Origin of the sequence: Candidatus Effluviviaceae Genus I sp. (genome assembly GCA_016867725.1) — a bacterium.
GTDB lineage: Bacteria > Joyebacterota > Joyebacteria > Joyebacterales > Joyebacteraceae > VGIX01.
This window is the reverse complement of record VGIX01000014.1, coordinates 1-45926: the sequence shown is the minus strand read 5'-3', so window position 1 is coordinate 45926 and position 45926 is coordinate 1. Positions and strand designations below refer to the sequence as shown.

At 71.7% G+C, this 45926-nt stretch carries 45 protein-coding genes; 3 read left to right on the top strand and 42 right to left on the bottom strand.

What is annotated here, in order from left to right; translation table 11 throughout:
* The 6 genes from FJY74_05100 to uvrA all read right to left on the bottom strand — a co-directional run.
* Positions 1-177, bottom strand: a 177-nt coding sequence (locus FJY74_05100) for an aminomethyl-transferring glycine dehydrogenase subunit GcvPB (GenBank protein MBM3307682.1), incomplete at its 3' end; no start/stop codon positions are given.
* Complete coding sequence (gene gcvPA, locus FJY74_05095; GenBank protein MBM3307681.1) at positions 174-1532, bottom strand: aminomethyl-transferring glycine dehydrogenase subunit GcvPA; 1359 nt, start codon at positions 1530-1532, stop codon at positions 174-176. The genes FJY74_05100 and gcvPA, both read right to left, overlap by 4 nt.
* A gap of 1 nt (position 1533) precedes the next feature.
* A complete protein-coding gene (gcvH, locus tag FJY74_05090; GenBank protein ID MBM3307680.1) occupies positions 1534-1911 on the bottom strand; it encodes a glycine cleavage system protein GcvH in 378 nt (125 codons plus the stop codon).
* 11 nt (positions 1912-1922) lie between these two features.
* The gene (gcvT, locus tag FJY74_05085; GenBank protein ID MBM3307679.1) at positions 1923-3068 is read right to left on the bottom strand and encodes a glycine cleavage system aminomethyltransferase GcvT; all 1146 of its coding nucleotides are present in this window, start codon (positions 3066-3068) and stop codon (positions 1923-1925) included.
* A 95-nt stretch (positions 3069-3163) separates the two neighbouring features.
* Positions 3164-3904 carry a class I SAM-dependent methyltransferase gene (locus FJY74_05080; protein MBM3307678.1) on the bottom strand — a complete coding sequence of 247 codons (741 nt, stop codon included), beginning with the start codon at positions 3902-3904 and terminating at the stop codon, positions 3164-3166.
* Complete coding sequence (gene uvrA, locus FJY74_05075; GenBank protein ID MBM3307677.1) at positions 3901-6807, bottom strand: excinuclease ABC subunit UvrA; 2907 nt, start codon at positions 6805-6807, stop codon at positions 3901-3903. The genes FJY74_05080 and uvrA overlap by 4 nt, the downstream gene beginning before the upstream one ends.
* 53 nt (positions 6808-6860) lie before the next feature.
* On the opposite strand from uvrA, the gene FJY74_05070 reads away from it, so the two are divergent.
* Entirely contained in the window at positions 6861-8180 is a 1320-nt protein-coding gene (locus tag FJY74_05070; GenBank protein MBM3307676.1) for an alkaline phosphatase family protein, read from the top strand.
* Here FJY74_05070 and FJY74_05065 read toward each other — a convergent pair.
* The 25 genes from FJY74_05065 to FJY74_04945 form a co-directional block, all read right to left on the bottom strand.
* Positions 8161-9354, bottom strand: a complete 1194-nt coding sequence (locus FJY74_05065) for an electron transfer flavoprotein subunit alpha (protein MBM3307675.1) — start codon at positions 9352-9354, stop codon at positions 8161-8163. The genes FJY74_05070 and FJY74_05065 overlap by 20 nt on opposite strands.
* A 2-nt stretch (positions 9355-9356) precedes the next feature.
* Positions 9357-10157, bottom strand: a complete 801-nt coding sequence (locus FJY74_05060) for an electron transfer flavoprotein subunit beta/FixA family protein (GenBank protein ID MBM3307674.1) — start codon at positions 10155-10157, stop codon at positions 9357-9359.
* 9 nt (positions 10158-10166) lie between these two features.
* Positions 10167-11333 carry an acyl-CoA dehydrogenase family protein gene (locus FJY74_05055; GenBank protein ID MBM3307673.1) on the bottom strand — a complete coding sequence of 389 codons (1167 nt, stop codon included), beginning with the start codon at positions 11331-11333 and terminating at the stop codon, positions 10167-10169.
* A complete protein-coding gene (rnc, locus tag FJY74_05050) occupies positions 11330-12181 on the bottom strand; it encodes a ribonuclease III (protein MBM3307672.1) in 852 nt (283 codons plus the stop codon). The genes FJY74_05055 and rnc overlap by 4 nt, the downstream gene beginning before the upstream one ends.
* Positions 12182-12190: 9 nt before the next feature.
* A complete protein-coding gene (gene fabF, locus FJY74_05045; GenBank protein MBM3307671.1) occupies positions 12191-13441 on the bottom strand; it encodes a beta-ketoacyl-ACP synthase II in 1251 nt (416 codons plus the stop codon).
* Positions 13442-13507: 66 nt separating this feature from the next.
* Positions 13508-13750 carry an acyl carrier protein gene (acpP, locus tag FJY74_05040; GenBank protein MBM3307670.1) on the bottom strand — a complete coding sequence of 81 codons (243 nt, stop codon included), beginning with the start codon at positions 13748-13750 and terminating at the stop codon, positions 13508-13510.
* 44 nt (positions 13751-13794) lie between these two features.
* On the bottom strand, positions 13795-14535 hold the full coding sequence (fabG, locus tag FJY74_05035; GenBank protein ID MBM3307669.1) for a 3-oxoacyl-[acyl-carrier-protein] reductase: 741 nt from the start codon (positions 14533-14535) through the stop codon (positions 13795-13797).
* A 28-nt stretch (positions 14536-14563) separates the two neighbouring features.
* The gene (fabD, locus tag FJY74_05030; GenBank protein MBM3307668.1) at positions 14564-15499 is read right to left on the bottom strand and encodes an ACP S-malonyltransferase; all 936 of its coding nucleotides are present in this window, start codon (positions 15497-15499) and stop codon (positions 14564-14566) included.
* A 51-nt stretch (positions 15500-15550) separates the two neighbouring features.
* Positions 15551-16543: a ketoacyl-ACP synthase III gene (locus tag FJY74_05025; GenBank protein MBM3307667.1), complete on the bottom strand. Its 993-nt coding sequence runs from the start codon at positions 16541-16543 to the stop codon at positions 15551-15553.
* Positions 16533-17510, bottom strand: coding sequence for a phosphate acyltransferase PlsX (plsX, locus tag FJY74_05020; GenBank protein ID MBM3307666.1), 978 nt, complete (start codon positions 17508-17510; stop codon positions 16533-16535). Before plsX ends, FJY74_05025 begins: the two co-directional genes overlap by 11 nt.
* Before the next feature lie 10 nt (positions 17511-17520).
* Positions 17521-17757 carry a 50S ribosomal protein L32 gene (gene rpmF / locus FJY74_05015; GenBank protein ID MBM3307665.1) on the bottom strand — a complete coding sequence of 79 codons (237 nt, stop codon included), beginning with the start codon at positions 17755-17757 and terminating at the stop codon, positions 17521-17523.
* A gap of 107 nt (positions 17758-17864) precedes the next feature.
* Positions 17865-21533, bottom strand: coding sequence for an FAD-dependent oxidoreductase (locus tag FJY74_05010; protein ID MBM3307664.1), 3669 nt, complete (start codon positions 21531-21533; stop codon positions 17865-17867).
* 39 nt (positions 21534-21572) lie between these two features.
* On the bottom strand, positions 21573-23360 hold the full coding sequence (locus tag FJY74_05005; GenBank protein MBM3307663.1) for a 4Fe-4S binding protein: 1788 nt from the start codon (positions 23358-23360) through the stop codon (positions 21573-21575).
* A gap of 25 nt (positions 23361-23385) precedes the next feature.
* Positions 23386-23874 carry an NADH-quinone oxidoreductase subunit NuoE gene (gene nuoE, locus FJY74_05000; GenBank protein MBM3307662.1) on the bottom strand — a complete coding sequence of 163 codons (489 nt, stop codon included), beginning with the start codon at positions 23872-23874 and terminating at the stop codon, positions 23386-23388.
* Between the two features lie 19 nt (positions 23875-23893).
* Complete coding sequence (locus FJY74_04995) at positions 23894-24301, bottom strand: nucleoside-diphosphate kinase (GenBank protein ID MBM3307661.1); 408 nt, start codon at positions 24299-24301, stop codon at positions 23894-23896.
* 7 nt (positions 24302-24308) lie between these two features.
* Positions 24309-24815 carry a 2-oxoacid:acceptor oxidoreductase family protein gene (locus FJY74_04990; GenBank protein MBM3307660.1) on the bottom strand — a complete coding sequence of 169 codons (507 nt, stop codon included), beginning with the start codon at positions 24813-24815 and terminating at the stop codon, positions 24309-24311.
* A gap of 117 nt (positions 24816-24932) precedes the next feature.
* Positions 24933-25844: a 2-oxoacid:ferredoxin oxidoreductase subunit beta gene (locus FJY74_04985; GenBank protein MBM3307659.1), complete on the bottom strand. Its 912-nt coding sequence runs from the start codon at positions 25842-25844 to the stop codon at positions 24933-24935.
* Positions 25841-26983 carry a 2-oxoacid:acceptor oxidoreductase subunit alpha gene (locus FJY74_04980; GenBank protein ID MBM3307658.1) on the bottom strand — a complete coding sequence of 381 codons (1143 nt, stop codon included), beginning with the start codon at positions 26981-26983 and terminating at the stop codon, positions 25841-25843. The genes FJY74_04985 and FJY74_04980 overlap by 4 nt, the downstream gene beginning before the upstream one ends.
* 8 nt (positions 26984-26991) lie before the next feature.
* Positions 26992-27303: a ferredoxin family protein gene (locus tag FJY74_04975; protein ID MBM3307657.1), complete on the bottom strand. Its 312-nt coding sequence runs from the start codon at positions 27301-27303 to the stop codon at positions 26992-26994.
* A complete protein-coding gene (gene sucD / locus FJY74_04970) occupies positions 27300-28178 on the bottom strand; it encodes a succinate--CoA ligase subunit alpha (GenBank protein MBM3307656.1) in 879 nt (292 codons plus the stop codon). Before sucD ends, FJY74_04975 begins: the two co-directional genes overlap by 4 nt.
* The gene (gene sucC, locus FJY74_04965) at positions 28175-29314 is read right to left on the bottom strand and encodes an ADP-forming succinate--CoA ligase subunit beta (protein ID MBM3307655.1); all 1140 of its coding nucleotides are present in this window, start codon (positions 29312-29314) and stop codon (positions 28175-28177) included. The genes sucD and sucC overlap by 4 nt, the downstream gene beginning before the upstream one ends.
* A 63-nt stretch (positions 29315-29377) precedes the next feature.
* The gene (locus FJY74_04960; protein MBM3307654.1) at positions 29378-30688 is read right to left on the bottom strand and encodes a GTPase; all 1311 of its coding nucleotides are present in this window, start codon (positions 30686-30688) and stop codon (positions 29378-29380) included.
* A 176-nt stretch (positions 30689-30864) separates the two neighbouring features.
* Entirely contained in the window at positions 30865-31356 is a 492-nt protein-coding gene (gene rfaE2, locus FJY74_04955; protein ID MBM3307653.1) for a D-glycero-beta-D-manno-heptose 1-phosphate adenylyltransferase, read from the bottom strand.
* A complete protein-coding gene (gene rfaE1, locus FJY74_04950; GenBank protein ID MBM3307652.1) occupies positions 31334-32356 on the bottom strand; it encodes a D-glycero-beta-D-manno-heptose-7-phosphate kinase in 1023 nt (340 codons plus the stop codon). The genes rfaE2 and rfaE1 overlap by 23 nt, the downstream gene beginning before the upstream one ends.
* 164 nt (positions 32357-32520) lie before the next feature.
* Positions 32521-33384 (bottom strand): hypothetical protein, encoded by an 864-nt coding sequence (locus tag FJY74_04945; protein ID MBM3307651.1) that lies wholly within the window; start codon positions 33382-33384, stop codon positions 32521-32523.
* 357 nt (positions 33385-33741) lie between these two features.
* Here FJY74_04945 and FJY74_04940 point away from each other — a divergent pair, with 357 nt between their 5' ends.
* Positions 33742-34035, top strand: a complete 294-nt coding sequence (locus FJY74_04940; GenBank protein ID MBM3307650.1) for a DUF3467 domain-containing protein — start codon at positions 33742-33744, stop codon at positions 34033-34035.
* Positions 34036-34263: 228 nt separating this feature from the next.
* Complete coding sequence (locus FJY74_04935; GenBank protein ID MBM3307649.1) at positions 34264-35127, top strand: transporter; 864 nt, start codon at positions 34264-34266, stop codon at positions 35125-35127.
* A gap of 119 nt (positions 35128-35246) precedes the next feature.
* On the opposite strand, the gene FJY74_04930 is transcribed toward FJY74_04935, so the two are convergent.
* From FJY74_04930 to FJY74_04880, 11 genes are all read right to left on the bottom strand, one after another.
* The gene (locus tag FJY74_04930) at positions 35247-36182 is read right to left on the bottom strand and encodes a lysophospholipid acyltransferase family protein (protein MBM3307648.1); all 936 of its coding nucleotides are present in this window, start codon (positions 36180-36182) and stop codon (positions 35247-35249) included.
* Positions 36182-37321 carry a DUF362 domain-containing protein gene (locus FJY74_04925; protein ID MBM3307647.1) on the bottom strand — a complete coding sequence of 380 codons (1140 nt, stop codon included), beginning with the start codon at positions 37319-37321 and terminating at the stop codon, positions 36182-36184. The genes FJY74_04930 and FJY74_04925 overlap by 1 nt, the downstream gene beginning before the upstream one ends.
* Before the next feature lie 45 nt (positions 37322-37366).
* Positions 37367-38503, bottom strand: coding sequence for a DNA-protecting protein DprA (gene dprA, locus FJY74_04920; protein ID MBM3307646.1), 1137 nt, complete (start codon positions 38501-38503; stop codon positions 37367-37369).
* A 34-nt stretch (positions 38504-38537) separates the two neighbouring features.
* Positions 38538-39518: a GTPase ObgE gene (obgE, locus tag FJY74_04915; GenBank protein MBM3307645.1), complete on the bottom strand. Its 981-nt coding sequence runs from the start codon at positions 39516-39518 to the stop codon at positions 38538-38540.
* Complete coding sequence (locus FJY74_04910; GenBank protein ID MBM3307644.1) at positions 39512-40993, bottom strand: FAD-binding protein; 1482 nt, start codon at positions 40991-40993, stop codon at positions 39512-39514. The genes obgE and FJY74_04910 overlap by 7 nt, the downstream gene beginning before the upstream one ends.
* On the bottom strand, positions 40962-41489 hold the full coding sequence (gene coaD, locus FJY74_04905; protein ID MBM3307643.1) for a pantetheine-phosphate adenylyltransferase: 528 nt from the start codon (positions 41487-41489) through the stop codon (positions 40962-40964). The genes FJY74_04910 and coaD overlap by 32 nt, the downstream gene beginning before the upstream one ends.
* The gene (gene rsmD / locus FJY74_04900; protein MBM3307642.1) at positions 41486-42058 is read right to left on the bottom strand and encodes a 16S rRNA (guanine(966)-N(2))-methyltransferase RsmD; all 573 of its coding nucleotides are present in this window, start codon (positions 42056-42058) and stop codon (positions 41486-41488) included. The genes coaD and rsmD overlap by 4 nt, the downstream gene beginning before the upstream one ends.
* Before the next feature lie 11 nt (positions 42059-42069).
* Positions 42070-43449, bottom strand: coding sequence for a sigma-54-dependent Fis family transcriptional regulator (locus FJY74_04895; protein MBM3307641.1), 1380 nt, complete (start codon positions 43447-43449; stop codon positions 42070-42072).
* A gap of 46 nt (positions 43450-43495) precedes the next feature.
* Positions 43496-45109, bottom strand: a complete 1614-nt coding sequence (locus tag FJY74_04890) for a PAS domain S-box protein (GenBank protein MBM3307640.1) — start codon at positions 45107-45109, stop codon at positions 43496-43498.
* Positions 45106-45459: a helix-hairpin-helix domain-containing protein gene (locus tag FJY74_04885; protein ID MBM3307639.1), complete on the bottom strand. Its 354-nt coding sequence runs from the start codon at positions 45457-45459 to the stop codon at positions 45106-45108. The genes FJY74_04890 and FJY74_04885 overlap by 4 nt, the downstream gene beginning before the upstream one ends.
* A 192-nt stretch (positions 45460-45651) precedes the next feature.
* The coding region (locus FJY74_04880; GenBank protein MBM3307638.1) for a hypothetical protein at positions 45652-45926 on the bottom strand (275 nt) is incomplete at its 5' end.

Genomic DNA, 45926 nt, shown 5'->3' with positions numbered 1-45926 from the left:
CTCGGGCTCGGTGAGCTCCGGAAGGGCCGGCGGCTCGCGCCGGAGGTGCTCCGCGCCGAATGCGGCCGCGAGGTCGGCCTCGGGAACGTCGAGCGGCGGAAGCCGATAGCCCCGAAGACCGGGGGACGAGAGCTCGAACACCGTCGGTTCGAGCACGCGGCGCTCGGGGGCCGTCACGGCGCCCTCCGGGACGCGATGAGCGCGTCGAGCGCGGACGCGAGCGAGTCGATGTCGTGGCGCGCGTGCTGCTCGTTCACGGAGACCAGCAGGCACCGCTCCATGCCCGCGAACGACGGGGCGCACGGAGTGCCGGGCCAGATCCTGGCCTTCGCCAGCTCGTCGGCCGCCGTCCGCGCGTCCATCGGAAGCTCGACGACGAACTCGCGGAAGAACGGCCCGGGGAACGCGCGGCGCACGCCCGCGACGCCGGAGAGCGCCTCCGCCGCGTAGCGCGCCTTGGAGGTGATCTGGACCGCGAGATCGCGGAACCCCTGCTTCCCGAGAAGCGACAGGTACACGGTCGCCGCCAGCGCGACGAGCCCCTCGTTCGTGCAGATGTTCGACGCGGCCTTCTCGCGGCGGATGTGCTGCTCGCGCGTCTGGAGCGTCATGACGTACCCGCGCCGTCCGCTCGCGTCCTGGGTGGCGGCGATGATGCGGCCCGGAAGCCTCCTGACGAGCTTCTTCCCGGCCGCCATGAACCCGAGGAGCGGGCCGCCGAAGCCCATCGGGCTCCCGAGGCTCTGGCCCTCCCCGACGGCGATGTCGGCGCCGTACGACCCCGGCGCGGCCAGGACGCCGAGCGAGACCGGGTCCACGGACGCGATCGCGAGCGCGCCGGCCTCACGGGCGGCCGCCGAGAGCGCGGCCGCGGGCTCGAGCAGGCCGAAGTGGTTCGGGTGCTGAAAGAGCAGTCCCGACGCGCCCGACAGCGCATCACGGAGGGCCGCCGCGTCCGTGACCCCGCGCGCGTGCGGAACCTCGACGATCTCGGCGCCCGTCGCCAGGAGGTACGTGCGGACGACGGCGCGCGTCGCCGGGCTCACGGTCGAGGCCACGACGATCCTCCGACGACCGGAGCCGCGGTCGAGCGCCATGAGGCAGGCCTCGGCGGCCGCGGTCGCGCCGTCGTACATCGACGCGTTGGCGACCTCCATGTCCGTGAGCCGCGCGATGAGCGACTGGAACTCGTAGATGGCCTGGAGCGTTCCCTGGCTCGCCTCGGCCTGGTACGGGGTGTACGCGGTGTAGAAGTGCGGAAGCCGCGTGACGTGGCGGACCGCCGCCGGGACCGCGTGGTCGTAGAAGCCGCCGCCGAGGAACGACGTCTCGGTCTCCGCGGTGCGGTTCATCGCGGCGAGCTCGCCCACGTGCCGCGCGAGCTCGATCTCGGACAGCGGGCCGGGGACCTCGAGCGGCCCACGGAGCCTCACTCCGGCAGGCACGGCCGAGAAGAGGTCCTCGACCGACGACGCGCCGATGACGCGGAGCATCTCCTCTCGGTCGCGATCGGTGTTGGGGATGTACGGCATCCTATGCGCCGATCTCCTTGTCGTAGGCGTCCCGGGTGAGGAGCCCGGCGGTCTGGCCCGCGTCGGAGAGGGCGATGCGGAGGATCCACCCCTCGCCCATAGGGTCGCTGTTGATGAGGCCGGGCGAGCCATCGAGCGCGCCGTTGACCTCGGCGATCGACCCCGACACCGGAGCGTAGATCTCGCTCACGCTCTTGACCGACTCGACCGTCGCGACGACGTCGCCGGCCTGCACGGCCTTGCCGACGGCCGGGAGCTCGACGAACACGATGTCGCCCAGCTCGTGCTGCGCGTAGTCGGTGAGGCCGAGCGTCACGGAACCGCCCTGCACCAGAAGCCACTCGTGGGTCTTCGTGAAACGGAGTTCGCCTGCCGCCATGTCCTGACCTCTCATCTCTTCGGCGCGACGCTGTGCCGCTCCCGCGCCGCCTGGCTCCTTCGGATGCTGCCCCTCCTGTAGAACGGCAGGGAGACGATCCTCGCGGAAACCAGCCGGTCCCGTATCTCCACCTCGATCGCGCCCGATGTGCCGGGCGGCGCGTACCCCAGGCCGATGCCCTTCTCGAGCGACGGCGAGAAGCTCCCGCTCGTCACGACGCCGATGCCGCGACCGCCGGACACGAGACGCTGCCCGGGTCTCGGCACGCCTCGCTCCAGGAGCTCGAAGCCGACGAGCCGCTCGCGCGGGCCCTCCTCGAGGCGCCGGGCGATGGCGTCGCGTCCGACGAAGTCGCCCTTGTCGAGCTTCGTGATCCACATGAGGTTCGCCTCGACCGGCGTGCGCGTCTCGTCGATGTCGTTGCCGTAGAGCGCGTAGCCCAGCTCGAGGCGCAGCGTGTCGCGCGCTCCCAGGCCGACCGGCTCGACGGAGTGGGGTCTCCCCGCCTCGAGGAGCGCGTCCCAGACGGCGCCGGCGTCGTCCGGCCGCGTGAAGATCTCGAAGCCGTCCTCGCCGGTGTAGCCGGTGCGCGAGACGAGCGCGCGCTTCCCCGCGACCTCCATGGTCGCGGAGGCGTAGTACGGGATCCCCGCGACGTCGCCCCGGGCCACCGCAGCGAGCACCGCCTCGGACGCCGGGCCCTGCACCGCCACGAGCCCCGTGTCGTCGGACACGTCCTCGATCGTCGCGCCGGTCCCGGCGTGGGCGCGGACCCACTCGAGGTCCTTGTCCTTGTTCGCGGCGTTGACGACGAGCATGTAGCGGTCGCCGAGGCGATAGACCAGGAGATCGTCCACGAACCCGCCGTGCTCGTAGCACAGCGCGGAGTACTGCACGCGTCCGTCCGCGAGCGCCGCCGCCCGGTTCGTGGTGACGCGCTCGAGGGCCTCGAGCGCGCCGGGGCCGTGAACGAGGAACTCCCCCATGTGCGAGACGTCGAAGAGGCCCGCCGTCGCGCGAACCCGCAGGTGCTCGGCGACGATGCCGGCGTACAGCATCGGCATCAGGAAGCCGACGAACTCGACCAACTTCGCGCCGGCGGCGACGTGGCGGTCGTGGAGCGGTGTTCGGCGCGCAGGGTCGCTGTGGGCTGTCAACGCAGTGCCTCCCGCCGACGCCGCGAGAGCGCCCACAGGAGGCGTCGCGGGCGTCCAAAGGCTTCCGGCGATGCTAGTCGAGCTCCACCCCCTGGTCAAGGCGTTTCTGGCAGCTCCCCGCTCCGGCGGAGGAGGTACGTCGCTCCCGTGCAGACGATCTCCCGCACGCCGCGCAACCACGGCAGGGGAAACACCACCGACGGAACTCCGTAGCGCAGCTCGAAGGACGGGCGCGAGACGTAGAGACGCCGCGCGCGCGCGACGAGACCCGCGCGCGGAAGCAGCCGCTCGAACCCGGAGACCGTCGTGCGCGTCCTCGCGATGTGGGCCAGCCTCGGGTGGGCGTGCATGTACGGCACGAGGCGCAGCGCCGAACCGCGCAGCTCGGTCTGCTGATGCGCGCCGAACGGGGACCAGTACGGCGGGAACGTGACGAGGATCGCCCCGCCCTGCGCGAGCGCGTCCCGCGCGTGCGCGAGCAACCGGGCCTTGTCCTCGATGTGCTCGACGACGTCGCGGAGCACGACCAGGTCGTACCGGCCGCGAAGCGAAGCTGCGACGCCCGCGTCGAGCACGTCGGCGCGCCGGAACTCGAGGTTGGGGCCGCTCGACCACTCGAAGACGCCGATGTCGATGCCGAGGCAGGCGGCACCCCTCTCCGCGAGCGCCGCGGTGACGCCGCCGATGCCGCAGCCCGCGTCGAGCACCCGGCTGCCCGCCACGCGGACGCCGTGCTGCTCGAGGAACGGGATCAGGAAGCGCCGCGCGAGCTCCGCCTGGTAGTGCCGGTAGTACGCGGGCCACGACGCGAAGGCGTCCCGGTCGATCCTCCTCACGCGCCCCCCGCGGCGCGGGCCGGCGCGCCGTTGCGCTCGAGCACCGCGCGAAGGACCTCCCCCGTGAAGGACCCCTCGCACCGCGCGACCTCCTCGGGCGTTCCAGCCGCCACGACCCGACCGCCCTCGTCGCCGCCCTTCGGGCCGAGATCGATGATGTGGTCGGCGGTCTTCACCACGTCCATGTTGTGCTCGATGACGAGCACGGTGTTGCCGCGCTCCACGAGCCGGCCGAGAACGTCGAGGAGCATCTTCACGTCGTGGATGTGCAGTCCCGTCGTCGGCTCGTCGAGGATGTAGAGCGTCTTCCCCGTGCTCCGCCGCGAGAGCTCCGTGGCGAGCTTGATGCGCTGCGCCTCGCCGCCCGAGAGCGTCGTCGCCGACTGGCCGAGGTGGACATACCCGAGGCCCACGTCCCGGAGCGTCCTGAGCTTCTGCGTGACCATCGGGACGCTCCCGAAGAACTCGAGTGCCTCCTCGACGGTCATCTCGAGGATCTCCGCGACGTTCATCCCCTTGTACCGGACCTCGAGCGTCTCGCGGTTGAAGCGCTGCCCTCCGCACGCCTCGCACGTCACGAAGACGTCCGGGAGGAAGTGCATCTCGATCTTCACCTCGCCCCCGCCCTGGCACGCCTCGCAGCGGCCGCCGCGCACGTTGAAGCTGAACCGCCCGGGGCGGTAGCCGCGCGCCCTCGCCTCGGGGACCCTCGCCAGAAGCTGCCGGATGTGGACGAAGGTGCCGGTGTACGTGGCGGGGTTGGATCGCGGCGTCCGCCCGATGGGGGCCTGGCTGATGTTGACGACCTTGTCGAGGTGCTCGATGCCCTCGATCCGGTCGAAGTTCCCCGGCACCTTCCGCGACCGGTAGAACCACTCGGCGAGGGCGCGGTAGACGATGTCGGAGACGAGCGTGCTCTTCCCGGAGCCGGACACGCCGGTCACGCACGTGAGCGTTCCGATCGGGATCCCCACCGTGATGTCGGCGAGGTTGTTCTCCCGCGCCCCCACGATGCGCAGCTCGCCCCGGCCGGGGTTCCTGCGGCTCCTCGGCACTGGGATCCGCTTCCGCCCGGAGAGGTACTGGCCCGTCAGGGACGACCGCCTCGCGACGAGCTCGCCGGGCGGGCAGCTCGCCACGACGTGCCCGCCCTCGCGGCCCGCGCCCGGCCCGAGGTCCACGATCCAGTCGGCGGCGCGGATCGTCTCCTCGTCGTGCTCGACGACGATGACGGTGTTGCCGATGTCGCGCAGCGCCGTGAGCGTGCGCAGGAGCTTCGCGTTGTCGTGCTGGTGGAGGCCGATCGAGGGCTCGTCGAGGATGTAGAGGACGCCGACGAGCCGCGTTCCGATCTGCGTCGCGAGGCGGATCCGCTGCGCCTCGCCGCCGGAGAGCGTGCCCGACGAGCGGTCGAGCGTGAGGTAGTCGAGGCCGACGTCCGCGAGGAAGCCGAGGCGCGCGTCGATCTCCTTGAGGATCTCCTCCGCGATCTTCTTCCGCGTGCCCCGAAGCCCGAGGTCTCGGAAGAACCGCACGCACTGCTTGACGGACTGCGCGACGACGCGGTCGATGGAGAGCCCCCCGACGGTCACGGCGCGTGCCTCGGGCCGCAGGCGCGCCCCGCCGCAGGCCGGGCAGAGGTCCACCGCCATGAACCCCTCGATCCAGCGCCGGATGTTCTCCGACTGGGTCTCCCGGTAGCGCCGTTCGAGGTTCGGGATGGCGCCCTCGAAGTTGCCGGTGTACTCCCAGCGACCCTTCTCGAACTCGATCCGGTACTCGATCGTCTCCTCGCCGGAGCCTCGGAGCAGGACCGACTGGACGTGCGGATCGAGGTCCCTGAAGGGCGTCGTGAGGGTGAACGTGTAGTACTGCGAGAGCGCGTCCAGCTTGTGCCTCGCCCATCCCGTGGCGAGGTCCGGCCAGCAGGCGACCGCGCCCTCGCGCAGCGACAGCGAGGGGTCGGGGACCACGAGCCCGGGATCCACCCGCATCATCGTGCCGAGGCCGCCGCACGTCGGACACGCGCCGTACGGGCTGTTGAACGAGAAGAGGCGCGGGGCGATCTCGCCGGCGCCGACCCCGCAGAGAGCGCACGACGCCGACGAGCTCATGGCGAGCTCCTCGCCGCCGACGAGCACCTTGAGGATGCCCTCGGACAGGCCGAGGGCCGTCTCGATCGAGTCCACGAGACGCTGGCGCGCGGCCGGTCGCAGCACGAGGCGGTCCACCACGACCTCGATGTCGTGCTTCCTGTTCTTCGGAAGCCTCGCAAGCCCGGCGACGTCCCTCACCTCTCCGTCCACGCGCACCCTCACGAACCCCGCGCGCTCGATCCTGCTGAGCGTGTCGCGGTGCTCGCCCTTCTTGCCGCGCACGACCGGCGCGACGATCTGGGCGTGCGTGTCCGCCGGGTACGAGAGCACCTTGTCCGCCATCTGGTCCACGGTGAGCTGCGAGATCTCGCGGCCGCAGACGTGACAGTGCGGCACGCCGATGCGCGCGAAGAGGAGGCGGAGGTAGTCGTAGATCTCGGTCGCGGTCCCGACCGTGGAGCGCGGGTTCCTGGCGGCCGTGCGCTGCTCGATGGAGATGGCGGGAGACAGCCCCTCGATGAGGTCGACCTTCGGCTTCTGCATCTGAGAGAGGAACTGACGGGCGTACGCGGAGAGCGACTCGACGTAGCGACGCTGGCCCTCGGCGTAGATGGTGTCGAACGCGAGCGACGACTTGCCCGAGCCCGAGAGCCCCGTGATGACGACGAGCGAGTTGCGGGGGATCGAGACGTCGATCCCCTTGAGATTGTGCTCGCGCGCGCCGCGGACCTCGAGGAAGGCGGGCTCGGACGGCGGAGCCGGCCGGCGGGGACCCGTCGGCGAGCTTGACTTCCGGGTTCTGGGCATGCTAGCTAGTCTATCCACAAGCCGCTCGCCCGGCAACACGCAAAGGGGGGACCGTGGTCGGCACGAAGGCAAGACGCGCGCTGCTGGTGGGCGCGCTCGCAGCAGGGACCGCCGCGCTCGCGCTCGCGCTTGCGTGGAAGCCGTCGCCGCGCGTCCCGGTCGCGCCGGCGACCGGCTACCGGGTCATCGTCCTGGCGGTGGACGGGCTGGACGGCCAGCTCGTCACGCAGTTCGCGCAGAGGGGCGGGCTCCCGGGCGTGAGCCGCGTGCTGCGCCGGGCGACCACCGCGCTCATCACGGCCGACGAGCCGCCGCTCCCCCTCGTCGGATGGACGACGCTCGCGACGGGCCGCCCGCTGGACGACGACGCGCGCCGCGCGGTCGCCGGGCCCGGCGGCGGGAGCCTGTTCGGGCTGTCGCCCGCCGTCACCGGGGCCGTCCGCGCCGCGGGCGGCCGCACGGTCACGGTGGGCTGGCCGGGAACCTGGCCGGTCGGGCGGCGCGCCGCCGGCGTCGCGGCGCCCTACCTTCCCGCGAGCGCGTCCCGCGACGCCGCGCTCCCCCCGGCGCTCTTCGCGGACGCGCCCGGCCAGACGGACCCCGCGCTCGAGGGGGTCGTCCGGGACGCCGTGGTCCAGGCCGAAGCGGCGCTCGATGCGGTGTTCGCGGGGATGCTGGGCGGCAGCCCCCGGCGACCGGACGCCGCGTGGGATGAGGCGGTCGCCGGCCTCAGATGGTCGCTCCTCGCCGACATGACGACCGTGGAGGTCGCGGCGGACCTCATCACGCGGGAGGAGCCCCACCTCGCGCTCGTGTACCTCGGCGGCCTGGACGCCGTCTCCCGCCGCTTCCTGCCGGCCGCCGCGTCCGCGGCGTCAGGGACGGAGGCCCCGGGCGCGGACGCGCACGCGGGAGTGGTCGGAGCGTATCACCTGTTCATCGATGCGGCGGTGGAGCGATTCCGGAGCCTGTGCGACGAGCGCACCTTCCTGGTCGTCTGCTCCGTGTACGGGGCGCGCCCGCCGGGACTCGGCGACGCGTCGCTCGGCTCGGTCGCCGCCCCGCCGGGGGTGTTCATCCTCCACGGGCGCGACGCGCACTCGACGCCGGTGCCGCTTCAGATGACGACGCTCGACGTCGCCCCGACCCTCCTTGCGCTCGTCGGCGTGCCGGTGCCCGAGGACATGAGCGGACGGGTCGTCGCGGAGATGCTGCCGCAGGGGCTCCTCGGGCGCGTCCCGGTCTCGCGGGCGAAGGCGGCCGGTCGCGCCGCGCGGGCGGCGGTGAGCCGCCCGGCCCTCGCCGACCGGCTCGACGCGCTCGTGTCGGAGAGACTCAGGGAGATGGAGGCGGCTACGAGAGCTCGGCCCTAAGCCGCCTGGTGAGCGCGGGCAGGACCTCGAAGAGGTCGCCGACGACGGCGTACGTCGCCGACCGCATGATCGGCGCGTCGGGGTCCTTGTTGATCGCCACGATGACCTTGGACGACTGCATCCCCGCGAGGTGCTGCACGGCGCCCGAGATCCCGCACGCGATGTAGACCTTCGGCTGGACCGTCTTCCCCGTCTGCCCCACCTGGTGCGAGTAGGGGATCCACCCGGCGTCCACCGCCGCGCGCGACGCCCCGACGGCGCCGCCGATCGCGCGGGCGAGCTCCTCGACGAGCCGGAAGCTCTCGGAGCCGCCGAGCCCGCGCCCGCCCGACACGATGATGTCGGCCTCGGCGATGTTGACCGTCTGCGTGACGTCCTTCACGAAGCGGACGAACTCGGCTCGCGACGAGAGCAGCGTCTTCGCGACGCGCTCGCGCGCGACCTTCCCCTGCCTGCCGGGCGCAGGCTCGAGCGGCTTCATGACCTTGTGCCGCACGGTCGCCATCTGGGGGCGGTGATTGGGGCAGACGATCGTCGCCATGATGTTGCCGCCGAAGGCCGGGCGCGTCTGCAGGAGACCGCCCGACTCGTCGTCGATCGCAAGCCCGGTGCAGTCCGCCGTGAGGCCGGTCTTCACGCGGACGGCGACGCGGGGGATCATGGACCGGCCGAGCGTGGTCGCGCCGGTGAGCACGATCTCGGGGCGATGGCGCTCGATGAGGTCGGCGACGACCGCGGCGTACGGCTCGTCGAGGTAGTGCGCGAGCTCCGGCTCGTCCACGACGAGCACCTCGTCGGCGCCGCGCTCGACGAGGTCCTTCGCGAGACCCTCGACGCCCGAGCCGATGAGGACCGCCGACAGACGCGCGCCCCGCGCGTCGGCCAGCTCGCGCCCCTTCCCGAGCAGCTCGAAGCTCACGCCGTGCAGCGCCCCGTCCCGCTGCTCGGCGACGACCCAGACGCCGCGGTACGCGTCGGGCGTGGCGGCCTCCTTCGCCTCCTTGCGGAGGATGATCGCGCCGAACTTGCAGGCGTCCACGCACGCGCCGCACAGGGTGCAGTTGTCCTTGATGACCGCCACGTCGTCGCGCATCTCGATGGCGTCGTACAGGCACGCCCGGACGCACAGCTCGCAGCCGACGCAGCGCTCGTCGAGGACCTCGATGCTGCTCACGCTCACCCCCGCTGGCTTCCTTTCACGACCGCAGCGAGCTCGGCCGCGAGCTCGGCGACGACCTCGTCGGCGGTGCCCGAGAGGACCTTCCCGCCCGGTCTCGCCTCGGGCGCGAAGATCCTGACGACCCGCGTCGGCGAGCCGTCGAGCCCGAGCTCGCGCGCGTCCACCTCAAGGTCGGCCGCCCGCCACACCGCGATCTCGGCCTTCTTCGCGCGCATCTTTCCCTTGAGCGAGGGCAGCCTCGGCTCGTTGATCTCCTTGACCACGCTGAACACCGCGGGCGGCCTCACGCGGAGCACGTCCGTGCCGTCCTCCATGAGGCGCTCGACCTCGGCCACGCCGTCCGGCCCGAGCTCGATCTTCCGCACGTGCGTCACCTGCGGCGCGTCGAGAAGCTCCGCGACGCCCGGGCCCACCTGCCCGGTGTCGCCGTCGATGGCCTGCTTGCCGCAGAGCACGACGTCGAACGCCCCGCGCTTCCGGATCCCGGCCGCCAGCGTGTACGACGTGGACCACGTGTCGGACCCGGCGAACGCGCGGTCCGAGAGGAGCACCGCGTCGTCGACGCCCATGGCGATGGCGTCCCGGAGCGACGCCTCCACCTGCGGCGGCCCCATGGACATCACGGTGACCGTGCCGCCCCCGGCGCGCTCACGGAGCCTCAGCCCCTCCTCGATCGCGTACATGTCGAAGGGGTTGATGATGCTCGGGACTCCCTCGCGGATGAGGGTGTTCGTCTCCCGGTCGATCCGCACGTCCGTTGTGTCGGGAACCTGCTTGAGCAGGACGACGACGTTCATCGGCGCTGGCTACTCCCCCTTCTCCTTCGCGGCGCTCTCCTTGATGACCGCGGAGGCGATGATGGCGCGCTGGATCTGGTTCGTCCCCTCGTAGATCTGCGTGATCTTGGCGTCGCGCATCATCTTCTCGACGGGATATTCCTTCATGTAGCCGTATCCGCCGAGCACCTGCACGGCGTCGGTCGTCACGCGCATCGCGACGTCGGACGCGAAGACCTTGGCCATCGCCGAGAGCTTCGCCATGCTCTTCTCGCCGGCGTCGGCAGCGCGCGCCGCGAGGTAGACGAGCGCCCTGGCGGCCTCGACCTGCGTCGCCATGTCGGCGAGCATGAACTGAAGCCCCTGGAAGGACGCCACCGGCTGCCCGAACTGCTCGCGGTGCCGCGCGTACTTGAGCGCCTCGTCGAGCGCCCCCTGCGCGATGCCGACCGCCTGCGCGGCGACGCCGGGGCGCGACAGGTCGAACGTGCGCATCGCGGCGAGGAACCCCATGCCCTCGCGACCGAGGAGGTTCTCCCTCGGAACGCGGCAGTCCTGGAAGACGAGCTCGCGCGTCGCGGAGGCGCGGATGCCCATCTTGTTCTCCTTCTTCCCGAACGTGAAGCCCGGCGTGCCCTTCTCGACGATGAACGCCGAGATGCCGCGGATGCCGGTGCCCTTGCTCGTGCGGGCGACGACCGTGTAGGTCTCGGCCTCGCCGCCGTTCGTGATCCACTGCTTCGTCCCGTTCAGAACGTACGAATCCCCCGAGAGCTCCGCGCGCGTCTCCACCGCCCCGGCGTCGCTCCCGGCGTTCGCCTCGGTGAGGGCGAACGCGGCGAGCTTCTTCCCGCTCGCGATGTCCGGGAGGTACTTCTTCTTCTGCTCCTCGCTTCCGAAGAGCAGGATGGGGTACGCCCCGAGCGCCGACGCGGCGAACGCCAGCGCGATGCCGCTGCAGACGCGCGACAGCTCCTCGGTGGCGATGCACATCTCGAGCACGCCCCCGCCGAGTCCGCCGTACTCCTCCGGGATGTAGACGCCGTAGATGTCCGAGGCCGCCATCACCTTCACGACGTCCCAGGGAAACTCGCCGCTCTCGTCCAGCTCGGCGCGCACGGGGAGGATCTTCTCCCGCGCGATCTGCGCGCAGAGGTCCCTGAGCATGCGCTGCTCTTCCGTCAGCGTGAAGTTCATCGCGAGGACTCCTTCCGCCTGCCCCTGCCGCGCGATCGGCGCGACGCCGAGCGCGGCTGTCTTCGGGCCTCGCCGCCTCGGTTCAGCAGGCCGAGCTTGCCGAGCGCGCTGCGCGCGGCCGCCTGCTCCGCTTCCTTCTTGTTCTTCCCCTCGCCCCTCCCTACCGCGCGCCCGCCGAGCTTGAGCTCGACGAAGAAGACCCGCTGGTGCTCCGGGCCCTTGACGGACACGACGCGGTAGCGGGGCCTCGCGCCCATCTTCCGCTGCGCGTGCTCCTGGATCATGCTCTTGTAGTTCTTGTACTCGTCCACCTCGAGGAGATCGTCCATCCCGGCCAGGAGGTGCCGCTGGATGAACCTCCTCGCGGCGGGGAGTCCCGAGTCGAGGTAGATCGCCGCGATCACGGCCTCCAGCGCATCGGCGATGATGGACGCGCGGCCGCCGCCGCCGGACTGCCGCTCGTTGTCGGAGAGCAGCACGAAGTCGCCGAGCGAGAGCTCGTCGGCGGTCCTCGAAAGCACGGCCTCGCTGACGAGGAGCGACTTGATCTTGGTGAGTCGCCCTTCCTCGCGCTCCGCGTACGTGGCGTACAGGTGCTCGTTGACGACGAGCCCGAGGACCGCGTCGCCGAGGAACTCCATGCGCTCGTTCGACTCGTGGCGGTCGAGGTCGGCCTCGTAGCTGTACGAGCGGTGCATGAGGGCCTGGTTGAGGAGGCGGATGTCGCGGAAACGGACGCCCAGCGCACCGCAGAGCTTGCGGAGCGCCTTCCGTCGCTTCTCGTCGGGGCTCGGGCCTCGGCGCGTGAGCGCCGCGAGGCCCCTAAGCACCCGGTCGGTGATGGCCATGGGCGCGTCTCATCCTTGTCCCTCGAACCGGCGAAGCGCGAGCACGGCGTTGTGCCCGCCGAAGCCGAACGAGTTGGTGAGAGCCAACGTGATCCTCGCGTCCCTGGCCTGGTTCGGAACGTAGTCGAGGTCGCACTCGGGGTCGGGTGTCTCGTAGTTGATGGTCGGGGGGACGACCGAGTTCGCGATCGCGAGCGCGGTCGCGGCGAACTCCACGCCGCCGGCGGCGCCGAGGAGATGGCCGATCATCGACTTCGTGGACGAGACCGCGAGCCGCTTCGCGTGGTCGCCGAAGACCGCCTTCAGCGCCTCGGTCTCGCACTTGTCGTTGAGCGGCGTCGAGGTGCCGTGCGCGTTCACGTACTGCACCTCGTCGGGCGACGCGTGCGCGTCGCTCAGCGCGGCGGCCATCGCCGCCGCGGCCCCCTCGCCCCCGGGATCGGGCGCGGTCATGTGGTACGCGTCGGCCGTCGCCCCGTAGCCGACGAGGAGCGCGTCGATGCGCGCGCCGCGCCGCTTCGCGTGCTCGAGCTCCTCGAGCACGACGATCCCCGCCCCCTCGCCGAGCACGAACCCGTCGCGCCCCGCGTCGAACGGCCGCGAGGCCCGCGCCGGGTCGTCGTTGCGCGACGACAGCGCCTTCATCGAGGCGAAGCCGGCGGCCGCGAGCGGGCAGACGGCCGCCTCGCAGCCTCCCGTCACGACGACGTCGGCGTCCCCGCGCTGGATCGCCCGGAGCGCCTCGCCGATGGCGTGGGCGCCCGACGCGCACGCGGAGACCGTCGCGAAGTTCGGCCCCCGAAGCCCGAGCAGGATGGACGTCATCCCCGCGGGCATGTCCGCGATGAGCATCGGGATGAAGTACGGGCTCACCCGGCGCGGGCCCTTCGAGAGGAGCGTCGAGTGCTGGTCCTCGAGCGTCTGAATGCCCCCGACGCCCGACCCGATGATCGCGCCCGCGCGCGAGGGGTCGAAGCCGCAGTCGGCGAGGCCGGAGTCCTTCCAGGCCATGAGGGCCGCGGCCACGCCGTACTGCGTGCAGAGGTCCATCTTGCGGGATTCGCGCTTGTCGATGTGCTTGTCGGGATCGAAGTCCTTGACCTCGCAGGCGATCCGCACCGCGTACGCCGACGCGTCGAAGCGCGTGATCGGCCCCGCCCCGTTCGCGCCCGCGACCAGGGCGTCCCACAACGCCTCGCGCCCCGACCCGATGGGCGTGATGGCACCGATTCCCGTGACCGCCGCGGTCCGTCCCGACATCGCGACCCCCGGCCGTCGCGGCCCGGTCCCGGAGCGAGAGCGCCGGGGCCGGGCCCGCGCGGCGTCCTACGCCGCCGTCTTCTTCTCGAGGTACTTCACGATGTCGCCCACGGTCTTCAGGCTCTCCGCCTCGTCCGTGTCGTCGGCGGTGATGCCGAACTCGTCCTCGAGCGAGAACAGAATGTCCGCCTGCTCGAGCGAGTCCGCCCCGAGATCCTCGACGACCGAGGCCTCCATCGTCACCTGGCTCACGTCGATCTGGAGCTTCTCCGCGATGACCTGCTTCACCTTCTCGGCAACGTTCGCCATTTCGCGTTCCCTCCTGCGTCGTGAGAGGCGTCGACGCATCGAGCCTATCCGGCCAGGCCCCCGTCGACGCAGACCGTCTGACCGGTCACGTAGTCTCCATCATCGGATGCGAGGAATGCAACCACATTCGCGACGTCGTCGGGCGTCCCGAAGCGACGAAGCGCGATCCTCGACGCGTACGCTTCCCGCGCGCCGTCCGGGAGCGCGGCGGTCATCGGCGTCTCGATGAACCCCGGCGCGACCGCGTTCACGGTGATGCCGCGCGACCCCAGCTCCTTCGCGGCGCTCTTCGTGAGCCCGATGAGACCCGCCTTCGACGCCGCGTAGTTCGCCTGGCCCGCGTTGCCCATGATCCCGATGACCGAGGAGACGTTCACGATCCTGCCCCACCGCTGCGACATCATGGTGCGCGCCGCCGCGCGCGTGCAGTTGAACGCTCCCTTGAGGTTCACGCGGAGCACGAGGTCCCACTCGTCCGGCGACATGCGGACGAGCAGGTTGTCGCGGGTGATCCCGGCGTTGTTGACGAGCACGTGCACGCCGCCGAGCTCCTCGACGACGCGCCGAAACGCCGCCGTCACGACCTCGGGGTCGCTCACGTCCACGACGAGCCCGAGCGCCTTCCGGCCGAGCGCCTCGACCTCGCCCGCGACCTCGGGAACGGTCGTCGCGTTCATGTCGAGCACGGCGACGTCGGCGCCCTCGCGCGCCAGCCGAAGCGCGATCGCGCGGCCGATGCCCTGCCCCGCGCCCGTGACCACCGCCTTCCTGTCGGCAAGCCTCATCGCGCCACCTCCACGCCGGCCCGCGCGGTCACCCGGCGACGGCCGCGGCGAGCCTCTCGGCATCCTCGAAGGTCGCCACGCCGTGCGAGCGCGCGCCCGGCTCGATCTTCCTGAGAAGCCCGCGGAGGACGTTCCCCGGACCGACCTCCGCGAACTGCGACGCCCCGGCGCCCGCGAGCGCGCGCACGGAGTCCACCCAGCGCACGGGGCTCACAATCTGCTCCGCCAGCCCGCGCCGGATCTCCTCGGGGTCATCCACCGGCGCCCCGGTGACGTTCGCGACGAAGAGCGCCCGCGGGCGCTCGAACGCGACGCCCGCCACGACGGACTCCATGCCGCGCCGGGCGTCCTCGAGGAGCGACGAGTGGAACGCCCCGCTCACCTTGAGCTCGGTCGCCCTCACGCCCTCGCGCGCGGAGGCGAGCTCCATCGCGAGCCGCACCGCCGCCACCTCGCCGGACACGACGATCTGCGTCGGCGCGTTCAGGTTGGCGACCTGCACCACGCCCCTCGAGGACGCCTCCTTGACGATCGGGCCGATGTCGTCCTCGGTCAGCCCGACGACCGCGGCCATCGTCCCCGGGACGGCGAGCCCGGCCTCGTACATGAGGCGGCCGCGCTCCCGCACCGCGCGCACCGCGTCCTCGAGCCGCACGCTCCGGGCCGCCACGAGCGCCGTCCACTCCCCCAGGCTGTGGCCGGCGACCGCCCACGGCTCGACGCCGCGCTCGAGGAGCGCCGCGAGCGCCGCCGCGCTTGCGGTCAGGAGCGCGGGCTGGGTGTTGACGGTCTTCCGGAGCTCGTCTTCGGGGCCCTCGAACGAGAGCGCCGCGAGGTCCAGCCCGATGGCCTCCGACGCGCGCTCGTACACCTCGCGCGCGCCGCCCGAGTGCTCGCACAGGTCGCGGCCCATGCCGACGACCTGCGAGCCCTGTCCCGGGAAGAGGAACGCGAGACGGTCCATGGCGGTGCGGTGCCCGTCCTTCCGCCGGCCGCGGGGCGGCCGGTCCGCGGGCTACCAGCGCATGAGCGCGGCGCCCCAGGTGAAACCGGTGCCGAACGCGACCATCCCGATGAGCATGCCCTCCGTGAGCCTGCCCTGCGTCACGGCCTCGTCGAGCGCGATCGGGATGGACGCCGCCGACGTGTTGCCGTACCGGTCGATGTTGACGAAGACCTTCTCCATGGGCAGGCGCGCGCGCTCGGCGACCGCCTCCATGATGCGGATGTTCGCCTGGTGCGGGAAGAAGAGGTCAACGTCCGCGCCGGAGAGACCCGCCTTCTCGAGCACGCGCAGCGTCGAGTCGCTCATCGCCTTCACGGCGTTCGCGTAGACCTGCCGACCGTTCATCTTGATGTAGTGCAGTCGCGCGTCCACGGTCTCGTGGGACGCCGGCATCTTCGTGCCGCCCGCCGGGAACTTGAGGAGGTCGCCGAGCTTCCCGTCGCCGCCCAGGTGGTATGCGAGGAGCCCCCTCGGGGCGTCGCAACCCTGCACCACGGCCGCCCCTGCGCCGTCGCCGAAGAGGACGCACGTGTTCCGGTCGGTCATGTCCGCGAACCTCGAGAGCGTCTCGGCGCCGATCACGAGCGCCGTCTCGATGGTGCCGGCGGCGATGAACTGGTGGGCGATGACGAGGCCGTAGATGAACCCGGAGCACCCGGCCGAGACGTCGTAGGCGAACGCGTTCTTCGCGCCCACCTTGTCCTGCGCGAGGCACGCCGTGCAGGGGAAGAACATGTCCGGCGTCGAGGTCGCGACGAGCACCATGTCCACGTCCGGCGGGTCCACGCCCGCCCGCTCGAGCGCGACCTTCCCCGCGAGCGCCGCGAGGTCCGACGACGCGGTGTCCCCATCGACGAAGTGCCGCTCCTTGATGCCGGTCATCTGCGTGATCCACTCGTCCGACGTCTCGACCGTCTTCGAGAAGTCGTCGTTGGTCACCACCCTCGGCGGGACGTACGTCCCGAGCCCGACGATGGTCGCGCGCTTCGCGCTATCTGTCATCGCCCGCGGCCACCTTTCCGATGGAGTCCACGATCTTCCCGTCGAGATCGATGTCCACGAACCGCGCGGCCACGTCGACGGCGTTCCTGATGGCCTTGGCCGAGGAGCTCCCGTGCGCGATGATGACGACGCCGTTGACGCCGAGGAGCGGTGCGCCCCCGTACTCGGCGTAGTCGAGCTGCTTGGCGAGCGCGCGGATCACGCCGTCCCTGAGCTCGCCCGTGAGCACGCCTGCGAGGAGGTCGATCACGCCCTCGGTGAGCTTGAGCATGATGTTGCCGACGAACCCGTCGCACACGACGACGTCGGCCTCGCCGCGCAGGAGCCCCCTGCCCTGGACGTTGCCGATGAAGTGGAGCGGGCTCTCCGACAGGAGCCTGTTGGCCTCGAGAATGACCTCGCCGCCCTTCGTCTGCTCCTCTCCGATGTTCATGAGGCCGATGCGCGGGCGGTCGCGGCCGAGCACGTGTCGGGCGAAGACCTCGCCCATGAGCGCGAAGTCCAGAAGGTCGGTCGGACGCGAGTCGAGGCTCGCGCCCACGTCCAGCACGAGGACCGGGTCTTTGACGGTCGGAAAGAGGCTGGCGATGGCGGGGCGGCGGACCCCGGGGAGCTTCCCGAGGGCCAGGAGCGTCGCGGCCACGACGGCGCCGGTGTTCCCGGCGCTCACGACGCCGTCGACCTCGCCGCGCTTGTGCAGGTCGGCGGCCACGACAATGGACGCGCCGCGCTTGCGGCGGACGGCCGCGGCCGGCGACTCGTCCATCGCGATGACGTCGGGCGCGTCCACGACCGAGACGGGCAGCCCCGCGGCCCCCTGGCGCTCAAGCTCCGCATCGATGGCGGCGCGGCGACCGACGAGGACGACCTCGAGGGCGCCCGCGGCGCCACGCGCCGCGGCGACCGCGCCCTCCACCTCCACGGCGGGGGCGCTGTCTCCGCCCATGGCGTCAACCGCCACCCTCACCGGTCTTCGGTCAGCGCTTCCAGCCGAGTGGGGACTTCTTCTTGGCGGTCTTGACACTCTCCTTCTTCTCCTTGTCCGCGGCGACGATCTCCCGGCCCTTGTACGTGCCGCAGTGCGGGCACATCCGGTGGGGGAGCTTGGGTTCGCCGCAGGAGGGGCAGGCCGAGGCCTGGGGCTTGGCGACCTTGTCGTTCGTCCTGCGCTTCCGGCCGCGCGCCCTCGAGTGTCTTCGCTTGGGAAGTGCCATCCGTGCCTCCGATCACCACAAGTGAGCGCTGCGGCCCCCGCGGGCGGGCCGCTGGATGCCGCAGACGCAAAAGGTACCGGTCATGGTAGAGGCGCCCCGGAGGCCCGTCAAGGCGAAACTCGCCAGGGTCGGACCACGTGGGCGCGCAGGCCGAGGTCTCTCGCGCGCCGCGCGAGCAGCGTCTCGAGCGCGTCGCTGAAACGCGGATCGAAGACCATGCCGGGCGCCGCCGCCTCCGGCACCTCGACGCGCACGCGCCCGTCCGGCGGCGCCGGTCCGTCGAAGGGCAGACGCCGGCCGTCGGGACCGAGGTCCGCCGGGAAGCCGATGTCCGCGAGGTCCGCGGCCATCAGCGCGCGCACGTCCGCCGGGCAGCCGCCCGCGGCGGGCGCGCCGACCGCCCGCGCGATCCCGCCGATCGCCTCGAGCGTCGTGAGGCCGCCGGGCGGCGGGAGCGCCGCGCGCAGCGGGCGCACGCGCCGCTCGCTGTTGGTGTAGCTCCCGCCCACCTCCGCGAACGCCGATCCGGGAAGGACGACCGTCGCCAGGGCCGTCGTCTCGGTCGGGACGGCGTCCACGACGGCGAGGAACTCGAGCCTCGACAGGGCGGCCGCGACGCGACGCGGGTCCGCCGCGCCGGCGACCGGGTCCTCCCCCACGATGAGCGCGGCGCGGACGCGACCGCGCTCCATGTCCTCGACGAGCGAGCCCGCCGTGGCCTGGAACCCCAGGTCCGAGAGCCCCTGTCCGTTGGCGCGCATCCTCAGGAAGAGGATGCCCGACCCGCCGCCGCGCGCCTTCCCCGCGAGGGCGCACAGCGCCACCGCGAGCGCCGCGTCCCGCTCGACGGTCGCCGGGTCGAACGCGGCGGCGTTCGCGACGAGCACCGCGCGGCCGGGCGCCGAGAGCGCCTCGGAGAGAGCCGCCGCGTCCCCGTCGCCCCCTCGCTTGGCGAGCGCCGAGACAGCCCTTCGAAGACCTTCAACGCCGGCGAGCTCGGCGCCTCGCCCCGCGTCGAGGAGCCCGGCGACCGCGGTCGCGAGGAGCCGCCCGATGGCCGAGCGCTCGACGCTGAGCCGGGTCCCCGCGAGCCGCGCCATGCGCGTGTCCTTCGCCGAGACGACCACAAGGCGCGCGCCGCGTCTGACCGCCCTGCGCACGGCGATGGCCGCGACCGTCTGCTCCTCGGCGATGTCGGAGTCGAGGAGCACGATGACGTCGGCGGCCGCGAGGTCGTCGTACGACGCGGTCGAGGCGGCGCGGCCGAACGCGCTCCGGAGCGCGCCGAAGGCGCGCTCCTCGAGCGCGAGCCCGAAGGAGGCGACGGCGGCGCCCCCGAGGACGGGCCGCGCCAGCGCCTTGAGCGTCCAGGCCTCCTCGTTCGTCAGGCGCGGCGAGCCGAAGAGCGCGACGCCGTCGCCCCTTCGGGCGGCGTCGCCGAGGCCCCGCGCGACCGCCTCGAGCGCCTCGTCCCAGCCGGCCTCGGCGAGCGCCCGGCCGCGCCGCACGAGCGGGACCGTGAGCCTCTCCGACGCCGCCGTGAACCCGAAGCGGCCGCGGACGCACAGGTTCTCGTCCCCGGGAGAGACGATCGCGAGCTTTCCCCCGACGGTGTTGTAGCCGACCGCGCAGCCCGTGCCGCAGAAGCCGCAGACCGAGCGGTGCTTCTCGAGGTCCCACGGGCCCGGCTTCGGCGCGTCGGCCTTCGCGGTCAGCGCGGCCGTCGGGCAGGTGGTCACGCACTGCCCGCACGCCTCGCACGTCGTCTCCGCGAGCGCTGCGTCGAGCGCGGGCGTCATCCGGGTGGCGAAGCCCCTGCGGAAGAACCCGAGCGCCGAGGCGCCCTGCACGTCCTCGCAGACGCGCACGCAGCGCGCGCAGAGGATGCACTTCTCGGGCTCGATCCTGATGAACGGATGACGGTCGTCGGGCGCCCGGCGCAGCGCCTCGCCGTCGAACGCGTCGGCCGACGCCCCGTACTCGGCGGCGTACCGCCGGAGCTCGCAGTCGAAGACCGAGACGCAGCCGCACTCGAGGCAGCGCGCCGCCTCGGCGCGCGCCTGCTCCTCCGTGTAGCCGAGCTCGACCTCCTCGAAGTTCGACACGCGCTCCGCGGCCCCAAGCTCGGGCATCGGCTGCCGCTCTCTCGGCTCGACGACCGGAAGCTCGGCCGCCGGCAGAGCGTCCCAACGCTCCTTCGCGATGTTGAACGACGGCGCGCGGAACGAGACGTCCTCGCCGCGCAGGTGGCGGTCGATGGCCGCCGCGGCCCTGCCGCCGTGCGCGATGGCCTCGATGGCCGTCGCCGCCCCGTTCACCACGTCGCCGCCCGCGAACACACCCGGCACCGAGGTGACCATCGAGTGCTCGTCCGCCACGATGGTGCCCCACGTCGTGAGGGCGATCCTCGCCTCCGGCGAGTCCGGGTCCTTCGCCGCGGTGCCCTTGAGCGCGGAGAGGTCGGGGAACTGGCCGATGGCGGCGATGACGGTGTCCGCCTCGACGGTGAACTCCGACCCCTTCACCACGACCGGCCGCCGCCGTCCGCTGGCGTCTGGCTCACCCAGCTCCATGCGGACGCAGGTGACGAGCCCGCACGCGCGCTCGCCCTGGATGGCGGTCGGCGCCGCGAGGAAGTGCATCTCGACGCCCTCGTGCCGGGCCGCCTCCACCTCGACGTCCCACGCCGGCATCTCCTTCCTGGAGCGCCGGTACACGACGGTGACCTTCTCGGCCCCCAGCCGGACGCAGGTCCTGGCGGCGTCGATGGCCGTGTTCCCGCCCCCGACGATCGCGACCCGCCTGCCGATCCTCACCGGCTTGCCGAGGGCGACGTCGGTGAGGAACTCGGTGCCGGCCCACACGCCCGGCAGGTCCTCGCCGGCCACGTCCATCTTCCGGCTCGCCACGGCGCCGATGCCGAGGAAGACGGCGTCGAACCCGCGTGCGAAGAGGTCGGAGATCGTGAAGTCGCGTCCGAGCGCCTTTCCGTGCTCGATCTCGATCCCGAGCGCGGTGATGAGCCCGACCTCCCGGTCGAGCACCGCCTTCGGGAGCCTGTACTCCGGTATGCCGTAGCGCAGCGCGCCGCCGGCGGCCGGCAGCGCCTCGAACACCGTGACGGCGTGCCCCCGCTGCGCGAGGTAGTACGCGGCCGTGAGGCTCGCCGGCCCCGCTCCCACCGCGGCCACGCGCTTGCCGGTCGGCGGCGCAGCCTGCGGGACGTAGGCGTTCTCGTGCCCGGCGTCCCAGTCGGCGGCGAACCGCTTGAGGTAGTCGATGCCGACCGGGCCCTCGAGGGCGCTGCGCCGGCACTCCTTCTCGCACGGCCGCGGGCACACGCGCCCGATCGAGAGCGGGAACGGGTTGACCTTCTTGACGAGCTTCGCCGCCTCGCGGTACTGCCCCTGCGCGATGAGCGCGATGTAGCCCTGGACGTCCACGCTCGCGGGGCACTCGGCCTGGCACGGCGCGACGCAGTCGCCGCGGTGGTTGGAGAGCAGAAGCTCGAGGGCCATCGTCCGCACGGCGCGAACGTCGTCCGTGTCGGTCCACACCCTCATGCCGGGGGCGACGCGCGTGGCACACGACGGGACGTAGCGGCGCAGGCCCTCGACGCGGACGACGCAGAGCCAGCACGACCCGAACGGCTCGAGCTGCGGGTCCTGGCACAGCGTCGGGATCTCGACGCCGTGCGCCCGCGCCGCGTCGAGGATCGTCGCGCCGGCATCGACGGAGACCTCGTTCCCGTTCAGCGTGATCGTCGTGGATGCCACCCGGGTCCCTTCGTGGACGCCGCCCCGCCGGGGCGCGCGTCAGCGCACGGTGATCGCGTCGAACCGGCAGACCTGCCGGCAGGCGTCGCACTTCGTGCAGAGGTCCTGGTTGATGGAGTGCGGCTTCTTCCGCTCGCCCGTGACGGCCCCGGCCGGGCAGGCGCGCGCGCAGAGCGTGCAGCCCGTGCACGCGGCCGCGTCCACCTCCCAGGTGAGAAGCGGGCGGCAGGCGAGCGCCGGGCACTTCCTGTCCCGGATGTGCGCGTCGTACTCAGCGCGGAAGTACTTGATGGTCGTGAGCACCGGGTTCGGCGCCGACTGCCCGAGGCCGCACAGCGACGACGACACGATCTTCTCCCCGAGCTCCTGGAGCCGCTCGACGTCGCCCTCGCGGCCGTTGCCCTCGCAGATCCTGTTCAGGATCTCGAGCATGCGCTTCGTGCCGATCCGGCAGAACGTGCACTTGCCGCAGCTCTCGTCCTGCGTGAAGTTGAGGAAGAACCGCGCGATGTCCACCATGCAGGTCCGGTCGTCCATGACGACCATGCCGCCGGAGCCCATGATGGCGCCGGTCTGCACGACCGACTCGTAGTCCACGGGGATGTCGATGAACTCCTCGGGGATGCACCCGCCCGACGGCCCGCCGAGCTGCACGGCCTTGAACGCGTGGCCGCCCGGCACGCCGCCGCCCACGTCGTTGATGACCTCGCGCAGCGTGATGCCCATCGGGACCTCGACGAGCCCGCCGCGGGCGATCTTCCCGGCCAGCGCGAAGACCTTCGTGCCCTTGCTCTTCTCGGTGCCGTACGCGGCGAACGCCGCGGCGCCGTGCGCGATGATCCACGGCACGTTCGCGTACGTCTCGACGTTGTTGATGTTCGTCGGCCGTCCCCACAGGCCCTTGGCCGCGGGGTACGGCGGACGGATCCGGGGCATGCCGCGTCTGCCCTCGACCGACGCGATGAGCGCCGTCTCCTCGCCGCAGACGAAGGCGCCCGCGCCTTCCTTGATGTGCACGTGAAGGGAGTGCCCGGTGCCGAGGACGCGCTCGCCGAGGAACCCGCGCTTCTCGGCGTCGGCGATGGCGATCGCGAGGCGCTTGACGGCGAGGGGGTACTCCGCGCGAACGTAGATGGTGCCCTCGTCCGCCCCGATGGCGTACGCGGCGACGGCAAGCCCCTCGAGCACGGAGTGCGGGTCGCCCTCGAGGACGCTCCGGTCCATGAACGCCCCGGGGTCGCCCTCGTCCGCGTTCACGATGACGAACTTCTTCGTTCCCGGCGCCTTGCGCGCCAGCTCCCACTTCATCCCGGTCGGAAACCCCGCGCCGCCCCGCCCGCGCAGCCCGGAGTCCTTCACCTCGGCGATGACCTGCTCCGGGGTCATCGCGCGGACGGCCTTCGCCAGGGCGTCGTAGCCGCCGGCGGCGACGTACTCGTCGATGGACTCGGGGTCGATGACCCCGCAGTTGCGGAGCACGAGCCTGACCTGCCGCGCGTAGTACGCCTCGTCGGGAAGCGTCCGGTCCTCCGCGCGCACGAGGAGCTCCGCGACCGGGCGACCGCCGATCACGTGTTCCTCGATGATGCGCGCGGCGTGCTCGGGCTTCACGCCGCCGTAGGTGCAGCGGGCCCCGCCCGGGAGCGCGACGTCCACGATCGGCTCCCGGTAGCACATCCCGACGCACCCCGTGCGCCGCAGCCGCGCCCCGATGCGGCGCGCCTCGATCTCGCGCGCGAGCGCCGCGTGCACGTCCGCCGCGCCGGCGGCCACGCCGCAGCTCGACAGCCCGACGGTGATCTCCGGAACCGACACTGCCGCTCCCATCCGAGCCTCCGGGAGAACTGCCAGGCTACTTCCCCCGCTTCCTCACGACCTTCCGCGCCGCCTCCGGGGTGAGCCGGCCGTACGTGCCCTCCTCGATCATCATCACGGGGGCGAGGCTGCAGCACCCGAGGCATGCGACCGACGAGACCGTGTACTCGCCGTCCGCGGTCGTGCCCCCGTCCTTCACGGCGAGCTCGTCGCACAGCGCCTCGGTGATCGCCGTCGCGCCCTGCACGTGGCACGCGGTGCCGTGGCAGACTTTGATGATGCGCCTGCCGACCGGCTCGAGCCTGAACTGCGAGTAGAAGCTCGCGACCCCGTGGACCTGCGCCGCCGGAACGCCCGCGCGCTCGCCGATCCGGGCGAGGACGGCCGGCGGCAGGTAGCCCACGCGCGCCTGGACGTCCTGGAGGATCGGGATGAGCGACCCGGGGGCGGTGCCGCGCGCCGCGACGACCTCGTCCACGACGGCAAGGCGCTCGGCATCAACGCAGGCGCAGTCTCTGCGCTCCATCGGATCTCCCTCGACCCCGCTACGGCATGACCGTCCGCGGGCAGTCCCCGAAGTAGATCGCCGACTCGTGCGCGACCCGCTCGGGCGAGTCGGACGCGTGGACGGCATTCTCGCTCTTGCTCTTCCCGTGCTTCGCGCGGATCGTCCCCGGCGCCGCCTCGGCCGGGTCGGTGGCGCCCACGAGCCTGCGCAGCGCCGCAACGGCGTCGGGGGCCTCGAGCATCACCGCGACGGCGGGGCCGGAGCAGATGAGCGCGACGAGACCGTCGAAGAAGTGCTTGCCCGCGTGGACGTCGTACATCACGGCCGCTTCCTCGCGCGTCAGCCGGCGCATGGCGATCCCGACGATCGTGAAGCCGGCGCGCTCCACCATCGCGAGCACCTCTCCCGTCGCGCCCTCGCGCACCGCGTGCGGCTTGACGACCATGAACGTCCTATCCACGGCTTCCCCCCCGCCTGAGCTCGATGACCGCGTCCCTGCCGAGCGAGAGCGCCTTCTCGTTCGCGGCCTCGGTGCCCTTCGGCACGCGCGCGAGCACCGCGCTTCGGATGGAGTCCCACGCGACGACGCCCGTGACCTCGGCGACGGCGCCGAGCGCGATGACGTTGGCGAAGAGCGCGCGCCCGCAGCCGTCGATGGCCAGCTTCGTGAACGGGATCCGCACGGCGTCCGGGGACTCGATGCGCTCGACGAGGTAGGAGTCCACGAGCAGCGTTCCGCCTTCCCTGAGGCTCGGCCCGTACTCGTCGAGCGCGGCCTGCGTCATCGCGAGCAGAACGTCCACGCGCGTCGCCTTCGGGTAGTCGATCTCCTCGTCGGAGATCACGACGTCGGTCTTGCTCTTCCCGCCGCGCGCCTCCGGGCCGTAGCTCTCCGTCTGCACGGCGTTCCGGCCCTCGTGGACCGTCGCGGCCTCGGCCAGAAGCCGCCCGGCGAGCATGAGCCCCTGCCCGCCCGACCCGGAGAGTCTCACCTCGAATCTCCCGCCGCTTCCATCCTCCACGCGTCGCTCCCGCGCGGGCCCCGCGGCCGTGTCCGCCGCCGGGCCGCCGCGCCCCTACGCCTTCTTGCGGTACGCCTTCAGCCGGTACGCCGTCTCGTCGTACGTCTCGAGGGTCCGCCGGACGCCCGCGACGACCTCGGGGGTCGCCGCCAGCTTCTCGGCGAGCGCGTCGTAGACCGTGATGAACTCCGGGAGCTCCCGCTCCTGGATCACGCCGCGCACGAACTTGCCTTCGAGCTCGGCGGGCGACATCTTCGCCGCCTCGGCCACGGTGACCGAGCCCTCCTTCATCGCCTGCAGCATCGCCACCGGCGACGTGAGCTTGTTGAGCCGCCCGTAGCTCGTGTAGCAGTTCGCCACGACCTCGACGACCGAGAAGCCCTTGTGACGCATCGCCCGCTCAATGAGCTTGTCCAGCTCGCGGACGTGGTAGACGGAGCTCCTGGCGACGAAGGTGGCACCCGCGCCGACCGCGAGGCCGGCGACGTCGAAGTCGTGCTCGACGTTGCCGTACGGCGCGGTCGTCCCGCGCCTTCCGTGCGGGGTCGTCGGCGAGTACTGCCCCCCGGTCATCCCGTAGATGGCGTTGTTCACGACGATCGCGGTCATGTCGATGTTGCGACGGCAGGAGTGGATGAAGTGGTTCCCGCCGATGGCCACCGCGTCGCCGTCCCCCATGACGGTGATCACGCGGAGCTTGGGCTTCGCGAGCTTGAGCCCGGTGGCGAACGCCAGGGCGCGCCCGTGGGTCGTGTGGAGCGTGTTGAAGTCCACGTAGGCCGGAAGCCGCCCCGTGCACCCGATGCCCGAGACGACGGCGAGGTCGTTCTTCTCGACGCCCATCCTCGCGATGGCGCGGATCATCGCGCCCATCACGATGCCGAGCCCGCACCCCGCGCACCACACCGTGGGGAGCTTCTTGTTCGACCTCAGGTAGGTCCGCACCGTCTCCATGACCTGGCTCATCGTCCGGCCTCCCTGAGCGCGAACGCCGTGATCTCGCCCGGGTCGAAGAGGTTCCCGTCGACGCGCCCGACGTGTCGCACGGGCACGGCCCCGCAGAGGGCCCGCTCGACCTCGAGCACGAGCTGCCCGAGGTTCATCTCGGGAACCACCACGAGCCGGAGCCGCGGGGCGAGCTCGCGGAGCCGCTTCTGCGAGAACGGCCAGATGGTCCTCGGGCGGAGGAGCCCCGCGCGCACGCCGGCGCGGCGCAGCTCGCGCACCGAGGCCTTCGCCACGCGCGAGGTCGAGCCGTACGCGACCAAGAGGACGTCGGCGTCCTCCAGCATGAACTCCTCGTACGACGCAAGCTCGTCCACGCGGGACTCGACCTTGGACACGATGCGACGGATGTTGTCGTCCACCTCGCGCGGGACCATCGTCGGGAAACCGTGGGGGTCGTGCGTGAGGCCGGTCACGTGGAAGCGATACTCCCCGCCGAACGCCGCGAGGGGCGGCACGCCGTCGCCGGACGCGCCGAACGGACAGTAGTCGGCGAGGCCGGCGGCGGGGCGCGGGCGGGACGCCATGCCGCAGTCCGCGGGCCCCAGCAGACTCGCGTTCTCCCGCATGTGCGCCACGACCTCGTCCATCAGCAGAACGACCGGAGTGCGGTACCGCTCGGCGAGGCTCACGCACTCGATGGTCATCGTGAAGCACTCGAGGACCGTCGTCGGCGAGAGCGCGATGATCGAGTGGTCCCCGTGCGTCCCCCACCGCGTCTGCATCACGTCCATCTGCGCCGGCTGCGTCGGGAGACCCGTCGAAGGCCCCGCGCGCTGTACGTTGACGATGACGCAGGGGACCTCCGCGATGCACGCGAAGCCGATATTCTCTTGCATGAGGGAGAAGCCCGGCCCCGACGTTGCCGTCATCGCCTTGGCGCCGCCGAGCGACGCGCCGATGACCGCGGCCATCGACGCGATCTCGTCCTCCATCTGGATGAAGCGCCCCCCGACGAGCGGAAGGCTCTCCGAGAGGAACTCCGCGATCTCCGACGACGGCGTGATCGGGTAGCCCGCGAAGAGGTCCACGCCCGCCGCGAGCGCGCCGAGCGCGCAGGCCTCGTTCCCCTGGAGGAAGATCACCTTCCTCCTCCCGATCTGCACGCTCACCTGTCGCCGTCCTTCGGGGCCTTCTCGCCCTTCTCGCCGCCGGCCTTCTTCCGCTCCTTGTGGACCGTGATGGCCATGTCGGGACACATCATCTCGCACAGCCCGCAGACGATGCACTTGTCCGGGTTCGTGACGAGGGGACGGCCGGACCTGCTCGCCGTGAACACGCCCGCGGGACAGAAGGCGACGCAGATGCCGCACGACTTGCACCAGGGCGCGTAGATGAAGATCTCGTCGCTCGGATGCGCGTCGCGCGCGGGGTAGTTCCAGGCCCGCTTCGGAACCCGCTCCTCCGGCTCTCCGCTCATGCTCGTCTCCCGAGTGCCTCTCGGACGAGGTCGGGGATCTCGCTCGGCCGGTCGGCGACGGGAACGCCCGCCGCCCGCAGGGCCTCGATCTTCTCCTTCGCCGTGCCCTTCCCGCCCGCGATGATGGCCCCCGCGTGCCCCATCCGCTTGTCGGCCGGAGCCGTCCGTCCCGCGATGAAGCTCACGAGGGGCTTCCTCATCTTCGCCCTGATGAACGCCGCGGCCTCCTCCTCGTCGGTCCCGCCGATCTCGCCGATGAGGACGACCGCCGCGGTCTCCGGGTCGGCCTCGAACGCCGCGAGGGCGTCGATGAAGTTCGTGCCGATGATGGGGTCGCCGCCGATGCCGATGACCGTGGACTGCCCGATGCCGCGGCGGCGGAGCTGGTCCACGACCTCGTAGGTGAGCGTGCCGCTTCGCGACACGACGCCCACCTCTCCTGGCGAGTGGATGGAGCCGGGCATGATGCCGAGCTTCGACTTCCCGGGGCTGATGATGCCCGGGCAGTTGGGGCCGATCATGCGGGCGCCGGCCGCTCGGACGCGCCCGTAGAGCCGCGCCGCGTCGAGCACCGGAATGCCCTCGCTCACCGCGACGATGAGCCCGATGCCGGCGTCCACCGCCTCGGCGATGGCGCCGACCGCGAAGCGCGCCGGCACGAACACGATCGTCGCGTCGGCGCCCGTGTTCGCGACCGCGTCCTTCACGGTGTCGAAGACGGGAACGCCCTCCGCCGCGCGGCCGCCCTTTCCCGGCGTGACGCCCGCGACGACCTTCGTGCCGTACTCGATCATCGCCTTCGTGTGGAAGAGGCCGTCGCGGCCGGTGATGCCCTGGACGCACACGCGCGACTCCGCGTCGAGGAAGATGCTCACGCGGCCCTCCTTGCGAGCGCGACAGCCTTCTGTACCGCGTCGTCCATGGTCTCCGCCGTCACGAGCTCGTGCTCGGCGAGGATCTCCCTCGCGCGCGCCTCGTTCGTGCCCGTGAGGCGCGCGACGATGGGAACCGGCGCGGGCCGCGAGGCCAGCGCCCGGACGAGCCCGTTCGCCACGTCGTCGCAGCGCGTGATCCCGCCGAAGATGTTGATGAGCACGGCGCGGACGTTGCCGTCGCCGGTGATGATGTCGAGCGCAGCCATGACCTTCTCGGGGCTCGAGCTCCCGCCGATGTCGAGGAAGTTCGCCGGCTCGCCTCCGTAGTACTTGATGAGGTCCATGGTGGTCATCGCGAGTCCGGCGCCGTTCACGAGGCACCCGACGTTTCCGTCGAGCTTGACGTACGACAGACCGGCCTCGCGCGCGAGGGCCTCCGCGCGCGTCTCGCCGGAGGGGTCGCGGAGCGCCTCGATGTCCGGGTGGCGGAAGAGCGCGTTGTCGTCGATGTTCATCTTCGCGTCGACGGCCCACACCTCGCCGGACGGCGTGACGACGAGCGGGTTGATCTCGGCGAGCGAGCAGTCGGCGCCAACGAAGGCCTCGTACAGCTTCGACAGGACGTCCGCCACGGCGGCGGCCTGCGCCGCGCGCTCCTCGACGACCGACGCGAGACGGGAAGCCTCGGCGGGCGCAAGGCCCCTCTCCGGGTCGACGGGGACCTTCACGATCTTCTCGGGGGTCGTCCGCGCGACCTCCTCGATGTCGACGCCGCCGGCCGCGCTCACCATGATGACGGGCCGCTTCGAGGCGCGGTCCACCACGATGCCCGCGTAGTACTCCCGCTCGATGTCCACCGCGCCGGCCACGAGCACGCGCCGGACGGTGAGGCCCTTGATCTCCATGCCGAGGATGGCGGCGGCCTTCGCCTTCGCCTCCGCGGGGTCCTTCGCGAGCTTGACGCCGCCGGCCTTCCCGCGGCCGCCGGCGTGCACCTGGGCCTTGACGACGACGAGGCCGCCGATGCGCGCGGCCGCGCGCCCCGCTTCCTCGGCGTCCGACACGACCTCGTGCGCGGGGACCGGCACGCCGTGCCGTCTGAGGATGTCCCTGGCCTGGTGCTCGTGGATCTTCAACCGGTTCTCCCCCTGGGCGAGGCGTCTGCGGCGGGCCAGGCAACGGCCCCCGCGGAGACGCCGCTACAGGACTCTCGCGAGCGCGTCCTCAAGGTCCGGCTTGCCCGACACCCTGAGGTCGTAGCGCACGCGCACGGCCGGCTTGTTGATGGTGATCACGCGCCTGAGGTCGATGGGCGTGCCGATGACCACGACGTCGCAGTCCACCGCGTTGACGGTCTTCTCGAGGTCTGCGATCTGCTCCGCGCTGTACCCGGCCGCCGGGAGCACCGCTCCCACGTGCGGGTACTGCTCGAACAGCGCCTTGATCCTGCCCACCGCGTGCGGCCTCGCCTCGACGGGCGTCGCGCCCGCTGCCTTCGCGGCCACCGCGCCCGCCCCGAACGTCATGCCGCCGTGGGTGAGCGTCGGCCCGTCCTCGACGACGAGCACGCGCTTCCCGCGCAGGTCGATCCCGTTCTCGAACGCGACGGGCGACTCGCCGTGGACGATCATCGCGCCCGGGTTCACCGACCGCACGTTCTCCACGAGGCGGGCGATGTCCTCCCGCCTGGCCGTGTCCTCCTTGTTGATGAGCACGACGTCGGCCATGCGGAGGTTCTGCTCGCCCGGGTAGTAGGTGAGCTCGTGGCCTACGCGGTGGGGGTCCGCGACGACGATCAGCACGTCGGGCGTGTAGAAGGACGCGTCGTTGTTGCCGCCGTCCCAGAGGATGACGTCCGCCTCCTTCTCCGCCTCCTCGAGGATCTTCCCGTAATCGACGCCGGCGTACACGACGGAGCCCATCGCGATGTGGGGCTCGTACTCCTCCATCTCCTCGATGGTGCATCGGTGCCGGACCATGTCGTCGTACTCGGCGAAGCGCTGGCAGACCTGGACCCTGAGGTCGCCGTAGGGCATCGGGTGCCGCACGACGACGACGCGCTTGCCCCTCGCGGTCAGAAGCTCCGCGACGCTGCGGGTCGTCTGGCTCTTCCCGCTCCCCGTGCGGACGGCGCACACGGCGACGACCGGCTTCCTCGAGTCGAGCATCGTCTGCTCGGCGCCGAGGAGCGTGAAGTCGGCACCCAGCGCGTTCGTGAGCGACGCCCTATGCATGACGTACTCGTGCGACACGTCGCTGTAGGCGAACACGATCTCGTCAACGCACCGCTCGGCGACGATCGTCGGGAGGTCGACCTCCGCCAGGATGGGGATGCCGTCGGGGTAGAGCGGCCCGGCGAGCTCGGCCGGGTAGGCGCGTCCCGCGATGTCGGGAATCTGCGTCGCGGTGAACGCCACGACCTCGCAGTCGGCCCGCTCCCTGTAGACCAGGTTGAAGTTGTGGAAGTCCCTTCCGGCAGCTCCCATGATGACGATCCGTCGCTTCGGCATCCGCCCTCCCCCGACGGCAGCAGGCCGCGATTGGTCCACCCGGCCGCGCCGGGCGCGTCGAACCCCCCTCGGGGCTCTTCGTGAGCGCCCCTTCAGGGGGTTCCGTCCATCCCCTACGACCCTCTCGGGCTCACATCGGAGCAGCCATGATACAGCGAGGAGGGTCACTCTGTCCACTAGCGAAGGCAGCGTGGCCCGAGGGCGAGGATCCGCTCGATGATCGACCGGGTCGACCTGCCGGGGAGCTCCTCCAGCGCCTCGACGCGCCCCCCGCGGCCCTTCACGATGTCCGCCCCGACAATGGTCTGTTCGGCATAGCCGGCCCCCTTCACGAGGACGTCCGGCTGCACGGCGCCGATGAGCTCGTAGGGCGTTTCCTCGTCGAAGAGGCACACGAGGTCCACCGAGGCCACCGCGGCCACGACCGCTGCCCGGTCGTCCTCGGGGACGATCGGCCGCCCCTCGCCCTTGCGCAGCTCCCGGACGGACCGGTCCGTGTTGACGCCGACGACGAGCACGTCGCCCAGCGCCTTCGCGCGCGACAGGTAGTCGGTGTGTCCCCTGTGCAGGATGTCGAAGCAGCCGTTGGTGAAGACGACCGTGAGGCCGCGCGCCCGCGCGTCCGCCGCGGCGGCCGCTGCCTCCTCACGCCCGACGACGCGCCCCACCGGTCCCCTCCCGAAGCTCGGCGAATGACCGCGCGATCTCGTCCACGGTCGCCGACGCCGTGCCGACCTCTCTGATGACCACCCCCGCAGCGTGGTTCGCGATGATGGCCGCCTCGACCATCGTGGCGCCCGCGGCGAGCGAGACGGCCATGGCGCTCACGACGGTGTCCCCCGCCCCCGTCACGTCGAACACCTCGCGGGCCACGGTCGGCAGGTCCACGCGCTCTCCGCCCTTCAGGAAGAGCGACATCCCGTGCTCCCCGCGCGTGATGACGACGCACGCCGCGTCCAGCGAGCGCTGAAGCTCCCAGCCGACGCGCGCGAGGGACTCGTCGTCGGTGATGCGCACGCCGACGGCGTTGCCCGCTTCCTTCTGGTTCGGCGTGATCGCCGTCACCCGCCTGTAGCTGGGGAAGTGCGACTCCTTGGGATCCACGCAGACCTTCCTGCCCTTCGAGAGCGCCGCCGAAAGGGCCGCGGCGAGGCTCGCCTGCGTGACGACCCCCTTGCCGTAGTCCGAGATGACGAGGACGTCGCAGGCGTCGATCGCGCTCTCCAGGCCGTCGCGGATCGCGGCATCGTGCGGCGGGCCGACCTCGCGCGCGTCCTCCCGGTCGGCGCGCACGATCTGCTGGCTGTGGGCGATGAGGCGCGTCTTCGTCGTCGTCACCCGCCCGGGCACGGACACCACGCGGGACGCGTCCACGCCCCTCGTCCGCAGGAGCGACAGGAGCTCACGGCCGCCGTCGTCCTCCCCCACGGCCCCGACGAGCAGCGCCGAACCACCCAGCGACACGACGTTCTCGGCAACGTTGGCGGCGCCGCCGAAGCGCACGCTCTCCTCACGGACGTCGAGCACGGGCACGGGCGCCTCGGGAGAGATGCGCTCGACGCTGCCCCAGACGTACCGGTCGAGCATGAGGTCGCCGAACACTGCGACCCTCCGCCCCGGAAACGCGTTCAGGATCGTCCCAAGCCTCGGGGACTCGATGCTGTTCACAGGCCCTCCCACACGCCGCGGCGCGGGCGTCGCGCTCGCGCGTGAAGCGCCGCGGATGCTAGACCAGGCCGCGAGCCCAAGTCAAGGGCAAGGGCCCCGGACGCGCCGCGGCCGACCCCGAGGGGCCGGCCGCGCTCCACGCCGAACGCCCTGCCGGAACACAATCACGGCTGGGTGAGCTTGACCCGCTCGATCCTCCTCCGACGGCGCGGCTTCCTCTTGGGGTGCTTCGGGACCATGAGGTCCGGATACGCGTTGTGCAGCGCCTGGATCGAGGAGCCGGAGAAGCAGCCGGTGAGCATCCCGCCGAGCCCGTGCTCGCGAAACAGGTGGTAGGTCACGTCCTGGAAGACCCTGTCCTTCGAGACGCCGAGCTTCTCCTCGCAGAGCCACCGCGTGGCCCGCCGAGCGTTCTCGAGCCCGGGAGCGCCCTGCCAGAAGTTCTTCGGGACGTTGCGGAACTCCCAGGGATGGAACCGCCCCGGATACGCGTTCTCGATCGCCTTGAAGAACGAGCCCCGGAAGCACACCGACAGCATGCCTCTCAGGTTGTACTTGCCGAAGGTCGTCGCGGAGACGCGCTGAGGGATGTCGTCCTGGGTCACGCCCTCGACCCGCTCGATCATCCAGCGCGTCGCCTCGGCGGCCAGCGTCAGCCGCTCCGGTCCCTGCCACATGCCCTTGACGTTGAACTGCCACTTGTGGAACATGCCCGGGTAGGCGTTGTCGATCGCCTTGTACGGCGACCAGTCGAAGCAGCTCCCCAGCATCCACGTGAGACCGTTGTCGTAGAAGAGCTTCTTGTGGATCGCGCGCGGGATCTCCTGGACCTTGATCCCCAGCTTCTCCTCGAGCAGGTACCTCGTGATGATCGCAGCCCGCGCGCGGCCCGCTCCCCCGTTGAAGAAGTTGTTGGGGAAGCGCCTTCTCCGACCCGCGAACACGTCCTCGTACGTCTCGATGATCCCGACCCGTTCCAGGTCGGGCACGGCTCCTCCCGAGTCCAGCTTTTTCAGCTCCGCAACCATAGCTCCTCCCGTCTACAGCACGGACAACTGACAAAGCTGTCGCCGTCTCGAAGATGCGCGTTGTCCCCGTTCACAACTTGTTACACTTGTCAACTACGGGTCCCGAACATATCACCCCGCTCCGAAGCTGTCAAGCGGATTTCTGTCAAACCGGACGTAGTCGCGTTTCCGCGCCTCCATCGCTCGCGTCCGGGATCCCAGCGATGGCGGAACAGGCACGCCGGGTGCAGTAGGACGACCGGCCTGTGCCGAGCCGGCGGCCAGAAACCCCTTGACACCGGAGAGGGTCGTCCTTATCTTTGCGCAACCGTAGCCGGACGGGGCCGCTTCTAGGGGGGTCCCGCAGCGAAGGAGCCTATGGCGGACCAGAAGCAGCAGATCAGCATCGAGCTCCCCGACGAGCTCGCGGAGGGTACCTACGCCAACTTCGCGGTCATCACGCACTCGCCGGCCGAGTTCGTCATGGACTTCATCAGGGTCCTCCCCGGCACGAAGAAGAGCCGGGTACACGCCAGGATCATCATGGCCCCCCAGAACGCCAAGGCCCTGCTCAGGGCCATCGAGGAGAACATCCGGCGGTACGAGGAGCGCCACGGGGAGATCAGGACGGCGGGCAAGGAAGAGCCCGGCAAGCAGATAGGGTTCCAGTAGGGCGCCGGAAGCCTCGCGCGAAGGAGGTAGCCGGAGAGGCCAGGGACGGGCCCGCCGGGAACGCCGGCGGCGGCAAGGGAAGGCAAGACAGACCCGTTACAGGAGACCCGGGGGCCCGGTGTCCCCGAGATCGCAAGGGAGGTGAATCCAGAAGACCAAACCGGACTTTCGGGGAAGTTCCTTTGGTTGGGACGCAGGTTGTTACCAATGCCACAAGGGGGTTTGGAGATGAGAAGCACTCTGTGTGCCGTGATCGTCCTCGCGCTGGTCGGCATGGCCTCGACGGCCGGTGCCTACGACTTCCTGTACAGCGGCGACAAGGCCGCCACGCACGACCAGGGCGCCTTCGGCATCAACGTCGGCCTCTGGTACTTCATGGCCGACAAGGTCTACGACAGCGAGGGCGAGAGCCAGGACCTCGACGCCGACTGGACGGCCATGTACTTCCCGATGAACTTCTACTACGCCGTCATGGACCAGATGGAGATCGGCGTGAAGCCGAACTTCCAGATGCTCAAGCTGAAGGCTCCCGACGATATGCGCACTGAGGACGAGATCACGGGCACCGGCCTCGGCGACACGTGGATCTACGCGAAGTACATGTTCATGCCTGAGCCGATGATGACCGCGCGTCTCGGCCTCAAGATCGCCACCGGCAACTCCGAGCCTGAGGAGGACGAGATCGGCACCAGCGAAGGCCAGATGGACATCGACGGCGCGCTGATGGTCGGGATGCCCGCCGGCCCGGGCGTGTTCGACGTGGCCCTCGGGTACAGGTACAGGCTGGAGAACAGCGATACCAAGTGCACCCCGGGCAGTGAGATCCACTTCTGCGCCGGCTACGCCTATCCGATGAGCGACATGCTCGCCCTCAAGATCGCCGCCGACGGCTACTTCGGCAGCGACGACAAGTCCGACCCTGAGGACCCGTCCGACGAGGATTCGGGTCGCAACGTCGTCTACATCAACCCCGGCATCGACTACACGATGGCCAACGGCATGACCCTGGGCGCCGACTTCCACTACCCGCTCATGGGCAAGAACGTCCCGGCGGAGTGGGGCCTTGGTCTGTATTTCGGCTGGGGCAAGTAGATCGGATCGAGAATCTGCAGGTCGAAAGAGAGAGCCGCCCGCGAGGGCGGCTCTCTTCTTTGAGCGGATGTCCCCGCGCGGCGGGCGGCGGCGCGCTCGCGAAGAGGCGCGCCTCAGCCTCAGGTGTCGCGGCTTCCGTCGCGCCTCGTCTTCCACCTGCGGTGCATCCAGAAGTAGTGATCCGGGTGACGGCGGATGAACTCCTCGAAGACGCGCGTGTAGCCCTGCGTGAGGAGTCTCGCCGCGTCGTCGGGCGCCGTGCCTGCCGGGGGCGCCGGGATGCGCGGGGCGATGACGAGCTCGTGGCGTCCGCGCGGGTGCCTGACGGCCACCCCTGGAAGGAGCGGTGCGCCCGCGGCGAGCGCGAACCGCGCGGGCCCGTACGGCGTCGAGGCCGGCCGCCCGAGGAACTCCACGAAGATGCCCGTCCTCCCGGCATCCTGGTCGGACAGCATGGCGACGATCCTGTTCGCCCGAAGGGCCCGGAAGACGCCCCTCAGACTCCGGCTCAGGGGAACGGTCTCCACCCCGAGGCCCTGCCGGAGCCGGTTCATGAGGCCGTCCACCAGCGTGTTGTGCTGCTCCCCGACGAGGAACGAGACGGGGTAGCCCGTTGCGGCGAGGGTCGCCGCGACCTCCCAGTTGCCGAAGTGCGCGGCGACGAGGATCGCGCCCTTCCCGCCGGCGAGGGCATCCTTCAGGTGCTCCTCCCCCGTCACGCTCACGGTCGCCTCGATGGCCCGCTTCGTGAGCCTCGGGAACCGCGCGTACTCGAAGGTCATGCGCCCGAAGTTGCGGTAGGCCTCGCGGGCGATGCGCTCGACCTCACGCTGCGGCATGCCGGGGCCGAGCGCCTCGGCGATCTGTCGCGTCGCCACGCCCCGCCGCGCGCGAACGACCGAGAATGCGAGGTCCCCCAGCGCGGCCCCGCTCTCCCGCGCGACCCCCGCCGGGAGCGCACAGATGACGGCCTGCGCCGCGCGAACCGCGGCGTACTCGAGACGGTGCGTCAGCGTCGGGTATCGCCGTCCGCTGCTGCCGCGAGCGCCAGCCATCACGCGAACCTCCTCGCCAGCCACGACAGCCTCACGCGAACGGCGTGCTCGGGGCACACCTCGTGGCAGCACAGGCACTCGACGCACGCCTTCCGCGACACGACCGGCGCGCCGTCCTTCATCGCGATCGCTCCGACCGGGCAGCTCCGCGCGCAGAGCCTGCACGCCTCTCCCCTGCAACCCCACGCCTTCGACATCTCGGGGCACACCCAGATCCAGGGCTCGAGCGCGCGGACGACGAAGTCCGGGATGAGGTTCATGAAGGCCGTGCGCGGGAGCGCGAAGCCCGAGAGGTCGAAGGACGACGGGTCCGCGCCGACCACCTCGATGTCCGCGAGGGCCGCCGCGCCGAGTCCCCGCTCGGCGGCGACGCGGAGCGTCGGGACGCTCCCCTCGCCGAGGCCCATCATCGCGGCCGCCACCGCGTCCACCGCGACGGCGTCCTCGCCGGCGAGGATCGCGCCCACCTGCCTCGGACGCCCGCCGGACGGGCCGTCGCCCTCCATCGCGACCACCGCGTCGAGCACGTTGAGCCGCGGCCGCACCAGGCAGTGCACGTCCACGATGTGACGCGCGAACGGGACCGGGCGCGGGGCGGCGCTGTGGAGCCTGCTCTTCAGGAAGCCGGGGATGACGCCGAACATGTTCTTCACACAGCCCGTGTACATCGTGAGCACGTGTGTCTTCATCTTCGCGATGTTGAGCACGGCGTCGGCCTCAAGCGCCGGCCGCGCGATCATGTAGGAGCGGAGCGCCCCGCGCACCTCGCGCGATCCGGAGGCCTCGAAGCAGACGAGCGGGACGCCCATCCGCTCGGAGAGCTCGAGCATGCCCGTGTTGCGCCAGACCCGCTCGACGCCTCGGATGGCGCCGCCGGGGCTGTCGCCGATCGACGGGACGCCCCCCGCGGCGCGGACGAGCGCCGCGACCGCGCCGACGATCTCCGGATGGGTCGTGATGGCCCGTTCGGGGGCCTTCGCGGAGAGCAGGTTGGGCTTGAGGAGCACGCGCTCGCCGGGGCGCACGAAGCGCGACATGCCCCCGAGAAGCTCGACGGCCTCGGCCACGGCGCGGCCGACGCGCTCCGGGTCGTAGTCCGCGCACCGGACGACGGCGACGCGCGCCCGTGTCCCGCCCATCGGCATCCTCCGCGCGCGGGCCGCCGCCGACCCCGCGAGCACCTGTCACCGGCGGCCGCGCACGTACCTCCCGCCCGGCGCCGGCGACGCAAGACCCTCGAGCTCGAGCGCGAGCAGGCACGACAGCACGCGCTCGACAGGCTCGCCGAGCCTCACAGCGATCTCGCCGGGCGAGAGCGGCGTCATCGAGAGGGCCGCTGCCACACGCCCGGCCGGCCCACCGACCGCCGGCGCGCTCCCAGCTTCCGCCCCACTCCCCGCGGACCGCGCGCGCTCCGCCGCTCCCGCCCGCCCGAACGGCCCCCACGCCGCGTCGAGCTCGTCGAGCACGTCCTCGACGCTCTCAACCAGTCGCGCGCCGCGCCGCAGAAGCCCGTGCGGCCCCCTCGACTGCGGCTCGTCCACCGGCCCGGGGACCGCGAAGACCTCCCGTCCCTGCTCGAGGGCCCGGGCGGCCGTGATCAGCGCGCCGCTCCTCGTGCCGGCCTCGACGACGACCACGCCGGCCGAAAGCCCCGAGATGATCCTGTTCCTCTGCGGAAACGCCGCCGGCCGCGCCTCCTGCATCGGCGAGAACTCGGAGACGACCGCGCCGCCGGACGTGGCGATCTCCGGCGCGAGCCCCGCGTTCTCGGGCGGGTACGGCTCGGCCGCAAGGCCACAGCCGAGCACCGCGACCGTTCGACCGCCGGCGTCCAGCGCCCCGCGATGCGCGGCGGTGTCGATGCCCCGGGCGAGCCCGCTCACGACGGCGAGCCCGGCCCTGACGAGGTCGGAGGCCAGAGCCCGCGCGAACGCCACGCCGCGCGGCGTCGGCGCGCGCGTCCCGACGATCGCGACCGCGGGGAGCAGCCCGGCCAGCGCAGCCCCCGCAACGAAGATCCCGATCGGCGCGCGGGCGATCTCGGCCAGCACCGCCGGGTAGTCCGGATCGCCGGGCACGGCGAACCTCGCGCCGGCGCGCGCCGCGTCCGCCAGGTCGGCAAGGTGCCGCCCCGAGGCGACGGTCGCCGCGATCGGCGACGCGATCTCCGCCGGCAACAGCGGCCCGGAGGCCGCCCGCCCGAGCGCCGCGTCAACGACGGCTCCGTGCGATCCGAAGACGCTCAGAAGCTCCGACGCGGTCGCCGGACCGATGCCCGGCGTGCACGCGATCGCCAGGGCCGCTTCCCTCTCCTCCACCGCTCCCCCCTCCCGGGCCCCGCCCCATGGACCGTCACGAAGCTCCGACGCTCTCGAGAAGCCCCCCGACCGCGTGCCGCAGTCTGTCGAGGCCCTCGCCCCTGAGCGCCGAGATCGCCAGCACCTCCTCCCCGCCGAACCGCGCGCGCGGCGTTCCGCCGGGGACGAGGTCCATCTTGTTCAGCACCACGATGCGCCGCTTCTCCGCCAGACCCTTGCCGTAGCTCGCGAGCTCGTTGACGAGCGTGTCGTAGTCGCCCGCGAGATCCTCGCTCGAGGCGTCCAGCAGGATGACGAGCACGCGGGTCCGCTCGACGTGCCTCAGGAACCGAAGCCCGAGCCCCTTGCCCTCGTGCGCGCCCTCGATGAGGCCGGGCAGGTCCGCCGCGACGAAGCTCCCGTCGTCGCCGTAGCGCACGAGCCCCAGCACCGGGCTCAGCGTCGTGAAGGGGTAGTCGCCGATCCTCGGCTTCGCCGACGAGATCCTCGAGAGCAGCGTGGACTTCCCCGCGTTCGGCAGCCCGACGATCCCGACGTCGGCGATGAGCTTGAGCTCGAGATCGATCGTCCGCTCCTCGCCGGGGACGCCGGGCTCGTGCCGCGTCGGCGCCTGCTCGATGGGCGTCGCGAAACGCGCGTTCCCGCGGCCCCCGCGGCCGCCCTTCGCCGCGACGACGCGCTTGCCCGGGGCGTCGAGGTCGGCAAGCACCTCGCCCGTGTCGCGGTCCTTGACGAGCGTGCCGACCGGCACCTTGAGCAGGATCCCCTCGCCGTCGCGCCCGGTCTTCGTCGCGCCGCTGCCGTGCCGGCCGCTCTCGGCCCGGTAGTGCCTCCTGTAGTGGAAGTCGACGAGCGTGGATCGCCCCTCGGACGCCTCGATGATGACGTCGCCGCCTCGGCCGCCGTCGCCGCCGCTCGGACCGCCGTGCGGCACGAACTTCTCGCGACGGAACGCCAGGCAGCCGTTCCCGCCGTTGCCCGCGCGCACCTGGATGGTCGCGGTGTCGATCAGCATGTGTGCCGGTCCGTGCCGCCTCCCCGCTCCCCCTCGGCCGCCCGGGGGGGGCCGGTCCACCAGGGGTTGGGTCGGTCGGTGAGGATCTTGTCGGGGTTCAGCGTCCCGCCCGGGTCGAGCGCGCGCTTCACGGCCCGCGTGAGGCCGAGCGCCGCCGGGCCGAGCTCGCTCGCAAGATGCTCGGCCTTCGTGATCCCGATCCCGTGCTCGCCGGAGAGCGTGCCTCCGAGCGCGAGCGCCGCCGCGAAGAGCCGCGACACCGCCGCCCGGGCGCGCGCCATCTGCTCGGGGTCGGAGCGCTCGACCATCACGTTGACGTGGAGGTTGCCGTCGCCGGCGTGACCGAACGCGAGGACCGACAGACCGAGCGACTCGCCGATCTCCCGCATGGCGCGCACGAACGCGGGGATCGCGCTCCGCGGCACGGCGATGTCCTCGTTGATCTTGCCGCCCGAGAGCCGCGCGAGCGCGGGGGACACCGACCGCCTGAGCTTCCAGATGTCGTCGCGCTCGGCCTGCGACGCCGCCTCGCGGAAAGCGGACGCGCCGTGCCGCACGGCCGCATCCCGCACGCGGCGCGCCGCCGCGGCGAACGCTGCCGGGTCACCCTCGAGCTCGACGAGGAGCGCGGCCTCGGGCACGGTCGCCGGCCGGGCGCCGCTCGCGTGCTCGAGCGCGCTCGCGAGGGTGCCGGCGTCCAGAAGCTCGAGCACGCTGACCGAAAGCCCCGAGGCGATCACCTCCGCGACGGTGCGCGCGGCGGCGTCGAGGGACGGGAACTCCACCCAGTACGTCGCGTACGCGGCCGGCCGCTCGACGAGCCGGAGCGCGACCTTCGTCACGACGGCGAGCGTGCCCTCGGAGCCCACGAGGATCGGGGCCGCGTCCCAGCCGCCCTCGCCCGCGCCGGCGAGGAGGCCGGTCGTGATCACCGTGCCGTCGGCGAGGACGCACTCGAGCCCGACGACGTAGTCGCGCGTGACGCCGTGCAACACGGTCCGCGGGCCGCCGGCGCCCTCGGCGACGTTGCCCCCGATCGTGGAGACCTTGAGGCTCGCAGGATCCGGCGGGTACGACAGCCCGAACGCCGCCGCCCGCGCGTCGACCTCCGCGTTGACGACGCCCGGCTCCACGACGGCCAGCCTGCGGGCCGGGTCGAGCAGCACCACGCGGTTCATCCTCTCGGTGGAGACGACCACGCCGCCGGCGACGGGCAGGCAGCCGCCCGTGTAGCCGGTGCCGGCCCCGCGGGCCACGACGGGGCAGCCGCGACGCGACGCGACACGGACGACCGCGGCCGCCTCCTCGGTCGACCGCGGCCACACGACGGCGTCCGGAAGCGCCCTGAGGTCCGTGGCGTCCATGGAGTAGCAGATGCGGTCCTCGAGCCGCGCCGACATCGAGCCGCCCGCCGCGCGTCGCAGCTCGGCAAGAAGCCGCGCGTCAACCGCGCCGCGTCCGTCCCTTCCCGCCACGCGTCGCCCTCCCCACCGTCCGCTTCCGCCTCGCCGCGAGCGCCCGCTCGACCGCCGGCGGCACGAGGCCGTCCACGCTTCCGCCCAGGAGCCCGACCTCCTTCACGACCGTCGAGTCGATGTACGTGAAGCGCTCGCTCGGCATGAGGAACACGGTCTCCACGTCGGCGGCCAATCGCCGGTTCATGAGCGCCATCTGGAACTCGTACTCGAAGTCCGAGACCTCGCGGAGCCCCCGGATGATCGCGACCGACTGAAGCCGCGCCGCGACGTCGACGAGAAGCCCCGAGAAGACGACGGCCTCGACGCCGTCCATGCCCTTCACGGCGTCGCGCACGAGCGCGAGACGCTCCCGCTCGGAGAACATCGGCGTCTTCGCCCGGCCCGTCCCGACGGCCACGACGATTCGGTCGAAGAGCTTCCGCGCCCTGCGGATGAGGTCGAGGTGCCCGTTGGTGATCGGATCGAACGTGCCTGGATAGAGAGCCGTTCTCACAGCGCCTCCCTCTCTCCTTCGCCCACACCGCGGAAGAAGCTCACCTCGGTGGAGCCGTAGCGCTCCGTCCGCTCGTGCACGAGCCCGCCTTCGCCTTCGTCCGGGCGGTCGCCGCTCGCGTGCTCGACGACGACGAGCGCTCCGGGCGCGAGCCCGTCCCACGGGCCCAGCCGGCCGAGCGCCTCGCCCGCCAGGCCGCTCCCGTACGGCGGGTCCACGAACACGAGATCGAATCGCGCCCGCCCGGCGCCCCGGCCGAGGAACCGCAGCGCGTCGCACGGGGCGACGACCGCGAGCCCGGCGATGCCGAGCGCCTCGAGGTTCCTCCGAAGCGCCGCGAGCGCCTCGCGGTCCCGCTCCACGAAGGTGACCGAGGCGGCCCCCCGGGAGAGGCACTCGATGCCGAGCGCCCCGGAGCCGGCGAACAGGTCCAGCACGCGCGCTCCATCGACGCGGTCGCCGAGGATGCCGAAGACGGACTCCCTCACGCGGTCGTACGTCGGCCGCACGAGCCGTCCGGCCGGGGCGTCGATCCGCCGTCCTCTGAGCCTGCCGGCGATGACCCTCATAGGCGCGGCCGCTAGTCCTCCTCCGCCCTGTCCGCCATCCCGTACCGCTGGAGCTTCCTGTACAGCGTGGATGGGTTGATGCCCAGAACGTCCGCCGCCTGCTTCTTCTTCCAGCCCGTCTCCTCGAGCGTCTGGATGAGGTAGCGCCGCTCGACCTCGTCGAGCGTGAGACCGGACACGCCGAGACCCGATTCCGCGGGCCCGGCAGCCGCCGCGCGCTTCCGGAGCCGCTCGGGGAAGATCGAGATGTTGAGGTCGGCCGCCGTGATGGTCTTGTCCCTCGCCAGGATGACGGCGCGCTCGATGACGTTCTCGAGCTCCCTCACGTTGCCCGGCCAGTCGTAGCCCACGAGGATCTCCATGGCGTCGTCGCTCACGCTCTTCGCCCCACCGGTGAACCGCTCGAGGAAGTGCCGGACCAGGAGCGGGACGTCGTCCCGACGCTCGCGCAGCGGCGGGATCCGGATCGGGATGACGTTGAGGCGGTAGTAGAGGTCCGCCCGGAACTTCCCCTCGCGAATGAGCTTCTCGAGCTCGGCGTTCGTCGCGGCGATGACGCGCACGTCCACCTGCGTCGGCTTGGTGCCTCCGACGGGCACCACCTCGCGCTCCTGAAGGACGCGCAGGAGCTTGACCTGGATGGCCGGCGACGTCTCGCTCACCTCGTCGAGGAAGAACGTGCCTCCCTCGGCGACGACGAAGAGCCCCCGCTTGTCGCGGATCGCTCCCGTGAACGATCCCTTCACGTGCCCGAAGAGCTCGCTCTCGAGCAGCGTCTCGGGCAGCGCGCCGCAGTTGATCGACACGAACCGGCCCTGCGCCCTCGCGCTGCGCGCGTGGACGGCCCGCGCGACGAGCTCCTTCCCCGTGCCGCTCTCCCCGTAGAGGAGCACCGTGCTCGACGTCCGCGCGACGCGGTCCACGATGTCGAACACCGAGGTCATCCCCTCGCTCGTGCCCACGATCGCGCGCTCGCCGCTCGGGTGGAGCGCCCGCTCGAGCTCGACGTTCTCCTCCTTGAGGCGCCGCATCTCGAGCGCGTTCCGCACGACCTGCTTGAGCTCGTCGTTCGAGACGGGTTTGAGAAGGTAGTAGAACGCTCCCAGGTTGAGCGCCTCGATCGCGGACTCCTGCGACGCGTGCCCCGTCACGATGATGACGGGAAGCGCCGGGTCCTGCTCCCTGATCGCCCCGAGGACCTCGATCCCGCTCATGCCCTTGAGCTGGATGTCGGTGATCACGACGTCGAAGGCCTCCTGCGACTGGACCCTCAGGGCCTTCTTCCCGTCCGCGGTCGCGACGACGTCGTAGCCCTCGCGCTCCAGCATCATCGAGAGGTACTCCCTGATGCTGTCCTCGTCGTCGACGATCAGTATGCGTCCCTGTGACATGAAGCCCCTCTCTCTGCGTTCGTGCCTTCGCGCCGCCGCGGGCGGCTCAGTGCGGGAGGTACACGACGAACCTGCTGCCGCGCCCGACCTCGCTGGCCAGCGCGATCCGGCCGCCGTGCGCGCGCACGATCTTGTCGACGATCGCAAGGCCGAGGCCCGTGCCGCCCTGCTTCGACGTGTCGAACGGCTGGAAGATCTGCGCGCGCCGCTCCGCGGCAATGCCCGACCCCGTGTCCTCGACGACGAGGGCCACCTCGGCCTCCGGGTCGCCCTCGAGCCCGTGCGACCGAAACTCCGCCCTCGGGACGGCGAGGATCCGGACGCGCCCGCGTCCCTCGATGGCCTCGAGCGCGTTCACCACGAGATTGAGAAGAACCCGCTTCATCTGCTCCGGGTTCGCGTGCCCCTCGACGCGGTCGGCCGCGCCCGTCTCGAGCGCGATGTCCGGGCGGTAGCTCGGGTGGTTCCTGGCCAGCGTCGCCACCTCGCCGACGAGCTCGTCCAGCCTGAGCCGCTGCCGCTCGCCGGACTCCATCCGACCGTAGAGCAGCACGTCGTTGACGAGCCGGTTCAGTCGGTCCACCTCCCGAGAGACCAGGTCAAAGAGCTTCGCGTCCTCCGCCGACGGGCGCGCGCTCTCGCGGAGCATGTCCACGGACCCCTTGATCACGTTGAGCGGGTTCCGGATCTCGTGAGCGAGCCCCGCCGCGAACTCGCCCAGCGCGGCGAGTCTCTCGTCGTGCCGGGACCTCTCCTCGAGCCTGCGCGCCTCGGTGAGGTCCTGGAACACGGCGATCACGCCCCGGTCCGCCCCGGCGTCGTCCCTGATCACCGAGGTCGTGAGCCCGACGGGCACGCTGCGGCCCCCGGGCTGCCTGACGAAGAACTCGGCGCGCGTCTCCGGCCGCCCCGCCTCGAGCGTCGAGGCAAGACGCTCGCAGAAGGCCGGGGCCTCGGCGAACGCCACGCGGTAGTCCCTCCCGACCACCTCGTCGGCCCTCATCCCAAGCACGTCCTCGCCCGCGCGGTTGAGCGCGACGACGCGGCCCTGCGCGTCGGCGATGATGACGCCGCTTCGGATGCTCGCGACGACGTTCGTCATCCTCAGGTTCGCGATCGAGAGCTGCGAGAGCGCGTGGGCCAGGTCCTTCTCGCCGACGGCCGCCCGCAGGCTGACCTGGCCCACGAGCGTGGCGACGAGCAGGAGCGAGACGACGAGCACCGTGACCTCGGCGAACGCCCCTGGCTGCATCAGGTACGCCCACGGCGCCGGGCCCGCGGGGATGAGCCCCAGGTACGTGAGCACGGCGAGCACGGCGATCGTGTTGCCGGCCCGGGAGCCGAGCCGCGTGGCGGCTGAGATGACCGGCACGAGGTAGAGCAGACGGAACGGGCTGTCGAGGCCGCCCGTGAAGCGCGCGAGGAGCGCGATGAGCCCGACGTCGACCGCGAACTGCGCGCCGATGAGGAGCGCGGCCGCGCGCCCGGTCCTCGCCCACAGGACCCAGGCGACAGAGATCGCGGTCGCCGCGAGCGCGATGGCGACGGGCGGACGGATCGGGATCGCGCCGCGCGACCCGACGGCGATGAGGACCACCATCACGGCGACGAGGAGACGCGCGGTGGCGATGGTCCTGTTGAGACGGGAGTTCTCCGTCACGTCCTGCCCTCCCCCGGCGCGGTTCCCGCCCCCGCGCCGCGCGACGAGTCCGCTCGGGAGCCGGCGACCGCGAAGGGCCGAAGACGCTCGAGCGTCTTCGGCCCGATGCCCTTCACGTCGAGCAGGTCCTCGAGCGAGCCAAGGCCGCCCCTGCGCTCGCGCAGCGCGACGATCGCCGCCGCCCTGGCCGGCCCGATGCCGGGAAGCGCCTCCAGTTCCTCGGCGGTCGCCCGGTTGACGTCGACGGGCCACGCCGGCGGCTCGGCGGCGGGAGCGACCGCGGCGACGCTGTCGGGGAGCGGTCCGCTCTCCGGGGCCATGAGCGACGGGTCGACGCGACGCGACGCCATCACCAGGGAGCCCACGGTCAGCGAGACCGCCAAGAACACCACGACCATGCGCTCGTCACGTGTGAAGACCCCGCCCAGCCATCCGGCCATCGAGCGCCCCCAATCTAGCCTGTTGCAAAACGCAATGCAAGTGTTCTTCGGGGGTGTGTGGCCTCGGAGCGGGGGCGCGCTGTGCGCCGGGGGACCGCCATATCAGGAGCGTCCGGCCAACGCTCCGGCCGAGAGCGAGCGCAGTCGGGGAAGGGCAACGGGGGCGAGCACGGCGAAGACCACGGCGTTCGACAGGAGATGCACGAGAGAGAAGAGGGCGTTCGACGCGATCGCGGCCACGAAGCCGGTCCTTGCCTCGGGCATCGCGGCAGCGAGGCCGAGGATGACCAGGACCTGGTAGACGAGCGTCGCGGCCAGGCCGATCCCCGCGCCCGCGAGTCCGCCGAGGACGGGATGGAGCCTGCCGCGCCCCCACA

Coding starts and splice junctions, on each gene's coding strand:
- gcvPA (MBM3307681.1), bottom strand. CDS start 1,532: ATGCCGTACATCCCCAACACCGATCGCGACCGAGAGGAGATGCTCCGC.
- gcvH (MBM3307680.1), bottom strand. CDS start 1,911: ATGGCGGCAGGCGAACTCCGTTTCACGAAGACCCACGAGTGGCTTCTG.
- uvrA (MBM3307677.1), bottom strand. CDS start 6,807: ATGCCCAGAACCCGGAAGTCAAGCTCGCCGACGGGTCCCCGCCGGCCG.
- FJY74_05060 (MBM3307674.1), bottom strand. CDS start 10,157: ATGAACGTCGTCGTCCTGCTCAAGCAGGTTCCCGACACAACGGACGTG.
- FJY74_05055 (MBM3307673.1), bottom strand. CDS start 11,333: ATGAACTTCACGCTGACGGAAGAGCAGCGCATGCTCAGGGACCTCTGC.
- rnc (MBM3307672.1), bottom strand. CDS start 12,181: ATGGCCATCACCGACCGGGTGCTTAGGGGCCTCGCGGCGCTCACGCGC.
- fabF (MBM3307671.1), bottom strand. CDS start 13,441: ATGTCGGGACGGACCGCGGCGGTCACGGGAATCGGTGCCATCACGCCC.
- acpP (MBM3307670.1), bottom strand. CDS start 13,750: ATGGCGAACGTTGCCGAGAAGGTGAAGCAGGTCATCGCGGAGAAGCTC.
- fabG (MBM3307669.1), bottom strand. CDS start 14,535: ATGAGGCTTGCCGACAGGAAGGCGGTGGTCACGGGCGCGGGGCAGGGC.
- fabD (MBM3307668.1), bottom strand. CDS start 15,499: ATGGACCGTCTCGCGTTCCTCTTCCCGGGACAGGGCTCGCAGGTCGTC.
- FJY74_05025 (MBM3307667.1), bottom strand. CDS start 16,543: ATGACAGATAGCGCGAAGCGCGCGACCATCGTCGGGCTCGGGACGTAC.
- rpmF (MBM3307665.1), bottom strand. CDS start 17,757: ATGGCACTTCCCAAGCGAAGACACTCGAGGGCGCGCGGCCGGAAGCGC.
- FJY74_05005 (MBM3307663.1), bottom strand. CDS start 23,360: ATGGGAGCGGCAGTGTCGGTTCCGGAGATCACCGTCGGGCTGTCGAGC.
- nuoE (MBM3307662.1), bottom strand. CDS start 23,874: ATGGAGCGCAGAGACTGCGCCTGCGTTGATGCCGAGCGCCTTGCCGTC.
- FJY74_04995 (MBM3307661.1), bottom strand. CDS start 24,301: ATGGTCGTCAAGCCGCACGCGGTGCGCGAGGGCGCGACGGGAGAGGTG.
- FJY74_04990 (MBM3307660.1), bottom strand. CDS start 24,815: ATGCTCGCCGGGCGGCTTCTGGCCGAGGCCGCGACGGTCCACGAGGGC.
- FJY74_04985 (MBM3307659.1), bottom strand. CDS start 25,844: ATGAGCCAGGTCATGGAGACGGTGCGGACCTACCTGAGGTCGAACAAG.
- FJY74_04975 (MBM3307657.1), bottom strand. CDS start 27,303: ATGAGCGGAGAGCCGGAGGAGCGGGTTCCGAAGCGGGCCTGGAACTAC.
- FJY74_04960 (MBM3307654.1), bottom strand. CDS start 30,688: ATGCCGAAGCGACGGATCGTCATCATGGGAGCTGCCGGAAGGGACTTC.
- FJY74_04945 (MBM3307651.1), bottom strand. CDS start 33,384: ATGGTTGCGGAGCTGAAAAAGCTGGACTCGGGAGGAGCCGTGCCCGAC.
- FJY74_04940 (MBM3307650.1), top strand. CDS start 33,742: ATGGCGGACCAGAAGCAGCAGATCAGCATCGAGCTCCCCGACGAGCTC.
- FJY74_04935 (MBM3307649.1), top strand. CDS start 34,264: ATGAGAAGCACTCTGTGTGCCGTGATCGTCCTCGCGCTGGTCGGCATG.
- FJY74_04930 (MBM3307648.1), bottom strand. CDS start 36,182: ATGGCTGGCGCTCGCGGCAGCAGCGGACGGCGATACCCGACGCTGACG.
- FJY74_04925 (MBM3307647.1), bottom strand. CDS start 37,321: ATGGGCGGGACACGGGCGCGCGTCGCCGTCGTCCGGTGCGCGGACTAC.
- obgE (MBM3307645.1), bottom strand. CDS start 39,518: ATGCTGATCGACACCGCGACCATCCAGGTGCGCGCGGGCAACGGCGGG.
- rsmD (MBM3307642.1), bottom strand. CDS start 42,058: ATGAGGGTCATCGCCGGCAGGCTCAGAGGACGGCGGATCGACGCCCCG.
- FJY74_04895 (MBM3307641.1), bottom strand. CDS start 43,449: ATGTCACAGGGACGCATACTGATCGTCGACGACGAGGACAGCATCAGG.
- FJY74_04885 (MBM3307639.1), bottom strand. CDS start 45,459: ATGGCGTCGCGTCGCGTCGACCCGTCGCTCATGGCCCCGGAGAGCGGA.